General features: G+C 42.0%; 50 protein-coding genes, 2 tRNA genes and 2 pseudogenes (2 of these 54 running past the window's edge). 24 read left to right on the plus strand and 30 right to left on the minus strand.

Annotated elements, in window-relative coordinates; genetic code table 11:
- Together WA1_RS27515 and psbO are read right to left on the minus strand one after the other, a co-directional pair.
- Positions 1-164, minus strand: the 5' portion of a protein-coding gene (locus WA1_RS27515) for an RNA polymerase sigma factor SigF (RefSeq protein ID WP_017745621.1). The gene continues 613 nt to the left of window position 1, outside the view; the window shows 164 of its 777 coding nt (coding positions 1-164); it begins with the start codon at positions 162-164; its stop codon lies beyond the left edge, outside the window.
- A 645-nt stretch (positions 165-809) separates the two neighbouring features.
- Positions 810-1,637 carry a photosystem II manganese-stabilizing polypeptide gene (gene psbO / locus WA1_RS27520; protein WP_017745622.1) on the minus strand — a complete coding sequence of 276 codons (828 nt, stop codon included), beginning with the start codon at positions 1,635-1,637 and terminating at the stop codon, positions 810-812.
- Positions 1,638-2,328: 691 nt separating this feature from the next.
- On the opposite strand from psbO, the gene WA1_RS27525 reads away from it, so the two are divergent.
- Positions 2,329-2,706, plus strand: a complete 378-nt coding sequence (locus WA1_RS27525; protein ID WP_017745623.1) for a hypothetical protein — start codon at positions 2,329-2,331, stop codon at positions 2,704-2,706.
- Positions 2,707-2,784: 78 nt separating this feature from the next.
- Here the strand turns inward: WA1_RS27525 and WA1_RS27530 are convergent, their stop codons facing one another.
- The 3 genes from WA1_RS27530 to WA1_RS60325 form a co-directional block, all read right to left on the minus strand.
- Positions 2,785-7,773 (minus strand): WD40 domain-containing protein, encoded by a 4,989-nt coding sequence (locus WA1_RS27530; protein WP_017745624.1) that lies wholly within the window; start codon positions 7,771-7,773, stop codon positions 2,785-2,787.
- A gap of 198 nt (positions 7,774-7,971) precedes the next feature.
- Entirely contained in the window at positions 7,972-9,309 is a 1,338-nt protein-coding gene (locus WA1_RS27535) for an ATP-binding protein (protein ID WP_017745625.1), read from the minus strand.
- A gap of 495 nt (positions 9,310-9,804) precedes the next feature.
- Complete coding sequence (locus WA1_RS60325; protein WP_272819243.1) at positions 9,805-9,933, minus strand: hypothetical protein; 129 nt, start codon at positions 9,931-9,933, stop codon at positions 9,805-9,807.
- 151 nt (positions 9,934-10,084) lie between these two features.
- On the opposite strand from WA1_RS60325, the gene WA1_RS27540 reads away from it, so the two are divergent.
- Positions 10,085-11,038 (plus strand): cell division protein FtsQ/DivIB, encoded by a 954-nt coding sequence (locus WA1_RS27540; RefSeq protein WP_017745627.1) that lies wholly within the window; start codon positions 10,085-10,087, stop codon positions 11,036-11,038.
- Between the two features lie 896 nt (positions 11,039-11,934).
- A complete protein-coding gene (ftsZ, locus tag WA1_RS27545; RefSeq protein WP_017745628.1) occupies positions 11,935-13,233 on the plus strand; it encodes a cell division protein FtsZ in 1,299 nt (432 codons plus the stop codon).
- 441 nt (positions 13,234-13,674) lie between these two features.
- Here ftsZ and gshB read toward each other — a convergent pair whose 3' ends face one another.
- From gshB to hflX, 3 genes are all read right to left on the minus strand, one after another.
- Complete coding sequence (gshB, locus tag WA1_RS27550; protein WP_017745629.1) at positions 13,675-14,658, minus strand: glutathione synthase; 984 nt, start codon at positions 14,656-14,658, stop codon at positions 13,675-13,677.
- 69 nt (positions 14,659-14,727) lie between these two features.
- Positions 14,728-14,988: a glutaredoxin 3 gene (gene grxC, locus WA1_RS27555; RefSeq protein ID WP_017745630.1), complete on the minus strand. Its 261-nt coding sequence runs from the start codon at positions 14,986-14,988 to the stop codon at positions 14,728-14,730.
- Between the two features lie 242 nt (positions 14,989-15,230).
- The gene (gene hflX / locus WA1_RS27560) at positions 15,231-17,033 is read right to left on the minus strand and encodes a GTPase HflX (protein ID WP_081402951.1); all 1,803 of its coding nucleotides are present in this window, start codon (positions 17,031-17,033) and stop codon (positions 15,231-15,233) included.
- A gap of 146 nt (positions 17,034-17,179) precedes the next feature.
- Between hflX and WA1_RS27565 the strand changes: the two genes are divergently transcribed.
- Both WA1_RS27565 and WA1_RS27570 read left to right on the plus strand, forming a co-directional pair.
- The gene (locus tag WA1_RS27565) at positions 17,180-17,365 is read left to right on the plus strand and encodes a ribbon-helix-helix domain-containing protein (protein WP_017745632.1); all 186 of its coding nucleotides are present in this window, start codon (positions 17,180-17,182) and stop codon (positions 17,363-17,365) included.
- 23 nt (positions 17,366-17,388) lie between these two features.
- Positions 17,389-17,844: an SMI1/KNR4 family protein gene (locus tag WA1_RS27570; RefSeq protein ID WP_158516707.1), complete on the plus strand. Its 456-nt coding sequence runs from the start codon at positions 17,389-17,391 to the stop codon at positions 17,842-17,844.
- A gap of 24 nt (positions 17,845-17,868) precedes the next feature.
- Here WA1_RS27570 and WA1_RS27575 read toward each other — a convergent pair whose 3' ends face one another.
- The 6 genes from WA1_RS27575 to WA1_RS27595 form a co-directional block, all read right to left on the minus strand.
- Positions 17,869-18,237 (minus strand): type II toxin-antitoxin system PemK/MazF family toxin, encoded by a 369-nt coding sequence (locus WA1_RS27575; protein WP_017745634.1) that lies wholly within the window; start codon positions 18,235-18,237, stop codon positions 17,869-17,871.
- Entirely contained in the window at positions 18,230-18,568 is a 339-nt protein-coding gene (locus WA1_RS27580; RefSeq protein WP_017745635.1) for a DUF2281 domain-containing protein, read from the minus strand. Before WA1_RS27580 ends, WA1_RS27575 begins: the two co-directional genes overlap by 8 nt.
- Before the next feature lie 6 nt (positions 18,569-18,574).
- Positions 18,575-18,697 carry a TPR end-of-group domain-containing protein gene (locus WA1_RS60330; protein ID WP_017745636.1) on the minus strand — a complete coding sequence of 41 codons (123 nt, stop codon included), beginning with the start codon at positions 18,695-18,697 and terminating at the stop codon, positions 18,575-18,577.
- Complete coding sequence (locus WA1_RS27585; protein WP_017745637.1) at positions 18,694-19,185, minus strand: hypothetical protein; 492 nt, start codon at positions 19,183-19,185, stop codon at positions 18,694-18,696. The genes WA1_RS60330 and WA1_RS27585 overlap by 4 nt, the downstream gene beginning before the upstream one ends.
- A 294-nt stretch (positions 19,186-19,479) precedes the next feature.
- Positions 19,480-20,445 (minus strand): 7,8-didemethyl-8-hydroxy-5-deazariboflavin synthase subunit CofG, encoded by a 966-nt coding sequence (gene cofG, locus WA1_RS27590; RefSeq protein ID WP_017745638.1) that lies wholly within the window; start codon positions 20,443-20,445, stop codon positions 19,480-19,482.
- Positions 20,446-20,474: 29 nt separating this feature from the next.
- Complete coding sequence (locus tag WA1_RS27595) at positions 20,475-21,101, minus strand: helix-turn-helix transcriptional regulator (RefSeq protein ID WP_017745639.1); 627 nt, start codon at positions 21,099-21,101, stop codon at positions 20,475-20,477.
- Between the two features lie 233 nt (positions 21,102-21,334).
- On the opposite strand from WA1_RS27595, the gene WA1_RS27600 reads away from it, so the two are divergent.
- A complete protein-coding gene (locus tag WA1_RS27600; RefSeq protein ID WP_017745640.1) occupies positions 21,335-22,378 on the plus strand; it encodes a hypothetical protein in 1,044 nt (347 codons plus the stop codon).
- 196 nt (positions 22,379-22,574) lie between these two features.
- A complete protein-coding gene (gene psbA, locus WA1_RS27605) occupies positions 22,575-23,657 on the plus strand; it encodes a photosystem II q(b) protein (RefSeq protein WP_017745642.1) in 1,083 nt (360 codons plus the stop codon).
- 167 nt (positions 23,658-23,824) lie between these two features.
- Here psbA and moaC read toward each other — a convergent pair whose 3' ends face one another.
- Positions 23,825-24,313, minus strand: a complete 489-nt coding sequence (moaC, locus tag WA1_RS27610; RefSeq protein WP_017745643.1) for a cyclic pyranopterin monophosphate synthase MoaC — start codon at positions 24,311-24,313, stop codon at positions 23,825-23,827.
- A gap of 34 nt (positions 24,314-24,347) precedes the next feature.
- Between moaC and WA1_RS27615 the strand changes: the two genes are divergently transcribed.
- Positions 24,348-24,421, plus strand: a tRNA-Arg gene (locus WA1_RS27615).
- Between the two features lie 94 nt (positions 24,422-24,515).
- Here WA1_RS27615 and WA1_RS27620 read toward each other — a convergent pair.
- Both WA1_RS27620 and WA1_RS53340 read right to left on the minus strand, forming a co-directional pair.
- Entirely contained in the window at positions 24,516-25,748 is a 1,233-nt protein-coding gene (locus WA1_RS27620) for an MFS transporter (RefSeq protein ID WP_017745644.1), read from the minus strand.
- Between the two features lie 162 nt (positions 25,749-25,910).
- Positions 25,911-26,111 (minus strand): annotated as a pseudogene (locus WA1_RS53340) (IS4 family transposase); the annotation flags it as partial.
- Positions 26,112-26,658: 547 nt separating this feature from the next.
- On the opposite strand from WA1_RS53340, the gene WA1_RS58245 reads away from it, so the two are divergent.
- The 6 genes and pseudogenes from WA1_RS58245 to WA1_RS27640 all read left to right on the plus strand — a co-directional run bounded on the left by WA1_RS58245 (position 26,659) and on the right by WA1_RS27640 (position 31,408).
- Entirely contained in the window at positions 26,659-26,949 is a 291-nt protein-coding gene (locus tag WA1_RS58245) for a VOC family protein (protein WP_017745645.1), read from the plus strand.
- A 15-nt stretch (positions 26,950-26,964) separates the two neighbouring features.
- Entirely contained in the window at positions 26,965-27,093 is a 129-nt protein-coding gene (locus tag WA1_RS60335; RefSeq protein ID WP_272819244.1) for a hypothetical protein, read from the plus strand.
- A gap of 58 nt (positions 27,094-27,151) precedes the next feature.
- Positions 27,152-28,132, plus strand: coding sequence for an ABC transporter substrate-binding protein (locus WA1_RS27630; RefSeq protein ID WP_017745646.1), 981 nt, complete (start codon positions 27,152-27,154; stop codon positions 28,130-28,132).
- Between the two features lie 9 nt (positions 28,133-28,141).
- Entirely contained in the window at positions 28,142-29,947 is a 1,806-nt protein-coding gene (locus WA1_RS27635; RefSeq protein ID WP_017745647.1) for a diguanylate cyclase domain-containing protein, read from the plus strand.
- A 90-nt stretch (positions 29,948-30,037) separates the two neighbouring features.
- Positions 30,038-30,181: pseudogene (locus tag WA1_RS55460) on the plus strand (IS4 family transposase); the annotation flags it as partial.
- A 624-nt stretch (positions 30,182-30,805) separates the two neighbouring features.
- Positions 30,806-31,408 carry a pentapeptide repeat-containing protein gene (locus WA1_RS27640; RefSeq protein WP_017745648.1) on the plus strand — a complete coding sequence of 201 codons (603 nt, stop codon included), beginning with the start codon at positions 30,806-30,808 and terminating at the stop codon, positions 31,406-31,408.
- Positions 31,409-31,549: 141 nt separating this feature from the next.
- On the opposite strand, the gene WA1_RS27645 is transcribed toward WA1_RS27640, so the two are convergent.
- The 3 genes from WA1_RS27645 to WA1_RS27655 all read right to left on the minus strand — a co-directional run bounded on the left by WA1_RS27645 (position 31,550) and on the right by WA1_RS27655 (position 34,721).
- Positions 31,550-32,764: an MFS transporter gene (locus WA1_RS27645; protein ID WP_017745649.1), complete on the minus strand. Its 1,215-nt coding sequence runs from the start codon at positions 32,762-32,764 to the stop codon at positions 31,550-31,552.
- Positions 32,765-32,955: 191 nt separating this feature from the next.
- The gene (locus tag WA1_RS27650; protein ID WP_017745650.1) at positions 32,956-33,966 is read right to left on the minus strand and encodes a glycosyltransferase family 2 protein; all 1,011 of its coding nucleotides are present in this window, start codon (positions 33,964-33,966) and stop codon (positions 32,956-32,958) included.
- A 14-nt stretch (positions 33,967-33,980) separates the two neighbouring features.
- A complete protein-coding gene (locus WA1_RS27655) occupies positions 33,981-34,721 on the minus strand; it encodes a C40 family peptidase (RefSeq protein ID WP_017745651.1) in 741 nt (246 codons plus the stop codon).
- A gap of 12 nt (positions 34,722-34,733) precedes the next feature.
- On the opposite strand from WA1_RS27655, the gene WA1_RS27660 reads away from it, so the two are divergent.
- The gene (locus tag WA1_RS27660) at positions 34,734-35,663 is read left to right on the plus strand and encodes a serine hydrolase (RefSeq protein ID WP_017745652.1); all 930 of its coding nucleotides are present in this window, start codon (positions 34,734-34,736) and stop codon (positions 35,661-35,663) included.
- Positions 35,664-35,872: 209 nt separating this feature from the next.
- On the opposite strand, the gene WA1_RS27665 is transcribed toward WA1_RS27660, so the two are convergent.
- The 5 genes from WA1_RS27665 to hisF all read right to left on the minus strand — a co-directional run bounded on the left by WA1_RS27665 (position 35,873) and on the right by hisF (position 38,439).
- Positions 35,873-36,067, minus strand: a complete 195-nt coding sequence (locus tag WA1_RS27665) for a hypothetical protein (protein WP_272819245.1) — start codon at positions 36,065-36,067, stop codon at positions 35,873-35,875.
- Positions 36,068-36,630: 563 nt separating this feature from the next.
- Positions 36,631-36,703 (minus strand) — tRNA-Ala (locus WA1_RS27670).
- Between the two features lie 104 nt (positions 36,704-36,807).
- Positions 36,808-37,275, minus strand: coding sequence for a DUF4262 domain-containing protein (locus WA1_RS27675; protein WP_017745654.1), 468 nt, complete (start codon positions 37,273-37,275; stop codon positions 36,808-36,810).
- Positions 37,276-37,372: 97 nt separating this feature from the next.
- Positions 37,373-37,570 carry a hypothetical protein gene (locus tag WA1_RS27680; protein ID WP_017745655.1) on the minus strand — a complete coding sequence of 66 codons (198 nt, stop codon included), beginning with the start codon at positions 37,568-37,570 and terminating at the stop codon, positions 37,373-37,375.
- Between the two features lie 101 nt (positions 37,571-37,671).
- A complete protein-coding gene (gene hisF / locus WA1_RS27685) occupies positions 37,672-38,439 on the minus strand; it encodes an imidazole glycerol phosphate synthase subunit HisF (protein ID WP_017745656.1) in 768 nt (255 codons plus the stop codon).
- A gap of 206 nt (positions 38,440-38,645) precedes the next feature.
- Between hisF and ruvB the strand changes: the two genes are divergently transcribed.
- The 5 genes from ruvB (at position 38,646) to WA1_RS27710 (ending at position 44,785) form a co-directional block, all read left to right on the plus strand.
- Positions 38,646-39,746, plus strand: a complete 1,101-nt coding sequence (gene ruvB / locus WA1_RS27690; RefSeq protein WP_017745657.1) for a Holliday junction branch migration DNA helicase RuvB — start codon at positions 38,646-38,648, stop codon at positions 39,744-39,746.
- A gap of 141 nt (positions 39,747-39,887) precedes the next feature.
- A complete protein-coding gene (locus tag WA1_RS27695; RefSeq protein WP_017745658.1) occupies positions 39,888-40,694 on the plus strand; it encodes a tetratricopeptide repeat protein in 807 nt (268 codons plus the stop codon).
- A gap of 190 nt (positions 40,695-40,884) precedes the next feature.
- Positions 40,885-42,156, plus strand: a complete 1,272-nt coding sequence (locus WA1_RS27700; protein WP_017745659.1) for a glycosyltransferase — start codon at positions 40,885-40,887, stop codon at positions 42,154-42,156.
- Between the two features lie 59 nt (positions 42,157-42,215).
- Entirely contained in the window at positions 42,216-43,469 is a 1,254-nt protein-coding gene (locus WA1_RS27705) for an alpha-1,2-fucosyltransferase (RefSeq protein ID WP_017745660.1), read from the plus strand.
- A 32-nt stretch (positions 43,470-43,501) separates the two neighbouring features.
- Positions 43,502-44,785: a glycosyltransferase gene (locus WA1_RS27710; RefSeq protein ID WP_017745661.1), complete on the plus strand. Its 1,284-nt coding sequence runs from the start codon at positions 43,502-43,504 to the stop codon at positions 44,783-44,785.
- Positions 44,786-44,890: 105 nt separating this feature from the next.
- Here WA1_RS27710 and WA1_RS27715 read toward each other — a convergent pair whose 3' ends face one another.
- Positions 44,891-45,844 (minus strand): nucleotidyl transferase AbiEii/AbiGii toxin family protein, encoded by a 954-nt coding sequence (locus WA1_RS27715; protein ID WP_017745662.1) that lies wholly within the window; start codon positions 45,842-45,844, stop codon positions 44,891-44,893.
- Positions 45,841-46,566 (minus strand): DUF6088 family protein, encoded by a 726-nt coding sequence (locus tag WA1_RS27720; protein WP_017745663.1) that lies wholly within the window; start codon positions 46,564-46,566, stop codon positions 45,841-45,843. The genes WA1_RS27715 and WA1_RS27720 overlap by 4 nt, the downstream gene beginning before the upstream one ends.
- A 272-nt stretch (positions 46,567-46,838) precedes the next feature.
- Between WA1_RS27720 and WA1_RS27725 the strand changes: the two genes are divergently transcribed.
- The gene (locus WA1_RS27725; protein ID WP_017745664.1) at positions 46,839-47,138 is read left to right on the plus strand and encodes a hypothetical protein; all 300 of its coding nucleotides are present in this window, start codon (positions 46,839-46,841) and stop codon (positions 47,136-47,138) included.
- A gap of 193 nt (positions 47,139-47,331) precedes the next feature.
- Entirely contained in the window at positions 47,332-47,940 is a 609-nt protein-coding gene (locus WA1_RS27730; protein ID WP_017745665.1) for a hypothetical protein, read from the plus strand.
- A 78-nt stretch (positions 47,941-48,018) separates the two neighbouring features.
- Here WA1_RS27730 and WA1_RS27735 read toward each other — a convergent pair whose 3' ends face one another.
- From WA1_RS27735 to glgP, 3 genes are all read right to left on the minus strand, one after another.
- Positions 48,019-49,401, minus strand: a complete 1,383-nt coding sequence (locus tag WA1_RS27735; protein ID WP_017745666.1) for an IS110 family RNA-guided transposase — start codon at positions 49,399-49,401, stop codon at positions 48,019-48,021.
- A 446-nt stretch (positions 49,402-49,847) separates the two neighbouring features.
- A complete protein-coding gene (locus tag WA1_RS27740; protein ID WP_017745667.1) occupies positions 49,848-51,236 on the minus strand; it encodes a cytochrome P450 in 1,389 nt (462 codons plus the stop codon).
- A 179-nt stretch (positions 51,237-51,415) separates the two neighbouring features.
- Positions 51,416-53,629 carry an alpha-glucan family phosphorylase gene (gene glgP / locus WA1_RS27745; RefSeq protein ID WP_017745668.1) on the minus strand — a complete coding sequence of 738 codons (2,214 nt, stop codon included), beginning with the start codon at positions 53,627-53,629 and terminating at the stop codon, positions 51,416-51,418.
- A 1,598-nt stretch (positions 53,630-55,227) separates the two neighbouring features.
- On the opposite strand from glgP, the gene WA1_RS27760 reads away from it, so the two are divergent.
- Complete coding sequence (locus WA1_RS27760; RefSeq protein ID WP_033335872.1) at positions 55,228-55,917, plus strand: DUF6875 domain-containing protein; 690 nt, start codon at positions 55,228-55,230, stop codon at positions 55,915-55,917.
- Between the two features lie 746 nt (positions 55,918-56,663).
- Positions 56,664-57,671 carry the start of a non-ribosomal peptide synthetase gene (locus tag WA1_RS27765; RefSeq protein ID WP_017745672.1) on the plus strand. The gene runs 4,902 nt beyond the window's last position, so 1,008 of the gene's 5,910 nt are visible here — the first part of the coding sequence; its start codon is at positions 56,664-56,666; its stop codon lies beyond the right edge, outside the window.

Raw genomic sequence — 57,671 nt, forward strand, 5'->3', positions numbered from 1 at the left:
TAACTTTCATGACACTGATTCATCCAGTAATGAGCTTCCTTTCTCACAAGTCCAAAATTCAGTTGTACTAGCTGGTTGCGAACATTAGAGCTTCCAGACTGCTGGTATTCTCGCAACAACTGCCAAATCTCATGTTTCAGTTCGTTGGTGACTGTAGTTGGCATAGCACCGCATTAATTTGTTTAATAAAAAGTTGGGTACTCGTTGTTAAACTAAGCTGCAATTGTGTCTGGAAATTCAGCCTTTGTAGCCTACCTGGAATCTCTTGAGTACAAGACTCTTATAGCCACTAACAAGCAGACGACAAGGCGCGGCTTCCGGTGAAGGTAGCAGCTTGTCGCCAGACATGGGATTGTTTGCACATTGTTCTCCAATAGGTTAGGACTTTTGTAATAGCACACTTACCAATGGCGATAGCCGGGTACGGCTTGCGCTTCGCGAACGAACAATGCGGCTTAATTTAAATACGATGGATTTTTGGTTTTTTAGTTAACTTTGGTATGGTCGGTAGTTTTTAAAAACTACATAGAAATAACATAGAAAATTTGCTACCAAAATACCAACCGAAATTATACTGAATTCTTATAATTAACAATAAAAAGGGAGTGGGGAGTGGGGAGTCAATACTACTCGGATAAGGGGAAATTAGAACCCCGGTTTCTTGAAGAAACCGGGGTTCTGACACTTCAATTATCGTGAATATAAAAAGCGAGGGATTGGGAACTAGGGAGTGGTAACTAGAATCAAAAGTTCTCCTCCCAGTCTCCAATTTCCAATCCCTACTCCCTACTCCCTATTTTTAAAGAGAACTAGGCACGAGGTTCAAGCCGAGCATAGAACAAACCGCGAATTTTAACTTCTTCAGGTTCTTTCGCACCCAAATCTGTGTCTGAAGGCTGTTCGCTCTCGAAAGTACCTCCAATTTCACCAGTACCATTATCTACTTTTGCTACCTGCAAAGAGATTTTGCCTTTTAAAACATCAGTTCTCTTAACGTTAGCATTCACAAGTTCACTATCGTCTGCTTGAGCGGGGAGAGCCACTGCGTTATCATAACCGCTAGCAACACCGCGACCTTTGGGGTCAAGGAAAGTCGCACCACGATAAGAGGGCACTTTGAAACTACCTTCAAAATCCGTGGAGGTATTAATGCTCGTTAAGCCTGGTTGTGATTGAGCAACCAAACCTTTAACAGTGAATAAGAAGGGTATGCTTTCACCGCCAGGAAGTTTAACAGTGGCGGCTTGGAAGTCAAAACCATCTTTTTCTACAAAAGTAAGGCTACCATCGGAATTGACGTTCAGATCTCCCGAAATTTGGTCAAGAGAGTAAGTGCGGCGAGTTAACAATTTGCCACCAACATATTCTGCTTGTTGCCGTTTATTAAGTGGCTCTTCTTTTACAAAGAATTGGGTTGGTTCTAGGCAAAGTTCTTTGATGACATAAGCCCCTTTAGGATCGATGGGAATCGAACCGCGACTGGTTTCTGCTAGTTGCGGGCATTTGTTAGCCAAACCAGTTCCTCTAATTTGGTCATAGGTCAGGTAATCTGTACTAGAACCAGTTGGTTCACTACAAGCAGTTAAAAACCCCATGCATAAAGCCAAGATTGCCACAATTAAAGCGCGAAACCTCATGGTTAACCTCAATGTAAAAAATTATTAATTATGTAGTAAAACTGATGGCTAAATGTGCTTAACGTTTAGCTTTCTTTTCCTGGAGAAAACCCCCAAATAGCCCAAGCACAGCATCTTGACAAGATGTGTGGCTGTAGGATACTAGAAAAATCCACCGTTTTACATACAGCCCATTGTTGGATGGGCAATTAGCGAATCATCAGCCAGATCATACGATTTTTTTTAACTCAAAATCAAAACGTTTTAATTTTGAACTAGAATGCTGGGATCGCTTGAGTGCTTTTCCGGAGTCTTTACAGTATTCAAAGCAGAAAGCCCACAAAGTTGAAACACGAAGTGTGACGTAGTGTTTCAACTGTCATGCGCGGTGTGAGACGGACAGATTGCTCAAAGGTATAAAATGCAACGCTGATCTAAATAGAGCAGCAAATATACTAAACAAAGTAGCTACGAGGCTTGGGCTAGACCTGAGCCAGATAGGTAGGGGCGGTTTGACTCAGCCTGTGCGGATCTACGCATGAATCCCACGGCTTGAAACCGTGGGAGAAGTCAAAGAACAGTACTATAAAAGGGGAGCAAGAAAGTAAAAGCAATTCTCGCTCTATAGATTTATAATCGAAGCAAACGACTTGCGGTAAATTGAGGGGTAGTCCATACCGAAGGTTGAGACAGGTTTCCAACAGAGGTTTCAATGAGTCACAACGGCAAAGCAACCGAGTCAGTCAATTCATCAGCTAACTTGTCTCCCCAACTGCAAGCGATCGCATCTGCTGTAAACACCGCAGTGCAGGATTCGCAAAGCGACACTATTGCTCTTTTAGCCTTACTGCGACAGCTCGAGCAGTTACACCAAGAAATTCGGGAAGGGGCTTTCCAGCAAAGTTTGCCTGATAACCGTCAAGCACTCTATTCCCTGCTGCGTAATATTGAGGCTGAGGGTGGTTGGCCTTACATAGAGCGGATGAAGTTGCAACGCTTTCTAAAACATTTAGAACAAGAACCAACTGTTGACAATAGTAGCGACGGACTGGTAGTGGAAAGTGAAACCTCTTTGGGGAGTAGAGAGTAGGGAGTAGGGAGTAAGGAGTAGAGATTCTCTACGAACAATCGCTATCTTGGAAATTGGTCACTGGTCACTGGTCACTGATTACTGGTCACTGTTGTAACATAAATTTCGATCGCGCTGGTCAACATTGCGGTTGTACTTGAGATAATCACCTACCCAATAGCATCCCCGATTCAGCAGGTCATGAATATCTAAATTCCACAGAATAATTGTGTTGTCATCACTAGCGGATGCCAAAGTTTCACCATCAGGGCTAAAGCTAGTACCCAATACTGGGGCTTGGTGACCGTTAAGAATTTTAATTAACTTGCCATCACGACTCCAAAGTTTGACAGTACTGTCCCAACTTGCTGCAGCAATAATCTCACCATTTGGGCTAAAAGTCACTGCATTGACACTGTCGCTATATCCCTTAAGTAAAGTTTTTAACAACTTGCCATCCCACCGCCACAATCTAACAGTGTTGTCCCAACTCGCAGATGCTAGCAAATGGTCGGTAGGACTGAACCCTACACCCATCACCCAGCCCTCATGAGGAGAAAAAGTCTTGAGCAAAGTACCATCTCGCCGCCAAAGTTTTACCGTTTGGTCATCACTGGCTGAAGCTAAAACCTGACCATCAGGGCTAAAACTCACGCTATTTACCCAACCGTTATGCCCTTCTAAAGTGGCAAGCAATTTACCTTCGCGATTCCAAAGCTTAACAGTCTTATCTTTACTACCCGATGCCAATAACGTTCCATCAGGGCTAAAACTGACACTCATAACGCTATCACTATGCCCTGTGAGGGTTTTCAGCAAGTAACCGTCGCTTCGCCAAAGTTTGACAGTTTTGTCATAACTCGCAGAAGCCAAGATTTTCCCAGATGAGTCAAAACTGACGCTAGGCACTCTGTCTTTGTGTCCCGTTAAAGTTTTGTAAAGACGGGTTTCCATTCCACTGCCATGACGGTCTCGCAACCACAATTTTACCGTGCGATCGCGACTACCTGAAGCTAGCATTTTGCCATCCGGTCTCCAAGCAACGCTCAAGACTCTGTCGGTATGACCTTTCAAAATCGGAAGCCTTGGTGGTTCTAAACTCCACTGTTTCACAGTTTTGTCATAACTTGCCGATACCAAAAATTTGTTATCTGGGTTAAAAGCCACACTCGCAACAGCATCGCTATGACCCTTAAAACTCTTAATCAATCTACCGCTAGCACTCCAGAGATTGATAGTATTGTCATCACCTGCTGAAGCTAATTGTTTGCTGTCAGGACTGAAGCTAACACTCCAAATGGTAGAATTATGGTGCTGTAAAGTTTTGTCAAGACGAAATATTAAACCATCTTGATTATCGGAATCAGACCAACGCCAAAGCTTCACAGTTTTGTCCCGTCCAGCTGATGCTAGCATTTGACCGTTTGGACTGAAAGCAACAGAAGTCACCCCCTTTTGATGTCCCAATAAAGTCTTCATCAAACGACCATCTCGCCGCCAAATTTTTATTGTTTTGTCGTCACTTGCTGAAGCAATAAATTTACCATCAGGGCTAAAGCATGCCCAATTAACCCAACCTTGGTGTCCTTGAAGTCTTTTGGCTAAGCTACCATCAGTACGCCAAAGATATATACTTCCATCCTTGCTAGTAGAAGCCAGAATTGTACCATCAGGGCTAAAACTCACGCTATAAACCCAATCTTTATGCCCTTTGAGAGTTTTATATGGTAATAGATCAAAAGTTCCTGTGATTGAGTTTCTGCGCCAAAGTTTTACAGTTTTATCAAGACTGGCAGAGGCTAAAGTTTGTCCATCAGGACTAAAAGTTAAGCTGGTGATAGCATCACTGTGACCTTTAAGAGTTTGGAGTAAAAATCCATCACGACGCCACAGTTTTATGGTTCGATCTGTACTCCCTGATGCTAATAACTGACCATCTAGGCTAAAACTAACAGCCCAAACAATATCATGATGCCCTTCCAAACGGTTTACCTCTGTGACTCCGTAGACTGCTTGCTGTAGGGCTGTCACAACTCGCATCTGCGTATCTGGAAGCACATCTTGTGTTTGTTTCATTTTCCGAAACGCTCGTAAACTTTCTAGTAAAGCATCAAACTCTTTATTAGAGGCAAATAAAGCTTCACTTGCTGCGGTTAAAGCACTAATTTTTAAATTAGTTTCGCTACGCTCTGCTCGTAAAGTTTGTCGGATTGCTGCTCTTTTTTGTAAATGGGCGTTCCACCACAATCCTCCTATTGCTGTTAACAGCATGGTCAATAAAAAACCTACTAAACGTGCTTCTCGCAATCTTCTTTGTAAAACGGAATTTAGCTGCTTTTGAGAGAGCTTTTGAGCGACTTCAGCTTTGTTTTTTTGAAAGCGAATTTTTTCTAACTTAGCATTAATTTCATAATGATTTTTTTGGCGGATAGGTTCTACTAAATAATCATGAACTAACTGATAGCGATCGCCTGTTTCTTCACGTATTCTCAGCACTAGTCCACTGCCCACAAGAATTTCTAAAATGAGTTCTAAACTGGAGAAAAGAGAAGAAAAAGAGAAGTTGCCCTTATCCCCTACTACCCCACTTCCTCCTTCCTCTTGAGCTAGAGCAGATAGTAACTCAGTTTTAGTTTTAAGAGGTCGGATACCTTTTTCATGAGTTAACTCAAAAAGTAATTGCCAGCTTATATATTCATTTTCTTCTCCGCAATCTTTGAGAACTTCTTCTAGCCATCGCTGTACCAGTTTTTCCGAGCCTCCACAAAGCAGATACTCTTCAAGAGTTGTGATGTTTTCCGCTTGCAATTGAGCCCCTACAATTTGTAATTCAATTGGATGAACTTCATCAACTTCACCTGCTAAATCTTGTACTAATTTGTTAATTAATGCATCTTGAGCTTCATAATAAGAACGTTGGGTCAGACTTTTGATAATATTAATTGCATCTTGACTGGAAAATTTACTCAAATAGTATCTGATATCTTTATCAAGAATGTCTCCATTAATGATTCCTAAATCACAAGCATTTTTTTTATACTGACTGTAGCGTTCTAATTCTAATAAATAATGTAAATAATCTTCTCTCATGGAAAGAAGAACTTTCACAAAAGGCAGATTTAAACACTCAGACAAAAAATCGTAAAATTCTCTTCTGACTTGTGATTCTGTGTTAACAAAGAAAAATTCTTCAAATTGGTCAAAAATAAGAATAATTGTATAATTTCGATGAGTGGCAAATTTTATTTTTTTGATAATATCCAATATTGAATTTTCCGGATAGTCTTGGGTTTCATCACCATCAATTGTTAAATTAATATTATGAAAAATTGTTGCACTCCAATCATTATATACAGACAAACAAACTGTTATAGGAAGGCGATCGCCAATAACTTTTCGTTTTAATGCTGGTAATAACCCAGCTTTAATAATTGAACTTTTCCCAACACCGCTTGAGCCGTGAATAACTGTGAGTTTACAATCTGCACGAGTAATTCTTTCAATTAAACGATTGACATCTTGTTGCCTTCCAGAAGTGGCTATTTCCCGAGCAACTTCTTCTGGAAAAGAGGGAATTTCCTGCGAACTATGTATGGGATTAATTCTATAGCGTTGTGGCTGTAATTGACTCGCTCCTATGAAAGCACGAAAACCATACTGATGTTCTATTTGAATTTTTTCTTGTTTGAGCTTAAAAGCTTCTAGGTAGTTACGATCTTCAAAAAAGTAGAGAGAATGTAATTCTTTTAAAATCTCCAAATAAAGTGAAGGATCGTACTGCAACTCACAAACAATTTTTGCCCATTCCAAATTATTGACTGCTTCCTCCCACTCACCTAGATGTCTTTGGGCGCGTCCAAGCAACAGAAGATACCAACTCTCCTGCTGTCGTGAAACATCTAAAGCACCTTCCGCAATGTTTAATGCCTGACTTGCTAATTTATAAGCTTCCAACCAATTAAATTTAGAAGCATTTACAGCCGATAAAAAGCCATAATCTTGAGCAATTTGTGCTTGAGTACCGTAAATTTCGTGTAATTCTAGAGATTTGCGAGCTAGTTTTTCCAAGTCTTCCCAAGCTTGCAAGCTTTTCAGCATTTCACAAGCAGGCAAAATAAATTTGGCAATTAAATCTTTTCTTTGTATGGTATCCAAAATATTTAAACATTTTTGAAACCAGACAAGAGCATCTTGCCAGTTTCTTTTGCTGACAGAGGGGCATAAATCTGCCATACGAAGATAGCACAATCCCAAGTGAAATAAGACTATTGCATATCTTAAGAAATAAGGAGAGGGGGAGGATGCTATTTCCTCAATGCTGAACTGCTGCTGCCAAAGAGTTAAACTCTGTTGATAATGATATAAAGCATTATTAATTTCATCTCTAGCATAATAATCGCGACCTAAAACAAATTCAAGCCCTGCTTCCAAATCCGTCTCTAAGGTGACATTATAAACGCGAAGCAAATCCTGACGTGCTGATTCAATTTCCTTGCGATGCTGTGATTTTGGGTCTAAATCAAGGGCGGTATTGAGTAAAAATTTTTTGACTCCAGCTTCTACAACTTTAGTAAATAATGACTCTGTTTCTTTTCGCACCAGAGCCATTAAATCTTTTTGTGCCATTTCAAATTTTATGGTAGTTGCAGCCCAACTCTTAAAATCAGGTGCTAATCTTGAAAGCATCATTGCCACTTCATCTGTCAACCATAAAACCAAGGGAAAGGGAAAATTGTGAGCGTAAATATCCCTTGCTTGGTTAAAGCCTGTCAGCAAGTCTTCAATCAAAATAACTGACTCAAGTCCAAAAACCATTAAACCTGATGGAAAAAAGCCGATAGCAAGGTCAGAATTTTTTGGATAAAGCACTTGGAATAAAGTGCTATGTAAAGTTGTTGTTGATGGAGAAAGAACAACTTCTTGGACATATTTATCTTTATTGAGAGAACGGAAATCCATCATAATTTGCTCTTGAAGTTGCCGATAATTGCAACGAACTAAAATTAGAGCAAATTGACCTTGCGAAAGTGCGATCGCTCTTATTAATCTTTGTAGAGAACCTTGATTTTCGCTTTGATTCTCTTTCATATGTTAGTGGTTAGTGGTTAGGGGTTAGTGGCGTAGGACAGGCGTCTCGCCTGTTATCGTTAGTGGTTAAGGGTTAGTGGCGTAGGACAGGCGTCTCGCCTGTTATCGTTAGTGGTTAAGGTTAGGGACAAAGGGGAGTGAGGGAGAATAACTCATGCTCAATGTTCAATGACCTGGTCACTGGTCACTGGTCACTGGTTACTGGTCACGATTTTTCTGCCAAGTCAAAACTTTGTCTGTTTCTGCTAATGCAGGGCTAATGCCAAACCAGCGCCCTTGGGGGTCTCGGTATTCAAAAACAAACATACTCCGAAGCAATCTCTGATAATCTGACTCACCACTTAAGCTTTGTTGTTGTATAACTTCATACAACATTTGCCATTCTTCTTCATCAATGGCTAGCAAGAGATCGTCGCGATAGTCTTTAATAACAGCTTCCAAACAATCCTCTGAAAAAGGTGGATCTTCTCTTTGCAAGCAGCTATAAAGCAATCCTAGTAAGTTACGAATGTGACCGCCACTGACACGACACAGGCGATTGAGGGTTTCGGGTTTATCAAATAACTCTGTAATGAATTCCAGCCTCTGTAATGGTTCTGCTTCGGGAAAAGCTCTTGCTAACACAAGTTGTCTTAATAAAGACATTCCCGTTTCGTAATCGCTACCATCTCTTTGGCGCACAAGTACCATTGGTAAAACTTTGGGAGCAACACCACCGCCAAGACGATTTTTGAGTGTCTGGTACTCGTTAGAAAAAATTAACGACAGAGGAATTGTGTAAACAACGTGACATTTGAGTCGCCGGAGTTGTTCGCCGCGATCGATGAAAAGGTATTCTGGTTGCGATCGCCCGGATGCTACCGGACGCATATCGACTCTATCTAAATTGTCGATAATCACGACTAGCCCTTTTTGACCCCGTAACTTCAATTGTTCAATAGCCTTATCTAAGACTTCTTCGTTAATTGCTTGCAAAATGCTGTTGGTACGTGGTTCTAAGTATTGTCTCAATTGAGTTCGCAGCTGAGGGCTGTCTTTTGTTTTAGCACTTATTTTGGCGATCCCCAATGACAGTTCCGCCTGTGCTGACAAATCTATAGGGGTTTGCAAAAAATCCCCTATCTCTTTAAACAAGTTGGCAAAGTAACCAGGTCTAACTTTGATGTTTATTGTTTCCAAACTGGAACTCACCTGACGGGCTACACTCAGCAAAATATCGCTGACATCTATATCCGCCATATCTAAGTCTTGACTGGATTCAAAATACACTACGTGAAATCCAGCAAGTTCTAGTTCTGCCTTAAGTCTTTGCAACTCGGTTGACTTACCGCAACCAATGTGACCTGTAAATAACTGACAGGTCGGTTCGTCCGGGGAAATACGGGTGATTGTCCGTTGCAATTCCTCTACAATTTTACAACCGCGTACAGTAGAGAAGTCGATGTAGTATTGCCTGTCAGATGCGTCGCCCATAACCAACGTCTTACTGGGGTTACAAGCTTTGAAAAAGCGTGATAAATTCAATGTTGTTTTCATGTAGATGCAGATGTATTTGTATACATAACAAATTATCTCTACTTAAGTGTGCTGCATGATGTTACATACAATTTATACTTTTCTTAAAACAGTTATCCCGTTTCTTGGAGATTAGCTCTTAATATGGTATTAACTGTATGTTTGTAAAATCACCCATACTGTAGTAGAGATTTAGTTATCCCTGATGCACTAAGCCAATAATCCTTTTTACAGCTAATGTTATAGTTTTGACAAACTCTAATGTGCTGCTTTAGGAACTTCACCATAGTAGACGCTATACTTGATTTCTGATTTGTCAACCCCCATATGGTAGATAGTACATGATTAAATTATGACATGAAGCAGCAGAGAACAACATCACTTAGAATGTTCTAAATGTTACTTATGTTTAGAAAAAGAGGCTACATATCTTGGAGAAGATCGAATATGGCAAATTGGGAACTGGGCATTATGTTAGTAGTTAGTAGTTAGTAGTAATTCTTGTACCACTAACCACTAACCACTAAAAGTCATCATTGCCCATTGCCCATTGCCCATTGCCCGTTCCCAAATCAATAAGCAAATAAAAGCTATTTTGTCAATAAGTTGATTGTAGCTTTTTAATAACGAAATGGTTGCCATCATAAAATAGAAAGGCTACATTCAGAAACATTCCTGGCTACAAACCTCAATGAGTAAAAATTTAAAATTATGAAAATCAGGTGTCTCTAGCTAACATTAATATACAAAAGACGAGCCCAACAACGACTCGGTATGAAAGGGTAGAAGGGTTTTAATGGCTGGTATAGTATCAGTTTCCCGCGCAGATTTGCAAGGTCGTCGTAAAAAGTTACGTCAACAACGGCAGATGAAATTTATTCGGGCTGCTTGGCGAACTTTTGCCGTGAGTTCGCTAGCGAGTGGATTGCTATGGGTAACAATCCAACCAATTTGGGTATTAAAGACTTCTAAAGATATAGTTATATTAGGTAATCATCTACTACCTGACGAAGTTGTTCAGTCACGGCTCGTACTCTCTTACCCCCAGTCTTTATGGCGTATAGAACCTTACAGGCTTGCTGAGTCTTTAAAGCAGGAACCGACTATTGCACAAGCGACAGTGAGTCGTCGTTTGTTTCCACCAGGGTTAGTTGTCCAAATTGACGAGCGAGAACCTGTAGCGATCGCGGAGCGCGTAATACGCTCTAATTCTGCTTTACAGGATTGCCCCGTGCCTTCAACACAGGGGAAGAGCAGCCCAACTGATTGCCCAACAGAAGCGGTATTCGCTATTGCGCCGACTCGCACAAAGCAGGGAAATAAGGGTTCTATCAATAAAAAAGTATCTGTAGGGTTACTTGATGCCAATGGTGTTTGGATGCCTCTAGGCAAGGAGAAAGCACTAAATCCAAATGTACAGTTACCCAAGCTTAAGGTTATTGGTTCCCCAGAGCAGTACCGCCCGTATTGGACTCAACTTTATCAAGCTATTACCCAAAGTTCTGTTCATGTTCTGGAAATTGATTTTCAAGACCCAACCAATTTAATTTTGAAAACAGAATTGGGAAACGTGCATTTTGGAGCACCCAACTTTCAACTCCTTGAAAAAATCAAGGTATTGGCACAGATGCGTCATCTGCCAGCACAACTGAATCCCAGCCAAATAGAGTACATTGATTTAAAAAATCCTGACTCTCCCATAGTACAAATGAACCAAAAAAAGCGGTTGCTTAACGCACCCAGACCTTAAAAAAATTACTGTGTTTGATGTATAAAACACAATTAATTATTAGAGAAGTTCTATGCTGATAAGTATAGAATTTTTGTTATTCGGTGTCACTAATGTAAAAATAAACGTAAATTTCTCATTAAAATGGAAGAAAGAGTCGTAAAATCTTCCATTTTGGTAGAAAACGGCACGTTGTTTTTTACCCTAACATCTCAAGACGGGGTGCATGATGTTAGAGAGTCCGATTGTAGCGTTGGGTCTGGAAAGCGCCTGCAGCTTACCTAGTATTCATCTTAAGTTGCAAGAATCCATAATGGTAAATCCTACTGTTCAAATGGTGATGACAAATCGAGAGACCTGCCACGGCAGGTCTTTACAAATTATGCACTTATTTCAGGTTTGTACGTTACGCAATAACTTAAAATTACTTCGAGGAGGCAATATTGAAGCTCTCAAGGTTTTGAGACACTAGTGGAATAAGGATTTTAAAATTTTAAATAATTGAAATTTATCCCAAAAAACCTAGTGTACGAAACGAGAAGCAGAAGAAAAATTATAGTTCTCCTGGGACAAAGTTCGTTTCTGATGTCAATCACTAGCAAAAATACGGAGAAATTATTGGAGATACCAAAGGTATACTAATCGAAATCAGCTTTCATTACAGTGAATATATCGATGTAAAAGTGGAAGTCATCTAAGTCCATTTTAGGTAAACATAGGTATACTTCACTTTTAAGATCGCTGTGAGCTAGATGCCATAATGGTAAACCCAAGAGCTAGCTTTCGTGCCTCCAATTCACTCGCCGGGTTGGAAGTAGAGAGAAAAAGCAAACAATGCCATATATTGTGGCAGCCTCAGACTACTACTAGGTGAATAACACCTGAAAAAGTCGTTTATCTACAAGACCGCAAATCCAATGACACTTGATAATAACCAAGGGCTTACCTATAAAAACTCACAGTCACCTGGACAATCGGGGTACTCACTGTCCACCAACTCAACCAATCCCTTCAGCCATTCCGTGGTAAACTTTAGTCAAAATCATGACAGCAAGAAAGTCGAGCGCGAAGATACCCGCATGGGCGACATTGTTCCTGGTCGAGTTGCCAATATCAAAGTTATTGGTGTTGGTGGTGGTGGTAGCAATGCTGTTAACCGCATGATTGCGTCCGATGTGATAGGGGTAGAGTTTTGGTCAATTAACACCGATGCTCAAGCTCTCACCTTGACAGCAGCTCCAAGCCGTTTGCAAATTGGACAGAAATTGACTCGAGGTTTGGGTGCAGGTGGCAATCCAGCAATCGGTCAAAAGGCAGCTGAGGAATCGCGAGACGAAATTGCTAGGGCTTTAGAAGGTTCGGACTTGGTCTTTATCACTGCGGGAATGGGGGGTGGAACAGGAACTGGTGCGGCTCCAATTGTCGCGGAAGTCGCCAAGGAAATGGGTGCTCTGACCGTGGGTGTCGTCACTCGTCCGTTTATCTTTGAAGGACGCCGACGCATTCAGCAAGCAGAGCAAGGCATTGAAGGTTTAAAAAGTAGGGTGGACACCCTCATCATCATCCCCAATAACAAGCTGTTGGAAGTGATCCCCGAGCAAACACCCATGCAAGATGCTTTTCGTTATGCAGATGATGTGCTGCGTCAAGGCGTCCAAGGTATATCTGATATAATTACTATTCCTGGCTTGATTAACGTTGACTTTGCCGATGTCAGGGCTGTCATGGCAGATGCAGGCTCGGCATTGATGGGGATCGGTATTGGTTCGGGTAAATCAAGAGCAAGAGAAGCGGCGATCGCAGCCATTTCTTCGCCTTTATTAGAAAGTTCTATAGAAGGGGCTAGAGGTGTTGTTTTTAACATCACTGGTGGTAGCGACTTAACCTTGCATGAAGTGAACGCTGCTGCTGAAACCATATACGAGGTAGTCGATCCCAACGCTAATATTATTTTTGGAGCCGTGATTGATGACAGGCTGCAAGGAGAGGTGAGGCTGACAGTCATTGCGACCGGTTTCACAGGTGAAGCCCAGTCCGTACCGCCTCAAAATGTGAATCAACCTAGAGGGGTAGTAGCACCTCCACCTCCAGGAAGGCGACAAATGCCACAAACACCACCTATCAATCCGCCATCACCTATGTCCGAACCGAAAGAAAAACCAGGATTGGATATACCGGATTTCCTTCGCAGCCGCCGTCCACCTCGTAATAACTAAAGAGTTGTAAATTTATGAATGCAATCTGGTTAAGAGATTTTAAAGATCTCAACTGATATCTTTAATAATTTGGATTGAGAAAACCTTACCTGACTTATACCATTTTGGATGAGTAGATTTTAGATTTTGGATTGAGAAAGCCTTTCTGTGGATTTAGTCTCATCCAATTATCTGTCACATTCTTTTTTCAAATTGGTACTATATTTTATTCGTTAAAGGTTTTGCCAATTACGGTTATCGAGGTTGTAGGAGTTTTTCTACACCTAACCATTTTCTGCTTACTTAGATTTTTTTGGCACCCAGTACTGCTTACTGTAATTTCCAATGTTTTTCGCAACCGTATAGGTTTGCCAGGGTGTCTTTGGAAATTACGCTGGATAATTAAAAACTTCTCACTACCAGTTTGACTGAAGGAGAAGTTACTACCAAAATGCTTGTAAACTATTTTTTATTTTTGTTTACCGCTTGCTCGACCCATTGAATCACCCGTTCTCCAAGGCGAATTCCGTCCAATCGGTCTATCTCTCTGACTCCAGTGGGACTGGTGACGTTAACTTCGGTAAGGTAACCGCCAATAACGTCAATCCCAACAAACATTAAACCTTCTTGGCGTAAGGTATCAGCTAGTTGAACACAAATGTCAAGCTCCCTAGAAGTGATTTCAGTCTTGGCAACTGTGCCACCTGCAGCCATATTATTCCGAAATTCACCACGGGCAGAGAGGCGGTTAACAGCACCAATGGGTTCACCATTCAGTAAGATAATACGCTTGTCTCCATCTTTTGCCTCACTCAAGTAGGTTTGCACCATCACTGGAACGCGACTTTGGAGGGTACTCAGTTCGACTATGGAGTTGAAATTGCGATCGCTCGGTTCTAAGAATAAAATTCCCTCTCCTGCTTTGTTCCCTAATGGTTTGAGGACAGCCGAACCTTTAGCTTCTACAAACTGACGAATTAACTGCTTATCAGCAGTCACAATAGTTTCTGGAATTGCTTGAGTGAATTGAAGGGCATACATTTTTTCGTTTGCCGCCCGAATACCTCTTGGAGTGTTGATCGTTAAAGTTTTGTTTTGGTCGATGTAATCTAGAATGTAAGTCGCATAAAGGTATGCGGTATTGACAGGTGGATCGGTTCGCATGAACACGGCATCCATTGTTTCCAGGCAAAGGAGCGTGCCAGAAGTATCGATCAATTTATACCAAGAGTCCGTTTTTTGATAACGTCCCTCCACCAATTGCACTGGTACCAGTTCTACCCGTTGCAGAACTGCCCAAGCTTTGCCTTCTACCACAGCAAGTAAGTTAGCTTGAGTGATCCAAACCTCATGTCCCAAAATTTGTGCTGCTTCCATTAGTGCAACACTGGTATCGTGACAAGGATCGAGCTGGTGGATGGGGTCGATAATAAAAGCCAGTTTCACGCTTTCTGCCTCAAGTGAATTGTAAATTATAAATTATGAAACGTTTTATCATTTAGAATTTATAATTTCTTAGGAGGCCAGTAGCTCGTCTAACTTTCCTTGAGAGTCTAGGGCGTGGATGTCATCGCAGCCCCCAACATGACGGTTGTTAATGAAAATTTGTGGCAGCGATCGCCTTCCATTTGACCGTTGAGCCATTTTATTCCGTGCTGCTTCATCTCCATCAATACTGTATTCAGTGAAATGAACTCCCTTGTGTGTCAGTAATTGTTTAGCACGGATACAAAACGGGCAAGTTCTCCAAGTGTAAATTTCTACTTTTGCAGTCATAATATCCTCAGGGTTTATTAATATTTCTTAATTTTAAATTGTAGTGGTTAGTGGTTAGTTGTTAGTTGTTAGTTGTTAGTGGTGTAGGACAGGCGTCTCGCCTGTCGTTGTTAATTGTTAGTAGAGGCGCGAGGCATTGCGCCCATACAGTAGTGGAGTGGGTGGACATCTTACCTGCCAAATTGAGTGGGACGGGCTAGGAGCGACATCCCACTCAATTGAATAAATTATTGGGAAACTATTTAGCAGGAGGTAGCATATTGCACTAACTGTCCCAGCCTTTGACGCAGGGTTTCCAATCCCAAGCGGTTGCTTGCAGAAATAAATACTGCTAAAGGAAATTCTTCCCTTGCAAGTGCTAGGGTCTCACTATCCGCTTGGTCAATCTTATTAAAAACAACCAGGGCTGGACCGGGAGTGACTGGCATTTGAGCCAAAATATCTCTAACCGAGCGTATGTGGCTTAACCATGCAGGATGGGATAAATCCACTAAATGCAATAGGGCATCAGCTTCTGTGACTTCCTCCAAAGTGGCACGGAAGGCATCCATCAGCGATGCAGGCAATTCGTGTATAAATCCTACAGTATCGGTTACCAGAATCTCTTGAGTGTCACCACTCATCCCATGAGGAACAACCAAGCGGCGCGTGGTGGGATCGAGAGTGGCAAATAATTGGTCAGCCGTGTAAACTTCAGCGTTAGTTAAAGCATTTAATAAGGTAGATTTACCAGCATTGGTATATCCAACAATAGCGATGGACGGAACTTCTTGATGTTGCCGTCTTTGGCGCAATCGTTCTCGGTGTGCTTGAAGTTGGTTAACTTCTTGCTGCAATCGGGCAATGCGTCGTTGAATAGCACGGCGTTCCGTTTCCAGCTTAGTTTCACCAGGACCGCGAGTCCCAATACCACCCCCTTGTCGGGACATGGCTTGACCTCTACCAGTCAAACGCGGCAGCATATACTCTAACTGGGCTAGCTCAACTTGTAGTTTCCCCGCACGAGATTGAGCGCGTTGAGCAAAAATATCTAAAATAACTTCCGTGCGGTCCACCACTCGAACCCCAATCTGAGATTCCAAATTGCGAATCTGAGCGGGTGAGAGATCGCGATCAAACACGATCAAATTTGCTCCCAAAGTTTGAGCAGTTAAGGCAATTTCGTGTACCTTACCTTCACCGACTACTGTCTGGGGATGGATGCGCGATCGCTTTTGTCTCATGTTCTGCAAAACTTCTCCGCCTGCAGTATCCACCAATCGCCCCAGTTCTTCAAGGGTATCGTGGAATTGTTGAGTCGTTAGCTCATCCGTCATCACCCCAACAATCAGAACGCGATCGTGGTCTGTGTCTACATCTTGGGCGACATATTCCCGTCGGAACTCGGATTCGAGTCCTTCCACTAACTCAATGAAGTCCTGTTTTGTCAGCATATCCAAGCTCAAAGGAGGTGATATGCTCCAACTAGCACTCCAATTAGCAGGTGTAAGGTTACCCTCTTGTCCTTTCGGTTCCTCATCGCCCCCTTCAGAAGAAGAAAGATATGGAGCAGCCGTTCTCATCGCCGGACTGGTGATGAAGGCACGAGCATCTTGGGGTGCTAAGTGAGCTAAATAAGCTTCCTTAACGTATCCAGTCGCACCACCACCTCGCCGTTGAAATCCCGTTCCAGTCACATTGAGCATGACAAGGGCATCCAATCGTTGCAACGCCATAGAAGTCAGCGCCACTTCATTAGGCGGTTCTGACTTCAAGTGAGTCGCAATGCAACGGATACCGCTCAGTCGTTCAGCACCATAACGCGGCAATTCCAAAGGTGGAATTTGCGTTTGACGTGGTGTCCCGACCCCTACGCGGATCACTTGTCCGCGACGGTTGAGGTAAGTACACACGGGCTGATTCATTTCGCTACTAATAGCAGCCAGTCGCTGGGAAAACTCAGGCGTAGTGATGCGATCGCCCGGTATGCGCTGGTGATATAGCCGCTGTAGTTGTTTCAGCTGGCTCGATTTTAAACCTTGGAGGTTACCGAAAATAGTCTCGATAAGCGCCTTTGACCAGTAATGGTCCCCCGAATCCTACTCTTACCATTTTACATCACGCTTTGAGGTTGCCAACTGTTTGCAATAAGAGTTCAGGTGCGGGTATCCGACTATTATGCTAGCATAACAGCAAATTGACTTTTTTCATCATGGGAACTCGAATTAATAAACGCACCCATAGCGATTACACCCAAAGTGCTGCTTACTTACCCAAGGATTTAGTTAAAAATTTCAAACAGCTAGCTATTGAATTAGAAATAGGTCACAGCGAAGCGATGGAGCAAGCTATAAGGATGTGGTGTGATGCGGCTATGAAAAAGGTAAGTCAACGTTGATGAGGTATCCTACAGCTAAACAAATGAATTTATCTTGTCAAATTCTTCCACCAGAACCTTGGGAACCAAAGAGACTTGAGGAGATTTTAGAGATTAAGTTACCCGAATCAGTACAGCAACTTTGGAATAAAACGTCAGAACTACGCTTGTTTGAAGATACTACCTATGGTCAGTGGGGTCTTATTGTGTGGTCGCCCTATCAAACAATTGAAGAGCAAGAGAAAAAGATTTCTCAAAGATTGGAAGATTTTCGAGTATCAGATTTAATTCTAGGAGAATTTTTAGGAGATTCTGAACTGTTGGTACTCAGGTGCAATGAACAAACACCAGATTTTGGAGAAGTAATGATTGCTTTGCCATTAGATGAGCGTGAGGAATGGTATAAGGCAGCAAGTTCTCTAGAAGAGTTCCTGAGTAACTTTATAGCAGCTAGAGGGGAAAAGTTTTGGGAAAATCGAGCACCAGTTGTAGTTTCTTAATGCCAACTATCTTTATCAAAGCAATCAGTCAGTTGTGACTTCAGGAGAATAATCAATACAGATGATTAAAACTGCTAGTAATTTCTGCATAACCTCTTCAGACACTATTCCCAAACGTCGGACAAATCGCTCAGTTGTCACGCTCCGAACTTGTAAAATATTCCCTGCTGAATCAGAGCCTAAACCATTGTCATCAGTTGGCTGAATAAGAACCATAAAAGGGCGATTTTGAAATTTAGGTTGCCAAGTTGCTATAGGCACGATTATTCGCATTGGAATAGTATTCAACATATTAGAACTAATTACAATAGCAGGTCGAGTTTTCTGAATTTCTTGTCCTCTAGTTGGATCGAGTTGCACAAGCCAAATTTCACCTCGTTTGGGACTATTCATTTTCAGTATCCCAGTCTTCGCTATCCAAAACAGAAAATTCTGTTAATTCTTTGTCTTGAATGAAATCTTCAGATGTAAGAGCTATATAAGGTGCTAGTATTTTGTGACGTTCTTGCACAGGTAGCTTAGCAATTTCTTGCATAGATAGCTGTTCTTGTTGGTCAATTGTTGATAAAATACTATCATTTAAATCTTCGTTACTAATTGGTTCGATTTTTCTTACTTTTTGCACGAGAAATTCTATAAAATTTAGTACTTCCTGTTGTTGTTCATTTGGAAGTACCCGTAAATTATCCAAAATTGCTCGTTCAATGTTAATTATTTCTGACATCTAAATTTACCTTTCTATTTTAGAAATTAGTGATTGAAAGCGATCGTCTTGACGAATGTTGTCAAAATCAGAATCATTTTTTGCCATCTCTCGATATTCTTCGGGATTAAGATTAATTGCTGTTTTCAAGTTTTCAATTGCCTGCTCAGTATTAGTGTCTCTACTTCTAAAGTTTCCAAAGATACTGGGGTAGATAGCAAATCTTTTAAGTCTTCCCATTGCTCTCTTAACCATTTTAGCAAAGGTTCAGGTCGAGCAATATTGCGGAGACTTTCTAGCAAATGTCGCGTACAAGCCAAAAGAATATCAGTATACTCAGCATCTTCAGGTTCAATGTCCTGATCGTCTGCTGCAAAATAAACTACATAACAGCCATAATTATCTAAATACCTTTGGAGCCGCAACAGTTCAGTTGATTTTCCTGCTCCACGATGACCAGCATAGATCTGATATGTCATACTGTTAGAATACAAAATTTCTCGTCCTATTTCTTCCTTAATATCGCCATCTCCTCGTACCTCTTGACAGTCAACATAAAGTGGGTCTCCATCTGGTAAAGGTCGAGACGGATCAAAAGCGTTAAATAAACGTCTTAAAATTGCAGTTTCTTGCGCCATAAAATAGAAATTTCCAATAGAAATCTATGATACAGTCATCTTATCTGATTTGTAGCAATCGACTGTGCCCAGAACGCCGACTTCTTGAAGAAGTCGGCGTTCTAACTTTTCATAACTGATTTAGGACTCAATATTACTCGGATAAGAATTTTTGTGGGTTAGGAAAACTCTTGGAGAAGCTCAACAAATGCTTGTAAATGTTGGGTTTCGTTCCTCAACCCAACCTACGTATTTTCTTATTTTTACGCTTAACCGAGCAGTATTGCCTCCGCGTTCTGGTGCGCCCTCTGCGGTTCATATATTTTTAATCCTATACCGCCACCTCTTCACCCCCGCTTGCAACTCCACCGACAGCCAAGCATCAAATTGTGGATAAACAGGCAAACGCGGAACCAACTTCCAACCACCAGACTTCAATATTTCTTGCAATCTTTGGTATTGAATATGAGGATAATCAGGATTGACTTCATCCTTTGGTCCAATACCACCCAAATCCCTAGCACCAGCTTCCACACATTCCAATAACCATTGTGAATCTTGAACTAAATTTGGTGGAATTTGAATAGTAATATCTTCCGGTAAAATTTGACGTGCTTTAGAAATAACTTCTGGAAGCTGACATGGATTAAAAGGTGGAGCAGCCAAAATTTGTTGACTTCCAGGGCTGTGAGGTTGCAAAATAACTTCCTGTATATTGCCATATCTTTGTTGAAGAGCAGATATAGCTTCTAAACTCTCCCACCAATCTTTTTCTGTTTCACCAATTCCTAAAAGCAGCCCAGTTGTAAACGGTATCCTTAATTCACCCGCCCACTGCAATTGTTGTAACCTGACTTCTGGTAATTTACTCGGCGCGTGTTTGTGAACAGTTTCCAACAATACAGGGGTTAACTGCTCCAACATTAACCCCATGGAAACATTAACTTCCTTGAGCCTTTGCATTTCTTCAAAACTAAGCAGTCCCGCATTCGTATGCGGTAAAAAACCCAGAGAAAATGCTAATTGGCATAAGTCATAAATTCTCTGAAACCAAGCTTGACGTTGTGAAGAATGGGGATGTACTTCCCCACTCAAAATTAATATTTCACAAACATTTTGATTTTGAAGTTGTTTTAAAAGCTTTTCTGCATCCAAAACTGTCATCCAAGGACTTTTACCAGGATCGGTGCGAAAATTGCAATACGTGCAGCGATTAAAACACTCATAGGTAGGCACAATTGTATAAGCAGGACTGTAAGTAACAGTTTGAGAAGTAGACATAGATATCCTCCACTTCCCTTCATTTTCCTTTATTGCATGCACATCATCTCCTGTTGCTTGGCATAAATATTTTTTAAATGCTTCTTAACCGTGTTGATAGTGATATAAAGCCTTTCTGCAATCTCCCTGTATGAAAGATTTGCTTGGCGCAGCAACCAAACCTCCGCTTCTCGGTGAGTCAGCCCGTATTTTTTAGCATCAAAGAAAGCCAGACTTTGATGAGTTTGGTTGCGGTCTTCTAAAATCACCAACATAACATTTCGTTCGCTCGCATCTAAAGCCAACCATCTGGCTCGAATCCGCAGTTTTACACCTTTATCGGTTTGTATGTCAGATTCGATAACAATGCGTTCTTCTGGAAAAAGTTCGCGGCTATCGATCAAAGACTCACAAACACGCCAAATCTCCTCTGGAACTGTATCAACAAAATTTCTCCCGCACATTGTTTGTCGGCAAATTTGGCGGGCGCATTCATTAGCTTGAAGCAGTTCGCCCTGAGTAGTCAGTATTAAAAGACCGTCTACAAAGCTTTCAATGACAGCTTGTAACAGGTAAGCCCTTGACTCAGGTTGTAATTGCTTACCATGATAATTTTGTTTATTCAATTTTTCTTTTTGGTTAGAAGTGATATATTTATGTTCTTCTGCAAAGCACATGATAAATCTCCTCTACGAGTAAGCACGCATAACAACTAAGCACCAGTCGCAATCAACCAGCTGCATAAATCGATTGTTATTTTTTTGGCTCTGCAGTGTCCATACCGTAACCTGTAGGTTAAGCAATAAGTCTGAAGTCAACGTTTTTTGCTGGAAACGTCCTGAAGTCAACTGAAGCAGGGTGAAGTTTTTTTTACAGTGACCAGTGACCAGTGACCAGGGATAAATGACCTATGAATTATGCAAGTATTGACCAATGGTTTCCAGTTGAGCAACAACACAAGTACATTTCTCTTCTCATCGGAAGAGTTGGTGTAACACGCCGACGAGCAGAGTATTTCGTTAAATTGTGGGCATATCTTTTACTTAAGCAAAAGCAAGAACTTGGCAAGCGGATACAACCCCCTTTGTCTCAATTAGACATACCAGATGGATTCGTTTCTTGTACGCACCGCGAAGCTTATGAAATTTTCTACGGTCAACAAAACACCGGGCGGGGAAGCGAACGTGCAGCAGGTATGATGATCGATCAACTGGTGGCTTTGGGATTGATTGAAAAAGACTTTGATGGTAACAGTACCTGCATTCGGGTGAGATCTTTACTGTCCAATCTGCCAGAAGGTTTTCGCGCTGCTAAATCTACACAACTTGTAACAGATAATTACAATCCCCGAACGGATACCATTCCCGTTGCGAGTTTTTTGGCTCGTGACTTTAACTTTCTTAACAAAAAGACAACTGTTGACCCCCATAGAATAGTCAAAATACTGCGAGTCTGGGCTGAGCAGTATCCTACTGGTATGCGAGTCCTGCGCCGTCGCGATAATCAACATCCCGTTGGGTTTTACGCTTTGCATCCTATAGCTAGGGAATCTGAGAACAATTTCTTTCTCCCTCCTCGCAACAGTCTTTTCCTGCTGGATAGTTCTAAAGAAGCTGACCCTTTCAAAATCGCTCTATCGGAAGATCCAAGTTGTACATCTATATGTATAAGAATCTGGCTCATAGACTCTCCCTACAAGCAGCGAGAGAATATTTGTCTGTTATTGGAGGATTTACAAAAAACGTTAATTAGGATGCAAATAGAGTTTCCTAACCTTTGCGATCTGTATACGATCGCAGTCCTTCCTAGAGATGAACAACTAGGTTCGGCATTGGGATTCCAGAAAAATAGCTACAGTTCTCAATTTTCCTCGTGTTGGTGGATGTACGCTCCTGTTGATAAGTTTTTAGCTCTGAATGTTGAGCGATCGCTGTCATCTCTAAAGTTTGATTAACATCACAGATCAACTTGCACCTTTTCTGGTATAGGGCTAAGGTCCCTTATTTGCCTTTTTTTCAGAGGCTAAAAAATTTTTCTTAAGAGGCTTTACAAACTGTAACAGTATGTTTAATATTGTAATCAGCAGGTAGAAAATTCTACCTTGACTTTTGAAACATACATACCACATACATACAGCACTTATATCAGTCATGACCACAACTGTACAACGTCGCGAAAGCGCAAGCGTATGGGAGCAGTTCTGTAACTGGATCACCTCCACCGAAAACCGCCTTTATGTAGGCTGGTTCGGCGTATTGATGATCCCCACACTGTTATCCGCAGCGATCTGCTTCATCATTGCTTTCATCGCTGCTCCTCCAGTAGACATCGATGGTATCCGCGAACCTGTTGCAGGTTCCTTACTCTACGGCAACAACATCATCTCTGGTGCAGTTGTTCCTTCTTCTAACGCCATCGGTCTTCACTTCTACCCCATCTGGGAAGCCGCTTCCTTAGATGAGTGGTTGTACAACGGCGGTCCATACCAGTTGGTGGTTTTCCACTTCCTGATTGGCGTCTTCTGCTACTTGGGTCGTGAGTGGGAATTGTCCTACCGCTTGGGTATGCGTCCTTGGATTTGCGTAGCATTCAGCGCACCCGTTGCTGCTGCAACCGCAGTCTTCTTGATCTACCCCATCGGTCAAGGTTCCTTCTCTGACGGTATGCCCTTGGGTATCTCTGGAACCTTCAACTTCATGTTGGTGTTCCAAGCTGAGCACAACATCTTGATGCACCCCTTCCACCAGTTAGGTGTAGCAGGTGTATTCGGTGGCTCCTTGTTCAGTGCAATGCACGGAAGCTTGGTAACCTCTTCCTTAGTTCGTGAAACAACTGAAACCGAATCTCAGAACTACGGTTACAAGTTCGGACAAGAAGAAGAAACCTACAACATCGTGGCAGCACACGGCTACTTCGGTCGCTTGATCTTCCAATACGCATCATTCAACAACAGTCGTTCCTTGCACTTCTTCTTGGCAGCATGGCCAGTGGTAGGCATCTGGTTCACCGCACTGGGTATCAGCACCATGGCGTTCAACCTCAACGGCTTCAACTTCAACCAATCGGTAATTGACTCTCAAGGTCGTGCGATTGGAACTTGGGCAGACATCCTCAACCGCGCTAACCTCGGTATGGAAGTGATGCACGAGCGCAACGCTCACAACTTCCCTCTCGACTTAGCATCTGCTGAAGTTGCTCCCGTTGCAATCAGCGCTCCTGCTATCAACGGTTAATCAATACTATGAAGGCGCGATGTATCGCGTCTCGACGATAAGAAAAGCGTCCTTCGTCAGAGGGGCGCTTTTTGTTTTTTTGGAAATGGAACCGCAGAGGCGCTGAGTACGCAGAGGATAGAGAAGAGTAAAGTAGCGTGGGCATTGCCCACCCTATTCCCCACTCCCTACTCCCTACTCCCTCCTGTTTTACTGACTAACTGAATTGCTTCAATTTGAATTGTTTTTTCTAGGGCTTTTGCCATGTCATAGAGGGTAAGAGCAGCAATAGAAACGGCTGTTAAAGCTTCCATTTCTACGCCTGTTTCTGCTTTGGTTTTGACGATCGCTTGCAGTTGATAACCGGGAAGTTGGGGATCGGGTGTGACTTGCACTTCGATTTTGTGCAAGGGGAGAGGGTGGCATAGGGGGATCAATGAAGCTGTGTGTTTGGCTGCCATAATTCCTGCTATCCTTGCTGTACCCAACACGTCTCCTTTGGGAGCGTTCCCTGCTTGAATGGCGGTGAAGGTTTCTGCTAGCATCTTGACTCTAGCAATGGCTATGGCTTCCCGGACTGTGGGCGCTTTCCCAGACACGTCTACCATTTGGGCTTGCCCTTGCTTGTCTAAATGACTGAGTTCGGCAAATGAATTTTCAGAATTTTCTTGCGTCATGGGGAAAATGTGTGTTACTATAAAATTCTTGTAAGGGTGTGTAGCTCAGTGGACTAGAGCACGTGGCTACGGACCACGGTGTCGGGGGTTCGAATCCCTCCTCGCCCGCTAATGATGCATGTAGAGACGCGCCATGGCGCGTCTTTATTTATGAAGAAGCGTCTTTCTCACAAAGGCGCTTTTTTGCCATGATAGTGAGTCTCTAGACCTTTTTGATAGCATAATTATCTGCTTCACGACCAAGAGCAAAGCGTAGGGAACTTCCTAAGCTATTGCTGGACTGGGTGAGAAAGAAGAAAAATCCCAAGAAAGTTAAAAAGGCGGAAACAAGAAACATTTTTCGATAACCAAAATGATGGGTAAACCACCCGAACATCAAACCCGCGATCGCAATCCCTACATCTAAGCCCAACAGACACAGGGCAAAAATCTGTCCTCGTTCTTGGGGTTTTGCTCGGTCTGCCATCATAGCTGTGATTGCGGGAATTAAGGTTCCAGAAGCAGCCCCATCCACAACTGCTGCTAACAAAACAGTTGGAGGAGTATATGCCAGCCATAAAATTAACATTGACAACGTATAGAAAACTAAGCTGATAGTAATAAATAAGCCACGACCCAAGCGATCGCTTGCTTTGCCTATAAATAACCTTATCCCAAAACCTGAGATAGCTGCAGCAGTGAAAAACAAACCTGGATTTAGAGCGATTTTGGCTTCTTTAATAAACAACGGGATAAAAATGTGTATGGCACTACCAGCTAAACCGATGAGCAACATGATGATAGCCGGAGTTCTCACCCTTGGACTCAATAAAATTTTCCAAAATTGATTGTCTTTGGCATCTGTTCTTTTGAGTTTTGGCAGAGGTGGGTTAACAATGGGGAAAATACCCAATACGGCGACAAGCGCCAATTCTGCAGTTATGAGAAATAAAACCTTGTTGCTAGCCTCGGACTGTAGATAACCACCCAAAGCAGGTCCAATGGCAAACCCAATCGGATTGACCAAACTCATGTAGCCAATAATTTCACCCCTTTTTTCTGGAGGCGCTATATCCGCGACCAAAGCATTAAAGCCAGTGGCAAAAGCTGCAATGCTAATACCATGAAAAGCACGTAAGAGCATCAACAGGGGAATAGACTTGATTGTTAAGTAGCCCAGAGGTGCGATCGCAGCCACGAGAGTACCGATCAGCAACACGATCTTCCGACCCCGCCTATCTGCCAAACGCCCCAACCAAGGGCGAAACAGCAATAATCCAACAGCAAAACTGCCCATTACAATTCCAATTTCCTGCCTGTTTGTACCCAGTTGCCTGAGGTAAATCGGCAGTGTTGGTAGTAATGAAGCCATGCTAGACCAGAATAATAAACCTGCTGCAAAGAGAACCAGCAGGTTGTATCGCAATTGAGTATCAGATGTGCGAAGTACTGTCACGGCAAACGCTAGTTAATTTAAACTGTTGCAGTCAATACCAGCACCTAAGAGTGATATTGCTGCCAAATTATTCTACCTTGTCTTATGAACTACTCAACCTTCTGCCTCCTGTCCTCTGGTGTTCTTGATAAAAACTTTCCTTATCACAATACCTTTGCCAATTTACGAGAGTTCAACTTCTGTAGAAAGCGGATGAATACGACCATTAGAAGTCAGCTTGGCAAAAATCTGGGTTAATAAAATAGGCTCAGGCTTAACACTCAGCATTTTTAACATTTCCCGGACATATTGAAAACCACGATAGAAAGCCTTAAGGTCAACAATACCAGAGCCGGGATTACAGGAGCGAAATTGAGCTAGTACACAGCGTCTTGCTTTTACCCTAACTGAATGCAAAATTTGCTTTCATCAAATAACTTAGTGTTCGCTCTTTCACTTTGCAGTACTAATGCCATTGCAGAGTTGCTTGTCGCTATTGTTAACATTGGGATTTGTCTGTAAATAGCCGCGCACCCAATCGCAACCTTTCATTCATAATTTATGCTGAAATCCAAACACAAAGCTATGTTTGATACATAATTTTTGAGAGACTTTTCAGCATAATTTCTAATTGACAAAAGCAATGTTATCTCAAATTGTCACGAATGGGTCTTTGCTCGTTCTCTAAGTTCAACAGCAGTGGAGTGTTGCAGCTAGTTTTGGGCACAACTTTTTCAGCCTTTTTTGTTTTTTTTGACAGCGAGACTAGAGACCCAAGCTTCTGAACCGCTATCAGAGCAAGTCAAGGCGCAGGTTCATCCTGATATAAAGCGCCAGATCAAGGATTTTCCCTTGAAAATTGCACGGTACCGGATTTGATTAGAGAAGCGATCGAGCAGTATTTGGCTAGCAAGCAAACAACTCAAGCGAGTTGAAGGTATTTCGGGTAACACATTCCAAGTCTCCCCCACCAATTGACCAACAAATTACTTTTTTATACACTAACGACCTTGCCACCTCTACTGAGTTCTATGAAGATAAGCTAGGTCTGAAGTTGTGGCTTGACCAAGGCAGTTGCCGGATTTATACTGTAACTGGTTCTGGATACTTGGGATTGTGCCAAAGGAACGAGAGTGCAACAAAAGAGGACGCTGTACGAACGGGCATTATCTTTACCATTGTGACCCAGCTTGTAGACCAGTGGTACGAATACCTCAAGTAATATGCAACTATTACGGTGGGTGAAGGTACGGTTGTTGAGTTAATCACCGATCGCAAGGCGTGGGCATTATCTAGTTATGTTTATGGCTGGCGCTTCGTCCGTTCAGGTGTATGGAAGTTTGATTCATCTCGATTGGAATTGTAACAGATAGTTGATTTAGTTGAAATTTCATAAATTATATTTAGAAAATATCAAATATTATATGTTAAAACTACTCGAATACCTTAGTATTTTTATCATTACCACCTATTTACTATTTGCTTGTAATGCTTCAGCACCAACCAAATTAAAACGCCCTCCCTTGAGGGTGGTATTTGGATATTTTGTTGGCGAGTTTCCAGGGATCGTTGCTCAAGAAAAAGGATTTTTCAAAGCCCAAGGGGTAGATGTAGAACTAATTTATAACCGATCCGTCCAATTGGAACGCGCAAATTTCAGTGCAGGTAAGTATGATGGCATTTCAGCGTCCTTGGGAAGTTTTATCATCTTGAGTTCCACAAATCCCAATATACAAAGCGTGATGGTTATAGATGAATCAATAGGAGCAGATGTGGTAGTCGCCCAATCAGAAATTAAAACCGTTTCTGACTTAAAAGGGAAAAAGCTGGGTGCAAATCTAGGAAGTTTTAGCGAAGTTTTTGTGACTGAGATGTTAAAAACTGCTAAATTAACCAACGATGATGTGAACTTGGTTAAATTAGAAGCTTTAGATATTCCTCAACGTCTGAAAAATAATGTTATTCAAGCTGGACACACTTGGGAACCCCATCTTTCTGAAGCTATTAAATCAGGGGGACATATCCTATTTAGTAGCAAACAAACCCTTGGCTTGATTTTAGATATGATTGTCTTTCGCTGTGAAACAATCCGCGATCGCCCCGAAGACATTCGTGCATTTGTCCGAGGATGGCTGCAAGCCGCAGCCTACTGGAAAGCAAATGTCACTGAAGGAAACGCCATCATCAGCAAAGCGTTAAAAATTCCTAGCAATACACTTTCTCTGGAGGGAGTAGACCTAACGGATTTAGCTGAAAATCAAAAATTATTTCAATCTAGCAACCCTAACTCCATCTACAAAACTGCCAAGATATATACAGACTTTTTTATTCGCTCTGGAAACATGACGCGCATTCCTGAGCTAAAAAGTTTGTTCAATTCTTCGTTCTTGAATCCTCCCTCCTAGTTTAAAGCCATGCAGCAGCTTGTTTTGGGTGGCATCCGTAGAAAGTTGATCGCCTCGTTTCTCATTGTTGCTTTGATTCCTTTGCTATTATTGGGATTTATCAACAAACAGACAACTGAAAAAGCACTAACTGACAACGCCCAACAAGCCTTATCTGTGGCGGCTAACGAAACCGCTAATAGAATAGATGCCTTTATTGATGGAAATCTCAATGCCGTGCGCGTAGAGGCAATTTTACCAGGTTTGGCACGCTACCTCAGCCTAACTCCAAAACAGCGAGATGACAGCCCTGAAATGCGATTGGCGACAGAAACATTAATTCGTCTCAGCCGCAAAGATATGCTCAATATTCTCTCCTATGCTTTGCTCGACTTAAACGGCAAAAATGTATTGGATACACATACATCGAACATTGGCAAAGATGAATCAGTTGAAAATTATTTTAAAAAACCACTGCAAACTGGGTTATCCTTTGTTTCTGGGATGAAGCGAATGCCGACAATTCCTGACCTTGTTACCCTCTTTTTTAGCAGTCCGGTTCGCAATGCCAAGGGAGATATATTGGGTGTATTGCGTATTTCATACAATGCTACTGTTGTTCAGCAGTTAGTAACTCGAGAAACTGAAAGGGCTGGGGCAAAATCATTGGCTATTCTTTTAGATGAAAATAATATTTATTTGGCACATAGTACGGCACCAAAACTACTTTTCCAATCAATTGTGCCTCTGCCTTTGTCTGTTGTAAATCGACTACAAAATCAAGGAAATTTACTTAATTATCCTGTCAAAGAATTGGCAACTGATGAGTTAAAAATTAAGCAAGCATTAGATAATAAACAGTCGTATTTAATTGCATCTTTGTCAGCAACAGGTAATCAGCTTAATCTGATTGCGCTCGCTCGTTTAAAATATAAACCTTGGTCTGTATTGTTCGCACAGCCCCTTGCTGTTGCCCTAGCACCTGTAGAAAAGCAAATTCGTGACACAATGTTTCTATTTGCAATTATCGCTTCAGTAGTGACAATCATCGCTTTTGCCATTGGGCAACTGCTAACAAAGCCAATAATTTACCTTACCAATATAGTTTTGCAGTTTACCGCAGGTAACTTAGATATCCGCGCCAAAATTACTTCACTGGACGAAATAGGTCAACTGGCAAAATCATTTAACAACATGGCACTTCAGTTACAAACATCTTTTGAAACTTTGGAACAACGGGTACAACAGAGAACAGCAGAGTTAGTAATTGCTAAAGAAAAAGCAGAAGATGCGAATCAGAAACTAGAACAACTGGTAAATCTAGATGGTTTGACTCAGGTGGCTAACCGCCGTTGCTTCGATGGACGACTGCAAGAAGAATGGCAACGCCTTGCACGGGAACAACAATTCCTGTCACTGATTTTATTCGATGTTGATAAATTCAAATCTTATAACGACTACTATGGTCATCTAAGAGGCGATGATTGTCTAATCACAATCGCGCAAACAGTGCAACAGGTAGCTCGTCGTCCTGCCGATCTTGTAGCGCGTTACGGTGGAGAAGAATTTTCGGTACTCCTTCCCAATACTGACTTAGCGGGAGCCATCGAAGTAGCACAAAATATTCAGCAAGCAATTCACGCTCTGGTCATCCCCCATGCAAAGTCTGATGTCAAGGGGATCGTCACCGTTAGTATGGGGATTAGCTCTGGCATACCCACTTTGGATATAAAGCCAGATACACTCATCGCTTCAGCCGATAAAGCACTGTACGATGCCAAACAACAGGGGCGCGATCGCTATTGTTACTCATTAGCAGGACTTAAACAAAACTAGAGATGAAAAAAGGGTATAATATTTAATTAGCATAGCTACAAAGTGAAAAAAAGCTCATAAAAGAAACCACCTCCACAGGCACATTTTTGTTTCTATCGTGGTTTTCAATATGTCCGGGAAATGTTAAAAATGCTGAGTGTTAAGCCTGAGCCTATTTTATTAACCCAGATTTTTGCCAAGCTGACTTCTAATGGTCGTATTCATCCGCTTTCTACAGAAGTTGAACCCTCGTAAATTGGCAAAGGTATTGTTATCAAATATAAGGCTGAGAAAAAAGAAATTTACAAAACAAATCTTAATTGTGAAAATTAAGTCCTGATTGAAGATGAGTATCAAGAATATTGGAGTAATCAGCTAATCTTGGGGTGATCTCAATATAGAGCCGCTTCAAACAGCGTATCTTTACAGAGGTTGTACGCAATGTATCATTAAACTTCGCCAGTCTGATAATTTGTTTTTCAAATCGCTCTGCACTACTGTTTATCTCAGTTTTATCACTCTCGATCTAAATGTAAAATTTGCTACTTTGCATGACTGAGCTTTTGCCATTTTTAAGGATTTTAGTGATTTTTACATTTTATTACATTGATATTTTTATCTCTGCCTGCTGACTGAGCACTCAGGGCTAGTTGACATTGTTTAGAGATGTCTATCAATCCCCGCCAGTCAAAAAATGTAAAAATCACTCGTTGAGCGTTGCAAATTTATTAAAAATTTATTAAAAATTTACAGAAATTGACGGAGGTTGAACTTTTAGCTAACTGTCATGGATTAAATATACACACTTTCACGTAATAACCATTGTGATGGCTGTATTTAAGTAGAACAAAAATTTCAGTTGAATCGAGATATAGAATTATGTCTAAATCAGAATTTGAACAGGAATTTCAAGACCAAAGCCAAGTATTTGTAGAGAAAGACGTCAAAAACTTTTCACTCCTAGAGAAAAATGCTGACTTAAATCTTATTCCAGACTCTACCATCAGGCGTTTAAGTGATGTTGACACAGGTGTTCCTAACTACAGTGGTGCAAACCTCAGTGGGATTGACTTAAATAATGCCAACTTGATGGGAGCTTACCTTAACGGTACCGATCTAAGCCATGCCGATCTTCGAGGTGCCAACCTACAGGATGCCGATCTTCGAGGTGCCAACCTCAACTATGCAAATCTCAAAGGTGCTAAACTTTTGGGTGCTTTACTCAATTATACAGACCTGAGCTATGCCGATTTAAGTCATACTGATTTGAGCGACGCTAATCTTAGTTGTGCTGACTTAACTCAAGCTAATCTCAATAAAGCTAACTTAAGCAATGCCTGCCTTTTCAGTGCTAACGTGAGTGATGCTGATTTTAAAGAGGTTAATCTAAGTCATGCTGACTTGAGTTGTAGCAATATGAGCCGTGCTCATATTCATAATACGAATTTTAGTGATGTTAATCTTAGCTATAGCGATCCTTAACAAAGGTAAATTTGTATAATGGGCGGGCAAGATGCCCGCACCACAAGAGAGAAGTTCTCAATCCAAAATCTAAAATCTAAAATCCAAAATCGTCTTAGACGTTCTCAATCCAAAATCTAAAATCTAAAATCCAAAATGGTATTAAACTTTCTTCAAAGCATAAATATCTGTACCGCGCCCCAGGGCAAAGCGAAGGGAATTGGGTAAGTCTTTGCTGGATTTCGTCAGGAAAAGAAGAAGTGCCAAGACAGTTAAAAAGGCATCAAAACCAAACATATTCCGGTAACCAATGTGTTCGGCGATCGCACCAAAAACAGGACCTGCTGTGACTAGCCCAACATCCCATCCCACAATACATAGGGCAAAAACTCGTCCTCTTTCCTGTGGTAGCGAACGGTCTGCCATAAGAGTTGCAAGTATAGCAAATAGCATACCTCCAGCTGCTCCTTCAAAGCTTGCGGCTACTAGGAAAGCTGGAGCGGTGTGAGCTTCCCACAAAATGAGCATTGCTACACAGTAACACAGGAGGCTGAGGGTAATAAACAAACCACGACCAAGGCGATCGCTTGCTTTACCAGTGAACAACCTGACGCTAAAGCTAGCGAAAGCTGCTGCTGTATAAAACAATCCCGTGTTTAACTCGATTTTGCTGGATTTGATAAATAACGGCACAAAAGTATTCAATGTCCCGACAGCCAAACCAACTAGCAACAGAATTTCTGCAGGAACTCTTACCCTTGGACTGAGTAACACTTGCCAAAATTTACTTTTTTGAATCTCTTCGGGTTGTTGTTCTATCTGTGGGTTAGCAATTTGCATGACGCACAAGAACGATCCTAAAGCTAATCCCCCCGCTAACAAAAATAGATAGGTATTGCCGCCAGATGCTTGCACATAGCCTCCTAAAGCAGGTCCGAGAGCAACACCAATAGGATTGACCAAGCTCAGATAACCCATGATTTCACCACGCTTTTCGGGGGGTGCGATGTCCGCAATTAACGCATTAAAACCAGGTGCAAAAGCAGCAACACTTAAACCGTGAAAGACACGTAGCGCCATCAATAAAGGAAATGATTTGATGACTAAATAGCCAAGAGGTGCGATCGCTCCTACAAACGTACCGATAAGCAACACGATTTTACGACCTCGCTCATCTGCCAACTGTCCGAACCGAGAACGGAAGAGCAACAATCCCAGGGCAAAACTGCCCATAACGATCCCAATTTCTTGGTTAGTTGCTCCATATTGTTCCAGGTAAAGTGGTAAGGTTGGCAGTAAGGAAGCCGAGCCAGACCAGAATAATAAACCTGCTGCAAATGAAAACAGCAGGTTGCGCCGCATTTGGGCGTCAGTCATGTATAGGTTTTTCAAGGTAGATGCGCGTTTATACTAATTAACTAAATGCTCCTCACACCAAGAAACGCGTTTCTTGGCTCATAGATAAAGCCATCTAAAGCTGGCATTCATTAGTTTTTTGCCTGTTCTAGATGGCTTCTGTTGTAACTTAATTTTTTTTTGAGAGCGTGAGTGAAATCACGTATTTAAAATTATTTTATACTTTTTGCGACAACCTCACGCACGCGATAGATAGGGCGTCCTTGAGATTCGTGGTAAGTACGCATCAGCAACTCTGCCAAGAGACCAAAACAAAATAACTGTACTCCAGTCACAAGCAACAGCACTGCCAGAATTAACAGAGGGCGATTCCCAATATCTACTTGGAGGGCAATTTTGATAACAGTCAAGTAAATTCCTATCGCTCCACCTAAAATCATTGAAATTAGACCTAACAAACCAAAAACGTGCATTGGACGGGTCAGGAACTTTTTCATAAAATAGATAGTTAACAAGTCCATCAACACTCGGAAAGTTCTCGATAGCCCGTACTTACTGCGACCAAAGCGACGGGCGTGATGGCGAACGGGTAATTCTGTAATTCTTGCGCCTTCAATGTAAGCCAAAGCCGGAAGAAATCTGTGTAATTCTCCATAAAGGTTCATATCCGCCACAAGTTCTGCACGATAGGCTTTGAGCGAACAACCATAATCATGAACGTTGACACTTGTGACGCGTCGAATGATCCAGTTAGCAATTTTGGAAGGAAGTAATCGTTTCAGGGCTGCATCTTGCCGATTTTTCCGCCAACCACTGACCAAATCGTAGCCTTCTTCTAACTTTGCTAGCAACACGGGTATATCCGCAGGGTCATTTTGCAAATCGGCATCTAAAGTGACAATTGCTTTTCCCAGTGCGTAATTAAACCCTGCTGACATTGCGGCTGTTTGACCGTAATTGCGACGTAAAATGACTGCTTTAAGATCGGTACGGATTTGCGCTTGTTCTTTCAGATATTGCGCCGAACCATCAGATGAACCATCATCCACGCAGATAATTTCATAACTTAATTCAGTAGCAGTTAAAGTAGATGCGATCGCCTCTAGTAAATATGGCAAGCTTTCTACTTCATCATGCACTGGCACCACTATCGAAACATCTGGAACAATTGACGCCGTTGCTTCATTGTACCCAGCAAATCCATTAACCAGTCCACTCCTCATAATTTCCTGTATTCCTAGCGTTTCTGTGGTTCGTAACTTTTTACCACTCTTCCAGCACCGCGCAGTTGCTGGTAATATGACCGACTAACCTCATCACCTTGTTCCGAGAGACGGTCAATCGCAATTCCATTGCGCCCTTGATTTTTTCCAGAGCTATGGATATAATTACAATCTCCTAAATAGAGTCCCACATGAGTTGCTTTTTGGGAAGTTCCGAAGAAGATGAGGTCACCTGGTTGTAATTCTGTCAGAGAAATGGGTTGGGTGAAAGCTTCCTGCTGATAGGCATCTCTGGGTATGGGAATCCCTACAGAAGCAAATGCTGCTTGCATCAATCCCGAACAATCATAATTTGGTCCTACCGTACCTCCCCAAAGATAATAGTTCGGCTGTTCCATAGTTTTGTGAGTAAAGGCAATGACATCTGGTAAAAGATTTTTAATCTCGGCTGCGGAAAACGATCGAGCTTTATAGGGTACAGTGCATGGTTGTAACAAATCTAAATCTGAGAGTAACAGCCATCCTGGATAATCATCTTCGCAAAGACGTACTTGTAGAGACGCGCCATGTTCTGGAGACGCGCCATGGCGCGTCTCTACATTTTGATGGTCTGATGTTAAGTATAAATGCCGTCCCACAGCAGCTTGTGTTGCTAAGCGATCGCAATTAGGAGAATCATATATGTTTAGATCGGTTAAACATTGATACTCGCTTACTGCTAAATTTTGGATTTTGGATTCTATATTAGAGGACATTCTTAAACAACAATGAGTTTTTTCAATAAGGACGAACAACTGGAAAATCTTGGAAATGGAATTTTAGAGGCAACTTGGGGAGCGTTTCCGAATTTAGCTCGTAACCAAATTGCTTTGACTTGGATTGTCTACGATCCTCCCGTACTGGTTAACACTGGTGGTGCTTTAACTCCAGATGCTTTTTGGAGTCATCCAGTTCGCGGTTTTACATATCGTGGTGTCGAACGCATTTACCCTGCAAGTGTGGTGAAGGTGTTTTACCTGGTAGCAGTTAACGAATGGTTGGAAAAAGGCATGACTTTCACCTCTAAGGAGTTGGAAAGAGCCATGCGCGATATGATTGTTGATTCTAGCAATGATGCTACCAGTTTAGTTGTAGATATATTAAGTGGAACGACTTCGGGACCGGAATTGCCCATCGGACCGTTTGACACTTGGAAGCAGCAGCGCAACATTGTGAATCGGTATTTTCAATCTTTTGGTTGGCCAGATATGGAAACAATCAATGTTTGCCAAAAAACTTGGTGTGATGGTCCTTACGGGCGAGAACGAGCATTTGTGGGTGAGTTACTGGAAAACCGAAATATGCTGACAACAAATGCTACTGCTAGGTTGTTACATAGTATTGTAGGTGGAGTGGCAGTGTCGAGTGCGCGATCGCAAGCCATGATGGCTTTGTTGAAACGCAGCCTCAAACCGGAGGACTTACCAAAAGATGTAGAAGAAGACCAAGTGACGGGATTTTTAGGTGGTGGACTTCCTCAAAACGCTCAAATTTGGTCAAAAGCCGGTTGGACGAGTCAAGTTCGTCATGATGCAGCGTATATAGAAGTACCAGACCGGAGTCCCTACCTTTTAGTTGTATTTACTGAGGGCAAAGCCAACGCAAAAAGTCGGCAAATTTTACCCTTCATATCCCAACAAATCGTGCAAGCAATGTAGGTTGGGTTGAGGAACGAAACCCAACAAACTTCCAAGTGTTTTGGGTTTTGCTATCGCTGAACCCAAAGCAATGGAATCGGATTGCTGCTGATACAGGATAGCTCAAAAAATTCATTAGGATATTTGGTGCTCATCTAGGATAGTGCAACTTCAGTAAGCAATCTCAAAATAGCGTCTCCCTTATTTCATACTCCCCCGGTCGCCTCTTTCTAAGGGTTCCCCACCCAACCGCCAATCACTTCTTCAAAAAAACCTGGCATCCAACCTCTTTTAGTAGGTGTTACAGGTTGAATTGTTACAGTTACTTCAATTTCGCGATCGCTAATTCCTGTTGGAATATCAAGACGCAATATTCTGTCAGAACCTGTATGAGAACACAATTTAATCCTTTGCAAGCTATTCATCTTTATATATACAATTTTTTGTGCCATTTTGATCGGATATTCCAGTTAATTACAAGCTGGGTTACCTTGCGACCACAGCAACTCACTTTCAACTAGTGTCCTGTATATCTTACAGCCAAGTTCTAATAATTTAGAATTTAGCTCTGATTATTTAGAGCAGTGTGAAAAAACGAAATTTGTCTAGTCTCTAGATTACGTAGCTTATCTTTTTAAGTATTTTCACTAAAGACACTGGTAAGTACAGGTAGTTAGATTTTAAATAGTATTAAAACGATTATTACTTTGACAAGTAACTTCTTATAGGTTCTAGCTTATCATCAGGTTAAGCTTATGTATAAGAATTATATAAATTCTATTGTTTGTACGGATATAAAGGACTGTGTTGAGCAAAGCATGAGTTTGTCCAATAGCTCGTCCAAAAAATTATGATATATATCTTGGAAAAGGATTCGCTTCCGTGTTTGACTCTTGCAAATAGCAACAGTCAAAACTTGCGTTCTTGCCGTTACAGAAAACTTATGTTTCCAATAATCTAACCTACATTACATCTTAACAAACAAAAATGGAGTTAAGCGGATTCGAACCGCTGACATCTTCAATGCCATTGAAGCACTCTACCAACTGAGCTATAACCCCGTAAAACCCTTTCTTAGTATATCTAAATTTTTAACTGTTTGTCAACAACTCATTGCAAATTGATAAATTCTGCTATTAAGTTTTGGCAGTGTAAAGCTTTTTGGTTATTCTGTCCATGCTAAAGGTTGACAGAGTTTGGTTTTCATTTCACAATCGCTTTCCCAAGGGAATTTACCTTTAGAGTCAGTCCAGATAAATTGAAGCACTGGGAAACTAACATGACCGTAGAATCTGACAGCTATACCAAGGAGATCCTCTCTAGTATCGCTGTCATTGTTTGGAATAGCTTTGAAGATGACGGGATACTTTTGGACTAAATCTGTGTAGGTAACGTTGGGCTGAATCACCTCACCTCCTTTTACCCGATCGCCCACGTCGTTGAGTAGGGTCAAAGCAGTCTCAATAGGGAGTCCAAACAAAATAATCTCTGGATGCTTGTAGTTGTGATATAAACCTATCGTGTAGGCAAAGCCGGGATTTTCTTTGTCGCCAGCTATACCCATGACTTTCCAGCCCGGTTCTCCTTCCACATTCTTGAGAATGTCGTTTAATAAAGCAACATAGTCTTTCATAAATTTATCTCTAAATTGATTTTATTTACTATCTTGCTCTATATCAGGTTAATAGTTAATTGATAAATTCTTCCATTTAGCTGCCTTCCGTTGACGACTACCCGTAAGATGCTTGCAGTAAATAACTCATGCAGTGTCCCATGAGAAAGTAAACCACTAACATTGCGGCAGCTGCGAGAGCCACTAGCGTACCAGCCAGCATCAAAGAAAATTCTTTATTCTCATACGCTTTTTCCATCAAGTGTAACGACCAGGCTACCAGTGCTACATCAAATACTAAAATAGGTATCAACATATCTATACTATATTAATTCTTGTTAACTTATATTAACATCGTTTCCAAGAACTGTGTTGAACTACTCTATCTGTGAATACAAAAGGGTTCGCTGCTTGGGTTTACATTCTGACAGGAATCTTGCGATCGCGCAAATAAGACTTTATCTGAGTCACGCTTAATTGTCCGTAATGTAAAAGCGACGCCAATAGCGCAGCTTCTGCTTTACCTTCTGTTACAGCAGCATAGATATGCTCGCAGTTACCTGCGCCACCAGATGCAACCACTGGAATTTGTACGGCGTCAGCAATAGCACGTGTTAATTCTATATCATACCCTGCTTGAGTACCATCAGTATCCATACTCGTAACTAAGAGTTCTCCTGCTCCACGCTTTTCGGCTTCTTTCGCCCAAAATAAGGCATCTATGCCAGTATTTTCCCGTCCCCCTCGCACGTACACATCCCAACCTCGGTTATTGGGATCTTGTCGTTGTCTGGCATCAATTGCAACAACTATGCACTGATTGCCAAAGCGATCGCTAGCCCGATTGATAAAATCTGGATCTCGTACCGCCGATGAATTAATACTAACCTTGTCTGCTCCAGCTCGTAAAAGATTTTTAACATTTTCTAAGGTTTGAATACCACCACCGACAGTCAAAGGAATGAAAACTTGTTCTGCAGTGCGGTAAACAACGTCAATAATGGTATCCCGGTCTTCATGAGTGGCTGTAATATCAAGAAACACTAACTCATCAGCACCGGCATCGTTATAAACCTTAGCCATCTCCACCGGATCGCCAGCATCCTTCAAATTAACAAAGTTAACTCCCTTCACAACGCGCCCCGCCTTCACATCCAGGCAAGGTAAGATTCTTTTAGATAGCATCAGTACTTTTGCACTCCTGTTGTGATTGTCCGGAACTTATAATTCTAAAGCGAGAGTATTACAAAATGAAAATTTTCTTAGAACGCTAAGGTCGAAGGTTATAAGTAGAAAATAGAAGAGGGAGAAGATTAAAAGGTCAAGAAGTGGGATTTTCCCATTGCCCCTTGCCCGTTGCCCATTCTTTGTAAACGTTGATAGCTCGAACTATGGCGATTATTTCCTCGAAAAAACAGCCTCAAGATCCAAATGAAAACCCAAAAAAGCGCCATGAGTCAGGCGCATCACCCCCTAAAGACAATCTTTTGCAACCCGAAGCAGCTATTGACGAAGGTAAGCAAGAAGAAAGTATACGACCACAGAGATTTGCAGACTACATTGGGCAAAAGGATTTAAAAGAGGTCTTGGAAATCGCCATCAAGGCAGCTAAGTCAAGAGGTGAAGTGCTGGATCACCTCTTACTGTACGGTCCTCCGGGTTTGGGCAAAACAACAATGGCGATGATTTTAGCGTCCGAGATGGGGGTAAATTGCAAAATCACCAGTGCGCCAGCTTTAGAACGTCCTAGAGATATTGTTGGGTTATTAGTGAATTTAAAACCAGGGGATATTCTGTTTATCGATGAAATTCATCGACTGTCAAGAATGACAGAAGAAATTTTATACCCTGCTATGGAAGATTATCGTTTAGACATTACCATTGGTAAAGGTTCTAGCGCCCGGACTCGGAGTTTACCACTATCAAAGTTTACCTTGGTTGGAGCCACAACTCGCGCAGGCGCACTGACTTCACCACTGCGCGATCGCTTTGGCTTAATTCAAAAATTGCGGTTTTACGAAGTCGATGAACTGAGCAAAATTGTACTGCGAAGCGCCCAATTCCTTCAAACAGCGATCGCAGAAGATGGAGCAGCAGAAATTGCCCGTCGTGCTCGCGGAACGCCCCGTATCGCCAACAGGTTACTTAAGCGAGTACGTGATTACGCACAAGTCAAATCTTCTGGAGAGATTAACGAACTAGTCGCAGCAGAAGCATTGGAACTGTTTCAAGTAGATCCTTGTGGATTGGATTGGACTGACCGTCGGATGTTAACCGTCATCATAGAACAATTTAATGGAGGTCCGGTAGGATTGGAAACAATTGCTGCAGCAACGGGAGAAGATACGCAAACTATTGAGGAAGTGTACGAACCCTATCTCATGCAAATAAGTTATTTGCAACGGACTCCTCGCGGAAGAATGGCGACAGCATCAGCGTATAAGCATCTGGGTTACAAGCCTCCCAATCAACAGTTATCTCTTTTGCCGTAATTTTATTGATTGTGGGGTATTCAATGATTGTGGGGTGGGCGTCTCGCCTGCCCACTGCTCTGGAACGGGCGAGACGCCCGTACCACAAGAAACAAGAAACAAGAAACAAGAAACAAGAAATATTTTTGTCAATAAACACCAATGCTAAGACTTATTGGGATTTTGCTAAGTGTATTGCTAATATTTGGTTGGGTTGAGCCTTCTTTAGCGGCAACTCTACCATTGAATCTCACTCCAGAACAGTTACATCAGCAAGATGAGTTTGCTAACCAAGCTTTTGCTGCTACAGATAAAGGTGATTTTGCCACCGCCGAATTATACTGGACGAAGATTATAGAGCAATTTCCTGATAATCCAGCTGCTTGGAGTAATCGGGGGAATTCCAGAGTGAGTCAGAATAAATTGCAAGAGGCTCTGGCTGACTATAATAAAGCTGTGGAACTTGCACCAAATGTGACCGACCCCTACTTAAATCGCGGTACGGCATTGGAAGGGTTGGGAAGGTGGAATGATGCGATCGCAGATTACGATCGCGTTCTGGAACTTGACCCTAAAGATGCTATGGCATATAACAATCGGGGAAATGCTCTATCAGGTTTGGGAAAATGGGAAGAGGCGATCGCAGACTATAAAAAATGTAATGAAATTGCTCCCAATTTTGCCTTTGCTCGTGCCAACTATGCCCTAGCGTTGTATGAAACTGGCAAAGTAAATGAAGCAATTCGCGAAATGCGAAATATTACTCGTAAATATCCGAAGTTTGCTGATGTGCGTGCTGCGCTCACAGCTGCTTACTGGGTAAGCGGACAAAAAGGAGAAGCAGAAAGCAACTGGGTATCGGCATATGGGCTTGACCCCCGCTACAAAGATATTAATTGGGTAGCCCATATCCGTCGTTGGCCCCCTAGCTTAGTCGCCGCCTTGGAAAAGTTTTTGACACTTAAGTAGCCGTCATAAACTGGGCATTGGGCATGGGGCATTGATTATTTCCCCCCACTCCCAACTCCCAACTCCCTATTTTCAAGAAAGTGCATAAGTAGATGTGACTGACACCTATTAAAAATATAAGCTGCCATTGCGTAGCTATACTTAGTATGGTTTCATATCTTTAAAGTCACGTTAAGTAGCAACTTTTACCATGACTCATTTTGGATTAATCTGTCCTGCATCCACCGGTCACCTCAACACCATGCTTCCCTTGGGGAAAGAACTGCAAAATCGGGGTCATCGCGTTACTTTAATTGGGGTACTGGATGCTAAATCTAAAACGATCGCAGCAGGATTGGAATTCCGAGCCGTTGGTGAATCTGAGTTTCCTATTGGGACGATGGCTCAAGGTTTGACAGAATTGGGGAAACTTAATGGATTGGCAGCAACAAAATACACTGTTGACCTATTGAAGCAAGGAACTGTAATTATCCTTCAGGATGCACCAAAAGTCATCAAAGAGATAGGTGTAGAAGCACTATTAGTAGACCAAGTTTCATCAGGGGGTGCATCTGTTGCAGAATCTCTGGGTATTCCCTTTATAACTATATGCAGTGCTGTAGTTCTCAATCGAGAACCTGGTGTTCCCCCTCATTTTACAAACTGGCGTTACAATCCAGCGTGGTGGGCGCGTCTACGCAATCAAATGGGTTACAAATTACTAAAAAGCGTGAGTAACCCTATTGGGAAAGTCATAGCTGAATATCGACAACAGCACAATTTGCCCCTACCCTCTCGCTCTAATGATGCTTTTTCTCCACTCGCTCAAATTAGTCAACAACCAGCAGAATTTGAATTTCCAAGGCAGAATTTGCCCAAATGGTTCCACTTTACAGGTCCCTATCATAATTTAACTGGTCGTGAATCTGTAACTTTTCCATACGATAAGTTGACTGGAAAACGGTTAATTTATGCCTCACTTGGGACTGTACAAAATCGTCTCCAGTATGTTTTTCAAGATATTGCTCGAGCGTGTGAGGGGTTAGATGTTCAGTTGGTGATGTCTTTGGGAGGCGCACTCGCACCAGAAGCACTACCCAACCTACCCGGAAATCCTCTAGTTGTTAAATATGCACCTCAGTTGGAATTGCTTCAAAAAGCCAGCCTCACAATTACTCATGCAGGAATGAATACCACACTGGAATGCTTAAATCATGGTGTACCAATGGTTGCCATTCCCATTGCCAATGACCAACCAGGGATAGCCGCACGTATTGCTTGGACTAGAACAGGTGAAGTTGTTCCCCTGCAAAAATTGAGTGTTCCTAGATTGCGAGAGGCGATCGAGCGAGTTTTGACACAAGACTCTTACAAGCAGAATGCTTTAAGGTTGCAAGAAGCTATTCGTAAGGCGGGAGGAGTGACTCGCGCTGCTGATATTGTGGAAAAGGCTGTATCGACTGGGGTACCAATTTTAGCTTAAGTAACGGATATACGTTCAGGTAAAAGATTGACAAACCTAGAATTGTTTTGAGTTCATACATGGAAAAATCAAAATATACTACTGAAAGCGAAACCAATAGAGTGTTTAGCGTCTTTGAAACTTTTAACAAAGATGCAGCAAGTGCCAAAATTTCATCGACAGACAGTGATGCAACTGCCAGTGAACCTGTTCTCACAATGTCCAGTCTTGGTAAATTGGGACGATTCGGCAATCAGTTGTTTCAGTATGCTTTCTTAAGAATTTGTGCAAAAAAAAGCGGAGCAAGGGTAGAGTGTCCTCCGTGGATTGGTCAAACTCTCTTTGGACATAACGATGCACCCATTTCCCGACGCTTACCTCCTGCAATTGAGCATAAGGACTTCGGAAAAAGTTTGTTTGATGTTATTCCAGAATTCATTCCTTATCTTGAAAAACTAGCTGATGCAAAAAGTTATCGGATAGATTCAAAAGTGCTGGAGTCCGATCTAGCTAACGTAGATTTATGGGGTTTCTTCCAATTGGAAACCCGACTACTCAAACCAAATCAAGAATTTTTTCGGTCACTTTTCCAGCCAGTTCAGGAACTAAAGTTACCGTTGAAGGAGGGTCTGAATAAACTTTCTGCCAAAGGTAAAACAATCATTGGAATTCATATTAGACGAGGGGATTACATTACAGAAGCAAGGGTTGGATTTACATTGGTATTTCCTACAAAATGGTATCGTGAATGGCTCGACAGTATATGGAACGAATTAGAAGATCCTATTCTTTACCTTTGTAGCGACGATCTCGATAGCATTATTCCAGAATTTGAAAAATTTTCTCCTGTGACTTGGAGAGATTTGGAAGTGAACCTACCAGAAAGAATGCAAGCTTTGAACATAGAGTTTTACATCGACTTCTTTATGTTAAGCAAGTGCGACGTAGTTTGCATCAGCAATAGTAACTTCAGCTTCGTTGCTTGTATGCTAAATGAGCGTGGCAAGATGTTTGTTCGTCCCCACTGGAATTTCTCTACAAAGTTTACCGTTTTTGACCCTTGGGATAGTGAACCATTGTTGTGGTTAGGAGGTCAACAGACAAAATTTAGTAAAAGTTGGGCTGATATCTTATACACAACTTATGTTACTCAAGGTTTTTGGGTAATGCTTAAAAGTATATGTATTTACGCTCCTAGTAGCTACATGAGAGGTTTAGGTCTTCGAGCATATTTGGGTTATCAAATTCAAGGGGTCGTTGGTGTAGTTAAGAGCTTGTTGTATACATTAGGTTGGCGTTCTGTGTGGCAACAATCACAAATAACTTCAAAATAATAAACAAGTATCGTTTCAAAGAAAAAGCGCATATGGCTCATATTGGTATTGTCTGCCCTTCAGAAACTGGTCATCTCAATCCCATGCTTGGATTAGGGAGAGAACTTCAAAAGCGCGGTCATGATGTTACTGTCTTTCAGCTTCTTGATACCCAACAAAAGGTGGTCTCATCTGGACTAAAATGTCATGTCATTGGACAGTCTGAATTCCCAATAGGTTCAATGCTCCAACGCGCTGCTACGCTAGGGAAACTTAGTGGGATTGCTGGGGTACGTTACACAATCGAATTTGGAAAACGAGAAGTTGCAATGACTCTGCGGGAATTACCAGATACCATTAAAGCAGCAGATATAGACATACTATTAATCGATCAGGCTAGACGCGAGGTTGGATCTGTTGCAGAGTTTCTAGATATTCCATTTATAAGCGTATGCAATGCCTTAATTTTTAATGTAGAAAGTAAGATACCCCCTGGTTTTACAACCTGGAGTTATAATCCGTCATGGTGGGCATCTGTACGTAACCAAGTAGGCTACTCGTTGATTAAGCGCTTAGCACAACCAATATTGGCTCTAGTAAACGATTATCGTCAGCAGTGGAAATTGTCTCCGCATACTAGTGCTAATGATGCCTACTCTAAACTGGCGCAAATCAGTCAACAACCTGCTGAGTTTGAATTTCCCAGACAACATTTGCCTCCGTGCTTTCATTTCACAGGTCCTTTTGTTGACTCAGCCAGTCGAGAACCTGTGTATTTCCCTTTTGAAAAGTTAACTGGGCAACCGCTGATTTACGCTTCTATGGGAACTTTGCAAAATCGTCAGAAAGAGATTTTCCAATATGTTGCAAAAGCTTGTGTAGGATTGGATGCTCAGTTAATCATTTCTCTAGGTGGTGGAAATACTCCCGAATCTATGCCAAAGCTTCCAGGCGCACCCTTGATTGTCGGATATGCGCCCCAATTGGAACTGCTCAAGAAAGCAACTCTCACTATTACTCACGGAGGTCTGAATACTGTTCTTGAATCTTTAAGCAATGGAGTGCCAATGGTTACAATACCTGTTACCAATGACCAACCCGGCGTCGCAGCACGTTTAGCTTGGACTGGTGCTGGAGAAATGCTGCCCTTGTCTCGCTTAAGTATTCCTAAACTGCGAGATGCTGTTCAACGAGTGCTAACGGAAGATTCTTACGGAAAGCAAGCAGTGCGTTTACAAGAAGCAATTCGCCGAGCAGGCGGTCTGAGGCGTGCTGCTGATATTATCGAAAAGGTTGTATCCACAGGTAAACCAGTCTTAGGAACTATGGGCGGGTGATGGCTACGTTAACCGTACTAAATTTCTTAGAGGATTTGGTGATACTTTGTACTTAAAATACCGTTTGGTCTGATGATTAGTGCTTGTTTTCTACTTCAAAGTATGTCAAAGCAGGTCACGAAGTCCTTCAAAGTATGATTCAATTTGATCCCATGTTGGATATTCTGCATAACAGAGAGTACTACATTGCTTATTGTATTCTTTAATAAGCATTTGCCGAAGTTCACCTGTGGGGAAAAGAGCTTCACTCTTGGAAAACTTTATATCTTCAGGAGGAGAATAATTTGGGAAATGCTGTTGACTAATGTTATGGCAATCTTGTCTAATTTCGCTGTATTCTTCACTATTAAGCATTTTCTGAACTTCGTTTTTTTGGGCTAGCTGGAAAAGATCGTAGTAATGTCTAGCACTCGTTCCTATTGGTTCCTGCTGTTTTTTGTAACTTACAACTTTAGAATCTATAGCGAATAACTTTTCTACAAAAGTTCTCCGGAAATGCAATAATTGCATGGGAAATGGCAATTCATCTTCAGCTTCAAGAGTTTCACCAATTTCTTGTAAAAATTTGGCTATGTAAGAAGATAACAAAATATTTTCTTGAGGATAAATCCCGCTACGTGTTCCTATTTCTAGGAATATACGGTTAGAAATAGCGCTATTACCTGAAAATTGTTGGACATAGTTAAAAAAACTATGGCGGTAGACTCCCTTCTTGTACTTCTTATCCTTAAACGTTAAACCTGGATGTTGGCTCACTGAATTCTCTAATGCCGTTAGCTCCCAATCAACTTTCGTATTACTAAGACGTGGGTTGAATGCATCGCGATTCAAAAACAGGTCGATGTCTTCTGAAAACCTTTCTATCAACTTCCATCCTTTAGCAAGACTAGTTCCGCCTTTGAAAATGACTTGAGTTGGGTACAGAAGCGCAACAATTCTTAGCACTTCTGTGACGTAGTAGTCTTTCTCAATGAACTGTGCAGTTAAACCAGGTCGAGCAAAGTAGTTTTCAGCAGCTTTGACAGCATCTTGAAAATCAGAGTGCTCAAAAAGTCTCACTTAGCTTGCCACTCCTTTGCATAGCGAAGATTTCTCAGTTTGCCAAAATCAAACCGAGATGTCGGTTTCAATCCTTGTCGAAGCTTCTCTAAACTAGCGCGACTTTTCCCAATTTCCTGTCCGATCGCACCTAACATGGCTCGAACTCGCGGAGGTTCTGTATCTGCTACTTCTAAAAGTCTCTCAAAGCATGAGTCTTCTCGGAAATAATTAAGTAGTCGTTGCTTTGTTTCCCTAGCAGACAACTCGCTCAATTCTCCTTTGCACCTCAAGAAATCTAGCAAGGATGCTTCAGTGTCAGATAACTCATTCCAAGTCGATGGTCTACGAGTGTGAAGCCGAGCACGAGAGCCAATGATTTTTCTAGGAGCACTGTTAGCAGATGTAGCAAATTCCCCGTGTACTGAGTTTTGAGTTGTAAATCCCAATAGATTAGCTGCACTGACTCCTGCAGGGTGTAAGTTCATTAACAAATGACGTTCTCTTGCCAGTTTTTGAATCTCGCTGTGACATGGGTGACTGCGACCAAACCTCGTCATCCGTGGACGGTAGTAGAGACCTTTACTGACTCGTTCTAAGGTTCCCTCTTTTACCATTCGCGAGAGTGTTTTGCTTACCGCAGTAGCAGGAAGTGACGAGAAGTCGGCATACATCCAATATCCTTCTTCGCGGGTCTCTATTGTCTTGCGGATATATTTTGCAACATTTTTAGGCTTTTCCATTTGCCTGCTAGTAAGACTTAGACTCAATTCTATTGTGTTTTATCTTCTCTAATGTGTCAAGTTTTTTTGCGAAAAAACTTGACATAATTCATTGGCGCGTAAGTTAGGTTTTAACGATAATTGAGGTGTTAGAACCCCGTTTCTTAAAGAAACCTATTAACGCTGCATCCATTTCGAGGAGTTGATATTCTTACCGCTACGCAGTTTTTAGAAATTTTATCAGACGGGGGAAATGAACTGTGCTGTTAAACCAGGTCGAGCAAAGTAGTTAAATGAACGATAATGTTTTGATATTTTTAAAGAAACTTTACAGCTCTGCCTTTTCGGATTTCGAGAACATGTATGTGGTGGGGAGCACCTCCAGAAGACTGCTCCATGTCGGCGTGGATGCTAGCCAGCCTCCGATGGAGCCTGTGAATTCCATCCTGGACATCGATATCGTTGCCGGGCCGATCACCGCTCGTCCCGATACGGTATTCCTGCGGGATATTGCGGAGAAGCTGCTCTCGCTCGAACTTCCCGGAACTCGACCTGATAAGAAAACTTTAGGACTTACGCACTGTACAAATTGACAATCATATGCATCAACGGATAATGGTCGTTTCCGACTTGTAGGGGCGCAATGCCTTGCGCCCCTACGCTGGGTGATGTTGGTTCTCATTCGTTCAAAATCAAACGTTGAGGCGCTAAAAATGCCTACATTATATATTACAGTTTCTGTCAATGCGTAAGTCCTAAACTTCTAAAATCAAGGAATCTGAAAATTTGGCACGCATCGCCACGCAAACTTCATTCCAAGAAGGCTACTCCTTGGAATTTGAGGTCAAGTTATACCGAGAAATTTCTGATGCTGATCGTAATAAGCCGACGACCTTGATGCGGAGAAAGGTGCTCATCAAGGAAGATTTCAGCGCCAACACCCTTGCAGCTCTTTCGAGCGAACCGCTGGACGACTTGTCCGAGAAAGGATTGGTGTTGCTGGATCGCCATGACCAGCCTATCAGAAACCATGTCGCGCTATGCGATGACAAGGCATCGTATTTGGAAACAAACGAATCCCGGTCCTATTTTTTAAGACGTGTCTGCTATGATCTGTCCACCTGTGGTGTGGTCTTGCCTCAACAGGATCGCCAGTGGATGCAATCCGACTTTTTTCCCGCGTTGAAAAGCCGGGAACCGGAGGAGCGCGATTTCGAGTATGGATGTGACATGCTTCTCCGCATGCGGCGGGGACTCGATTTCGCTCCGGCTGTCGAGATGCTGAAAGAAGAGAATTACCTAGTTTGGCTCTTGAATTGCTTACCGGAAGTTCAGGAAGATATCTTTCAAAGCATGGCGCTTGATCGGTTTTCCTTTCCTGCTCTGTTTCATTAATCAAAGCTTATTGACATAAAAATCTCTTACCGTATTTTACTACACTCTTTACACTGCTTGGTTTTCGGACTTTTTCTCCTAAGAAACACACTCAGTCACAGAGGGCGGCGCTACAAGTTCAAAGCCTAGAGATTGAGCCTTTTTCTTGAGTTGGTTCACCATACGTTCGTGATATTTGTGTTCGTAGTAGTCCACTCCGGGATCGGCATACTCACCGCCAGTTGTCCACAGGTGGTAGAAAATTCTTGCCAGTTTATGAGCTGTAGCTGTAATGGCTTTGGGAGTACCGCAACGCGCTCGTAACCGTCGATAGAAAGCGCCCAAGGCAGTGCGACTGTTGCGTAAAGATTGAGCCGCCATCCGGAATGCGTGAGCTGCTCGATTAATCACAGGGCGAGTTTGAGAACTTTTCACCTTACCGCCAGTAATCCGAGAACCAGGACACAGACCAAGCCAAGAAGTAAAATGCTTGACTGTTGGAAAGCGACTTGGATCTAACCCTACCTCAGATAAGATAGCTTGCACCGTTAATACTCCAAAACCATCAATGCGGGTAAAATCGACACCACTAATGCGATAGAGATGGGTACGCAAGTCAAAAGCAGGAGAATTGCCACGGGGCTTTATGCCTCGTTGCTTAGGTTTTGATAGGGGTTTCGCGGACACATCCACTTTAGAATCAAATGCAGCCAGACACTGCTCAATTTTTTCATCACAGCTAGCTATCTGAGACTGATAGACTTCCCACAGGTGCAACTCTTGTTGGAGAATGAACAGTTGCTCGGCACGATAGTCTCCAGTCAAGGCAGCAGCAATCTGCTCAGTACTGCTTTTGATACGACAGTCTTTAAGGCTTGCTAACTTTTGTGGATTATGCTCACCAGCAATAATAGCGCGGATAATTGTTAAACCTGTAGTGCCTGTAATGTCAGTGATAACTCGATGCAACTGTATATTCATTTCCGTCAAAGCTTTCTGCATACGAAGCACATGAGTTGTACTACTACGAATCAAGTTATCTCGTTGGCGGATATAGCTACGCAACACACAAATTTGGTCGTCAGGACGAAATGACCCAGATAATAGACCATAGGTATGCAACTGCTGTAGCCATTGACAATCAAGAACATCACTTTTGCGACCAGGTACAGTTTTGACGTAATGAGCATTTACCAGTTTGACTTCAAAACCTCGTGCCTCCAGAATTTGAAACACTGGTATCCAGTAAACTCCTGTTGATTCCATAGCCACGGTGTTCACGCCACATTTAGCCAGCCAATCAGCTAAAGCATAAAGTTCTGCAGTGAAACATCCAAAACGACGCACACACTGTGTATCACGATCAGCCGGAACGCTCACCCAATGATTATCGGCACCTATATCGATTCCTGCTGCATTCAGGTTGATTTGCTTTAAGCTTTGCAAACTTTCCGTCTGGAGTTGGGGCTTAGTTGGTAGCATCTCTTTTCCCCCTTACACTCGCATTTAATGATTAAGAAAAATATGTGCCCCGATCTAGGTGGATACAATCATTCAATCTCCGCTCACGGGATAGCGACTCACGCCACTTCACCAATGTCTTAATCGCAGCACCTAGAACCAGGCTTACGTTCGGGCGCTTTTAGCACCACTGAAAATTACGGTTTTCTTTTCAGGACACAATATATAGTATAACCCTACTACTTCCACCTCTGTGGCTGAGTGTGTTTCTTTCATGCTTAACGGGGGCAAATCGCACCCGTTAGGGGCTTACGTCGAACTCAGGTCACTTAGCTTGCCACTCCTTTGCAGATCATTGAGGTTCAGAACCCCGGTAACTTCTGCGAAACCGGGGTTCTAATTTCCGCTTATTCGAGTCGGATCGATCGCTGCCTTCATCTCTACCAAAGGACTAATTTTATACCGAACTAGATAGAGGTAGCAGTTTCCAGGACTCTTGGAGTTTGCCGCAATCCTTTCACCACCATTGATACTCCGCCTGATGGTCTTATAAGCGCACCTTGACGTACTGGCTGCACGGATTGATTATCGGCTAGTTCCAGTTGCCACATAGAGAGTACTGTTGCCAGAACTAGTTTCATTTCCATCAAAGCAAATGCCAAACCAATGCACCGACGATTACCCCCTCCAAATGGCAAATACTCGGAGGTAGCGAATTGATGCTCTAGAAAACGCTCTGGCTTAAACTGCTTTGAATCGGGATATAAATCTTCCCGATGATGAGTCAAATAAATACAAGGAATTACCAAAGTACCTGGTTCTAATTGGTAACCCATAATTTCTAGTGGAGATTTAACCACTCGATTTAATGCCAGCACCGCTACTGGATAAAGGCGCAGTGTTTCTGAACAAACAGCATTTAAATAGGGCGATCGCAAGATAGCGTTTGGCTCTGGATTTTCTCCCAAGCTATCAAGTTCTTGCAGCAATTTCTCGCGGACTTGTGGCAACTTGTGAATCCAGTAAAATGCCCAAGCTAAGGAAGTGGCAGTCGTTTCGTGACCTGCTACTAATAGAGTAATTAACTCATCTCGCAATTCTACATCAGTCATTGGCTCACCATTTTCGTCACGAGCCAACATCATTAAAGAGAGAATATCATTGCGGGACGAATCTGGTTGCTCTTTACGCTCCCGAATTTCAGCATAGATGAGTTCGTCTATGTGCTGTATTCGCTGCATCATTTTTGCCCCAGGACTCCACGAACCAAAATCTCTTTGCAGCAAAGGAAAAAGAAAGACAAACGCATTTAATAAAGGGTATTTTGGATTGAGCGTTGCACTCAGTCGCTTCGTTAAATTTTCGTAACGTTCTCCTTCCTGTAATCCGAATACAGCTTTCAAAATCACTTGAAAGGAGATGGCTTGCATGGAAGGTCTTACAGCAAAAGGCTCGCCTACCTTCCATTGACTGGTGACTTGCTTGGTAATATCACTAATCAGCTGGGTATAGACCTGCATTCGTTCTCCGTGAAAGGGAGGCGTCAACAGCTTTCTTTGCCGTTGGTGGGGTTTTCCCTCTAAAGCCAACATGGATTGTCGCCCCAACAAAGGAGATCGGATACCTGCAGGTTCGCCAGAGTCCAAATATTTTGGATCGGTGGTAAAAATCTGCTGAATCGCTTGAGGGTTGCTAATAAAAACCTGTGGTCTAAAAACTGGTCCTAGACAGAGAGTGAAAATATCGCCATAACGTTTTGCACAAGCTTCCATATATTCCAGAGGATTAGTCAGCCACTGGAGTGTTTGAAGCCAGGGGTGGGTCTTGGGACCGTCGGGTAGTTGAAAAACTGACATTTTTGATAACTTCTTAATATTTTGCAACACCAAACGTTACTGCTGCTTTTTTATCCGATGATAGAGAGGGCTGCAAGATGCCCGACTTCTCAAAGAAGTCGGGCATCTAAAATGATTATAGTAAGAAAAGGGCAGGTATAATACCCACCCTGATACTGAACCAGGAAACCGTGAATTTCTTAAAGGAGAACCTTCGCCAAAAGGGGTTGGAAACTTGTGGCAATCTCTGGAACGTAGACCTGTGATACGTAGTCGGCAATCATCCTATCTGTATTGAACAGGGGTGAGTTCGTCTTGATTGATGCTTTCATCATTTGCACCCAGCGGTGAGGGATTCCACTGCTGTCTTGGTCGTAGTATAGAGGTACTATTTCTTCTTCCAAAAGCTTATAAAGCGACTCTGAATCTATACTATCTTGCAAATCCTGATTGCTGGTGTGAGCATCCTCACCAATTGCCCACCCATTTATCCCTTTCCCATTTGCATCTGCTATGTACCCTTCACACCACCAGCCATCTAGTACGCTGCAATTAATGCCTCCGTTAAAGCAAACTTTTTGCCCGCTCGTACCGGATGCTTCTAAAGGGCGACGGGGATTATTCAACCAAACATCAACGCCTTGCACTAGTTTTTGACCAACGTAAATGTCGTAGTCTTCTATAAAGGCAACTCGATGCTGAATGGCTGAATCTCGGCACCATTCCATCAAACGCTGAATAATGCGTTTGCCTTCTTCGTCTGCTGGGTGAGCTTTTCCTGCAAAAATAATTTGCACCGGACGTTGAGCGTTGCCAAAAATCCTAATTGCCCGTTGAGCATCACGCAACAGCAAATGACCTCGTTTATAAGGGCTGAAGCGTCTGGCAAATCCAATTGTCAGTACGTTGGGATCGAGTAGGGTTTCGGTTGCTTGAATTTTGTCGTAATCTTCACCACGCATTTCGCGAGCTTTTTTAATTCTGTAACGGGTGTAGGCAATGAGTCGCTCTTTCAAAACTCTATGTCGCCACCACAGTTCTTCATCGGGAATTTCGTCAACTTTCTCCCACATCTTAGGATCGATCGCACGAGTCTTCCAATCTGCTCCTAAATATTGAGAGTACAATTCTGCTAGTAAGGGCGCAGTCCAAGTGGGAGCATGAACTCCATTGGTAATGTAACCGATAGGAACTTTGTCTTCTGCTCGATCTGGATATAAAATTGTCCACATCTTGCGGGACACTTGACCGTGCAATTCGCTCACACCGTTGGCTGTACGGCACATCCTCAATGCTAGTACAGTCATACCAAAAGGTTCCCAGGGATCGCCTAATCTTCTTGCGCCTAAAGCTAAAAATTGCTCGCGAGAAAGGCGCAACTTGGGCCAGTATTGGGCAAAGAAGGAATCTATTAAGTCAGGTGAGAAAACATCGTGACCGGCGGGAACGGGTGTGTGGGTTGTGAAGACGCAACGGGAACGGACATCGGCTTCTACGTCGTAGAAGGATTTACCCGTGCGCTCCATTTCCTGACGGGCAAATTCTAAAGTACAGAAGGCGGCGTGTCCTTCGTTGAGGTGATGGACAGAAGGTTGAATGCCTAAAGCTGTTAGCGCTTTGACTCCTCCAATCCCTAAAACAACTTCTTGAGCAATCCGGGTTTCCTGGTTACCACCATACAAGTGACCGGTAAGCCATCGGTCTATGGGATCGTTGTCGTGGCGATCGCTATCTAATAAGAAGAGACTCACGCGTCCTACTTGCACTCGCCAAATTTGCAATTTCACCCGACGGTGGCGAATGTCTACATCGATAACGAGCGGTTCCCCTTGCTGATTTCTGATTAATTCCAAGGGCATGCGATGGAAGGGGTTATCTACATAATAGTCTTCTTGCCACCCGTTCCGATTTAGCCTTTGTCGGAAGTAACCCTGGCGATACAGCAAGCCAACGCCGACCATTGGAACACCTAAATCTGATGCTGATTTGAGGTGATCCCCAGCCAGAATTCCCAAACCACCAGAATAGACTGGTAAGGATTCATGAATACCAAATTCGGCGCAGAAGTAGGCTATGGGATTTTCTCTTGTAATTTGTGGTGCTACCCGACTGACCCAAGTGTCTTTTCTGGTCATGTACTCATCAAACTCACTTGCGAGCGCCCCAATCTGTTGTAGGTAAAAGGGGTCTTCCGCTAACTGGGTAAGACGTTCGTATGATGCTGCTTCTAAAATTGCCACTGGATTATGACCGCAGCGTTCCCACTCTTGGGGATCGATAGTTTGGAAGATCGCAATGCGATCGCTCGTCCAACTCCACCAATAGTTGTAAGCTAAATCTGCCAAACGCTTGAGTGGGAATGGTAATTTCTGGCCCAGTACCTGCGCTGCGGTCATTACACTGCTGATATTCATATATTCAACGTTCTCGCTTAGTTATGCTCTCTTTCAGTCCACACCTGCTGCCAAGCAATTGCTCTTACTTGGGTTGTTGTGCTTAAGTCTTCCTCTAGAAACTATCCAAGTAAGCTTTGGAGCGGATGCGTGACTGTTCTTGTTTTTTGAGCTAATCAAGATCATCCTTCTTTTCTGATGATTTTGACAACTTTTTTACATCAAATTAATTGACATTATTTTAAATAACTTTTTTTCTTATTAAGTTTTTCTTTAAGAAGCATATCCAAGAGCTTATCCATAAAACTGAACATAAGTCAATGGCTAATTATCATTTGTCATCCTTAGTTCCCAGGTGGAGCCTGGAAACAACTATTTTTATTCGTTTATGGTGTACGCAATTTGCCCATGGCTACTTAATATGATAAAGTACTCAGTAAATACAAATACAACTTTTTATACTTATTATTCTTGAAATATTTATAATATAAATATTTATATATTTTATATGAATTTTATGAATATAGAACAATACGGTTCAGTTAAGGGTCGCGAGGGGGCAGAAACCCGGTATCTCCAAGATACCGGGTTTCTAAATAACTGCTTAACTGAACTGTATTGGAATATAGAACTTATAGCGGTTCCTAGTCTGCTTAGGTACAAATTTATCTGCGTCCATCCGCGTTCATCTGCGGTTAATTCCTTCCTCCTGTACCTCACGAATGTGGAAATTGCTAAACGCATTGACAAGAAAAACTAAATATGCCATGGAGATTTCAGGCATTAAACCTGAATTTTTCGACACTTTTTAGGAGAGCGCTATTTATCCTATGCGTAAGTCTTAAATCTAAACAAATTAAGAATAAGGCTGTGGAAAAAGCACGCAGTTGTGTGGTTTGAAAACTTCTCATAAAAAGTCAGAGAGATTAACAAGTGTAATTATACGTTTTTTCATAAATTCTTCGCTAAACTTCATCAAAATTTAACTTAAAAGATAGTAGACAGTTTATATCATTAACCTATCAATAAAATTCATAATTTTTCTACGAAATTTATTAGCTATCCGGGGACAGGGCAGAGGGAATCTATACTGAGGGTAATATAAAGTTTTTTGAAAGCCCATAGCCATACCCTCTGACAAGTGTACTTCTACTTTCATCAAAGAGTTAGAGTGGTGAAAGTCTACCAAAAGAGTGAGGTTCCTATTTCTACACTGAAAATTCATAATTTTACTATATGTTATCAGTTGGAACTTTACATTTTTTTTGATAAACCTATTTATTACATGGGGCTTCATTGAGTTAGTCAGATGATTTTGTAAGTAAGAAAATATTTTTCTGAAGAAAAAATCTGATTACTCAAGTTGAAAAAATTCTGCCAAATCCGCCTACAAAGATAATCGGAAAATACGTACATCCTATCTTAGGGTTAGAGGGATTTAAGCAGTCTTAAGGCATCACAAATTGACAGACTGTTTCTTATCTTCTAGCTCTTACACAGATAGAAGTCTATTTCCTATGAGAACTGAGCAAAACTTTTTAGGTTTGTGTATTCACAAATTCGTTTTGCATAGGATTTTTTTTGGTTTTTCAGAAATAAAGTCTAACAAAATAATCACAATGACACTTTACACACCTACAGAAATTAACCAACTCGAACAAGATCTTCCCTATTTCATAGAGATAACGCAGTGGCTAAAAAGTTTTGTGGCAAAACCTCATTCAGAATTAGGTAGACCTGGTGCTGTGTGTCCTTTTGTGCCACCATCTCTAAAGTTTAACAGTATGTGGATGAGAGTTATTCGTGCTCAAGATTTGAATTTGGAACAAATCGAAAACATTATTTTACCCTACTTAGATGTCTTTCTGGAGTTAGAACCAAAGGAGAAACCATCTGCCTTAAACAAAGCAATCTTATTCATCTTTCCTGATATCGAGCTAGAGGATGCTCCCAAAATAATTGATGTTGTTCAAAAAAAACTTAAACTTTTTTTTGTTGATGCAGGACTGATGTTAGGTGAATTTCATAACCTTACTGAAAGCCCAGGTATCCACAACCCAAACTTCCGTCCACTTCGCAGTCCTATTCCCATGTTGGTTATCCGTCCCATGACTGAAGCGGACTTAATTTTTATGCAGAATACAGACGATCTGCACTTACGTATAAGGTATCTCGAAGCTTATTTAAAGCATTATGGTCAAAAAATTAAAGATGAAAATAAGTTAAAGAGCGCTTATCAAGCATTGGCATCAGCCCAAGAACAAGTACAACAAGAGAAATTAGCAAATTTAGATGTTGCTTGTGTGTGAGTAGGTTGCTCTACTCAATAAAACATTGTAAAAATTAGTTACTAACCCTATCCATTAACTCAATCATTGTTTTCATCCATAAACTAGTCTAAACTCCAGTCAATTAGGGACTTCCAAATAAAAAAATGTCCCAAAATTTCTTGTGGTGCGGGCGTCCCCGCCCGCCACTCATGCAGGACCCGCCACTCATGCAGGACCCGCCACTCATGCAGGACGGGCGTCCTCGCCCGTCCCACAATTGGGGATAATTTATTTCTTGGAAATCCCTTAACGCCTACAGAGGCCTCATATGTAACGTCTCTACAAAAATTTTAGGTTTTGCAAATCGCAAAACCCGAACAGTGTTGTTACGGTAGTTCCACGAGAGCTAAATCAAGAAATATTAAGATTTTACATTTATTTCTAGCAAAATCATGTCAATAATTCTGTCTGTGTATGTATATTTAACAAATTGGAATGAGTTTTTTTAATAACTATAATCTTGCTCATAATAATTTTATAATTAAAACTAGTATTTCAACGGTAACTTTACATTTTTTTTGTTATTTATTAAATACGGGTCTTTCCAACTATTAAGAGGACTCAGTTAAAAAGATTCAATATTTTTAAGAGGAAAATAATTACAGTTTATCCTCAAGAAAGTTTCCCAAAGCCCGTACTTAAAAGAAGACAGGGAATCCGGAGAAAAATCCGAGAATCTACCAAATTTTTAAAAACTAAGCTAGTCGTTTCTTAGTGATAAGATTATGATTCCCATTAACCAAAATTTGTCTCTTCAGTCAAATATCCAGTCAGAAAAGCAACTGAATTATTGGAAACAACAATTAGCAGATGCTAGCTTAGTGTTGGAATTACCCACAGACAAACCACGACCTCCAGTGCAAAAACACGAGGTAGCAAAGCAGTCTTTTATCCTTCCTCAAAGTCTGTGGCAAGCGCTGCACGCATTGTCGCAACAAGAGGGTGTGACCGTTTTCTCCACGTTATTAGCAGCTTTCCAAACTCTGCTGTACCGCTATAGCCGCCAAGAAGATATCTTAGTTGGATATCCTGTTATGGCAGACGATCGCCAACGCACGGAGACAAAAGCGAATACTCTGGTCTTGCGTACCAGAATGTCTGGCAATCCCAGTTTTCAGGATTTGTTACAAAAAGTGCGTTTGGTTGTTTTAGAAGCAAGAGCCAACCAAGACTTGCCATTTGAAAAACTTGTAGAAGATCTTCAAATAGAGCGATCGCTCTCGTATCATCCCCTGTTCCAAGTGATGTTTGTCTTGCAGAAAACACCCAAAAAAATATCACAAAGCCCTACTTCCATAGATTTAAATAAGGTGATATACAATTTAGATTTGACCTTGTCAATGGAGGGGACAGAACAAGGACTGCAAGGAGCGTGGGAATATAACATCGATTTGTTTAATGCAGAAACTATTGCTCGAATGAGTGGGCATTTCCAGACATTGCTAGAGCAGATTGTTGCTAACCCACAGCAGCACATCGACGAATTACCATTGCTCACTGCAACTGAGAGACAAAAGTTGCTAGTTGAGTGGAACAATACCCAAGCAGATTATCCTCAACATTGCGTTCACGAATTCTTTGAGGTGCAAGCATCCAAAACACCAGATGCAGTCGCTGTGGTGTTTGAAGACCAGCAATTAACCTACCGAGAGTTGAATAATCGCGCTAACCAATTGGCGCACTACCTAAGAACTCTAGGTGTAAGACCAGATGTACTGGTTGGCATCTGTGTG

This window comes from Scytonema hofmannii PCC 7110 (assembly GCF_000346485.2).
Taxonomy (GTDB): domain Bacteria; phylum Cyanobacteriota; class Cyanobacteriia; order Cyanobacteriales; family Nostocaceae; genus Scytonema; species Scytonema hofmannii.

What these genes read in the sequence shown, in the direction of transcription:
- psbO (WP_017745622.1), bottom strand. Translation starts at nt 1,637, where the DNA reads ATGAGGTTTCGCGCTTTAATTGTGGCAATCTTGGCTTTATGCATGGGG.
- WA1_RS27525 (WP_017745623.1), top strand. Translation starts at nt 2,329, where the DNA reads ATGAGTCACAACGGCAAAGCAACCGAGTCAGTCAATTCATCAGCTAAC.
- WA1_RS27530 (WP_017745624.1), bottom strand. Translation starts at nt 7,773, where the DNA reads ATGAAAGAGAATCAAAGCGAAAATCAAGGTTCTCTACAAAGATTAATA.
- WA1_RS27535 (WP_017745625.1), bottom strand. Translation starts at nt 9,309, where the DNA reads ATGAAAACAACATTGAATTTATCACGCTTTTTCAAAGCTTGTAACCCC.
- WA1_RS60325 (WP_272819243.1), bottom strand. Translation starts at nt 9,933, where the DNA reads ATGATGGCAACCATTTCGTTATTAAAAAGCTACAATCAACTTATTGAC.
- WA1_RS27540 (WP_017745627.1), top strand. Translation starts at nt 10,085, where the DNA reads ATGGCTGGTATAGTATCAGTTTCCCGCGCAGATTTGCAAGGTCGTCGT.
- ftsZ (WP_017745628.1), top strand. Translation starts at nt 11,935, where the DNA reads ATGACACTTGATAATAACCAAGGGCTTACCTATAAAAACTCACAGTCA.
- grxC (WP_017745630.1), bottom strand. Translation starts at nt 14,988, where the DNA reads ATGACTGCAAAAGTAGAAATTTACACTTGGAGAACTTGCCCGTTTTGT.
- WA1_RS27565 (WP_017745632.1), top strand. Translation starts at nt 17,180, where the DNA reads ATGGGAACTCGAATTAATAAACGCACCCATAGCGATTACACCCAAAGT.
- WA1_RS27570 (WP_158516707.1), top strand. Translation starts at nt 17,389, where the DNA reads ATGAATTTATCTTGTCAAATTCTTCCACCAGAACCTTGGGAACCAAAG.
- WA1_RS27575 (WP_017745634.1), bottom strand. Translation starts at nt 18,237, where the DNA reads ATGAATAGTCCCAAACGAGGTGAAATTTGGCTTGTGCAACTCGATCCA.
- WA1_RS27580 (WP_017745635.1), bottom strand. Translation starts at nt 18,568, where the DNA reads ATGTCAGAAATAATTAACATTGAACGAGCAATTTTGGATAATTTACGG.
- WA1_RS27585 (WP_017745637.1), bottom strand. Translation starts at nt 19,185, where the DNA reads ATGGCGCAAGAAACTGCAATTTTAAGACGTTTATTTAACGCTTTTGAT.
- cofG (WP_017745638.1), bottom strand. Translation starts at nt 20,445, where the DNA reads ATGTCTACTTCTCAAACTGTTACTTACAGTCCTGCTTATACAATTGTG.
- WA1_RS27595 (WP_017745639.1), bottom strand. Translation starts at nt 21,101, where the DNA reads ATGTGCTTTGCAGAAGAACATAAATATATCACTTCTAACCAAAAAGAA.
- WA1_RS27600 (WP_017745640.1), top strand. Translation starts at nt 21,335, where the DNA reads ATGAATTATGCAAGTATTGACCAATGGTTTCCAGTTGAGCAACAACAC.
- psbA (WP_017745642.1), top strand. Translation starts at nt 22,575, where the DNA reads ATGACCACAACTGTACAACGTCGCGAAAGCGCAAGCGTATGGGAGCAG.
- moaC (WP_017745643.1), bottom strand. Translation starts at nt 24,313, where the DNA reads ATGACGCAAGAAAATTCTGAAAATTCATTTGCCGAACTCAGTCATTTA.
- WA1_RS27630 (WP_017745646.1), top strand. Translation starts at nt 27,152, where the DNA reads ATGTTAAAACTACTCGAATACCTTAGTATTTTTATCATTACCACCTAT.
- WA1_RS27635 (WP_017745647.1), top strand. Translation starts at nt 28,142, where the DNA reads ATGCAGCAGCTTGTTTTGGGTGGCATCCGTAGAAAGTTGATCGCCTCG.
- WA1_RS27640 (WP_017745648.1), top strand. Translation starts at nt 30,806, where the DNA reads ATGTCTAAATCAGAATTTGAACAGGAATTTCAAGACCAAAGCCAAGTA.
- WA1_RS27645 (WP_017745649.1), bottom strand. Translation starts at nt 32,764, where the DNA reads ATGACTGACGCCCAAATGCGGCGCAACCTGCTGTTTTCATTTGCAGCA.
- WA1_RS27650 (WP_017745650.1), bottom strand. Translation starts at nt 33,966, where the DNA reads ATGAGGAGTGGACTGGTTAATGGATTTGCTGGGTACAATGAAGCAACG.
- WA1_RS27655 (WP_017745651.1), bottom strand. Translation starts at nt 34,721, where the DNA reads ATGTCCTCTAATATAGAATCCAAAATCCAAAATTTAGCAGTAAGCGAG.
- WA1_RS27660 (WP_017745652.1), top strand. Translation starts at nt 34,734, where the DNA reads ATGAGTTTTTTCAATAAGGACGAACAACTGGAAAATCTTGGAAATGGA.
- WA1_RS27665 (WP_272819245.1), bottom strand. Translation starts at nt 36,067, where the DNA reads ATGAATAGCTTGCAAAGGATTAAATTGTGTTCTCATACAGGTTCTGAC.
- WA1_RS27675 (WP_017745654.1), bottom strand. Translation starts at nt 37,275, where the DNA reads ATGAAAGACTATGTTGCTTTATTAAACGACATTCTCAAGAATGTGGAA.
- WA1_RS27680 (WP_017745655.1), bottom strand. Translation starts at nt 37,570, where the DNA reads ATGTTGATACCTATTTTAGTATTTGATGTAGCACTGGTAGCCTGGTCG.
- hisF (WP_017745656.1), bottom strand. Translation starts at nt 38,439, where the DNA reads ATGCTATCTAAAAGAATCTTACCTTGCCTGGATGTGAAGGCGGGGCGC.
- ruvB (WP_017745657.1), top strand. Translation starts at nt 38,646, where the DNA reads ATGGCGATTATTTCCTCGAAAAAACAGCCTCAAGATCCAAATGAAAAC.
- WA1_RS27695 (WP_017745658.1), top strand. Translation starts at nt 39,888, where the DNA reads ATGCTAAGACTTATTGGGATTTTGCTAAGTGTATTGCTAATATTTGGT.
- WA1_RS27700 (WP_017745659.1), top strand. Translation starts at nt 40,885, where the DNA reads ATGACTCATTTTGGATTAATCTGTCCTGCATCCACCGGTCACCTCAAC.
- WA1_RS27705 (WP_017745660.1), top strand. Translation starts at nt 42,216, where the DNA reads ATGGAAAAATCAAAATATACTACTGAAAGCGAAACCAATAGAGTGTTT.
- WA1_RS27710 (WP_017745661.1), top strand. Translation starts at nt 43,502, where the DNA reads ATGGCTCATATTGGTATTGTCTGCCCTTCAGAAACTGGTCATCTCAAT.
- WA1_RS27720 (WP_017745663.1), bottom strand. Translation starts at nt 46,566, where the DNA reads ATGGAAAAGCCTAAAAATGTTGCAAAATATATCCGCAAGACAATAGAG.
- WA1_RS27725 (WP_017745664.1), top strand. Translation starts at nt 46,839, where the DNA reads ATGAACGATAATGTTTTGATATTTTTAAAGAAACTTTACAGCTCTGCC.
- WA1_RS27735 (WP_017745666.1), bottom strand. Translation starts at nt 49,401, where the DNA reads ATGCTACCAACTAAGCCCCAACTCCAGACGGAAAGTTTGCAAAGCTTA.
- WA1_RS27740 (WP_017745667.1), bottom strand. Translation starts at nt 51,236, where the DNA reads ATGTCAGTTTTTCAACTACCCGACGGTCCCAAGACCCACCCCTGGCTT.
- glgP (WP_017745668.1), bottom strand. Translation starts at nt 53,629, where the DNA reads ATGAATATCAGCAGTGTAATGACCGCAGCGCAGGTACTGGGCCAGAAA.
- WA1_RS27760 (WP_033335872.1), top strand. Translation starts at nt 55,228, where the DNA reads ATGACACTTTACACACCTACAGAAATTAACCAACTCGAACAAGATCTT.